The 49,777-nt window shown below is 64.1% G+C and carries 39 protein-coding genes, 2 pseudogenes and 1 riboswitch; of the genes and pseudogenes, 22 read left to right on the top strand and 19 right to left on the bottom strand.

The genetic code is table 11. From position 1 onward, the window contains the following. Positions 1 to 357: pseudogene (locus tag ACL02S_RS23110) on the top strand (hypothetical protein); the annotation flags it as partial. Positions 358 to 439: 82 nt separating this feature from the next. Here the strand turns inward: ACL02S_RS23110 and ACL02S_RS23105 are convergent. From ACL02S_RS23105 to ACL02S_RS23085, 5 genes are read right to left on the bottom strand one after another with little or no spacing between them, the layout of a single operon-like run. Further along, positions 440 to 1,219: an HAD family hydrolase gene (locus ACL02S_RS23105; RefSeq protein WP_412804594.1), complete on the bottom strand. Its 780-nt coding sequence runs from the start codon at positions 1,217 to 1,219 to the stop codon at positions 440 to 442. Positions 1,220 to 1,278: 59 nt separating this feature from the next. Further along, positions 1,279 to 2,394, bottom strand: coding sequence for a cysteine protease StiP family protein (locus ACL02S_RS23100; RefSeq protein ID WP_412804593.1), 1,116 nt, complete (start codon positions 2,392 to 2,394; stop codon positions 1,279 to 1,281). Positions 2,395 to 2,414: 20 nt separating this feature from the next. Continuing rightward, positions 2,415 to 3,860, bottom strand: coding sequence for a phosphoribosyltransferase domain-containing protein (locus tag ACL02S_RS23095; RefSeq protein WP_412804591.1), 1,446 nt, complete (start codon positions 3,858 to 3,860; stop codon positions 2,415 to 2,417). After that, positions 3,857 to 5,071 (bottom strand): HpcH/HpaI aldolase/citrate lyase family protein, encoded by a 1,215-nt coding sequence (locus ACL02S_RS23090; RefSeq protein ID WP_412804590.1) that lies wholly within the window; start codon positions 5,069 to 5,071, stop codon positions 3,857 to 3,859. The genes ACL02S_RS23095 and ACL02S_RS23090 overlap by 4 nt, the downstream gene beginning before the upstream one ends. Positions 5,072 to 5,084: 13 nt before the next feature. Then, the gene (locus tag ACL02S_RS23085) at positions 5,085 to 6,302 is read right to left on the bottom strand and encodes a hypothetical protein (protein WP_412804589.1); all 1,218 of its coding nucleotides are present in this window, start codon (positions 6,300 to 6,302) and stop codon (positions 5,085 to 5,087) included. A 145-nt stretch (positions 6,303 to 6,447) separates the two neighbouring features. Between ACL02S_RS23085 and ACL02S_RS23080 the strand changes: the two genes are divergently transcribed. The 3 genes from ACL02S_RS23080 to ACL02S_RS23070 all read left to right on the top strand — a co-directional run bounded on the left by ACL02S_RS23080 (position 6,448) and on the right by ACL02S_RS23070 (position 9,030). Next, the gene (locus ACL02S_RS23080; protein WP_412804588.1) at positions 6,448 to 7,023 is read left to right on the top strand and encodes a TerD family protein; all 576 of its coding nucleotides are present in this window, start codon (positions 6,448 to 6,450) and stop codon (positions 7,021 to 7,023) included. A gap of 160 nt (positions 7,024 to 7,183) precedes the next feature. Next, the gene (locus tag ACL02S_RS23075) at positions 7,184 to 8,290 is read left to right on the top strand and encodes a DUF475 domain-containing protein (RefSeq protein WP_412804592.1); all 1,107 of its coding nucleotides are present in this window, start codon (positions 7,184 to 7,186) and stop codon (positions 8,288 to 8,290) included. Positions 8,291 to 8,391: 101 nt separating this feature from the next. After that, a complete protein-coding gene (locus ACL02S_RS23070) occupies positions 8,392 to 9,030 on the top strand; it encodes a TerD family protein (protein ID WP_412804587.1) in 639 nt (212 codons plus the stop codon). Positions 9,031 to 9,106: 76 nt separating this feature from the next. On the opposite strand, the gene ACL02S_RS23065 is transcribed toward ACL02S_RS23070, so the two are convergent. Then, positions 9,107 to 10,507: a glycosyltransferase family 87 protein gene (locus tag ACL02S_RS23065; protein WP_412804586.1), complete on the bottom strand. Its 1,401-nt coding sequence runs from the start codon at positions 10,505 to 10,507 to the stop codon at positions 9,107 to 9,109. Positions 10,508 to 10,667: 160 nt separating this feature from the next. Between ACL02S_RS23065 and rpsF the strand changes: the two genes are divergently transcribed. From rpsF to ACL02S_RS23040, 5 genes are all read left to right on the top strand, one after another. After that, positions 10,668 to 10,955, top strand: a complete 288-nt coding sequence (gene rpsF, locus ACL02S_RS23060; RefSeq protein ID WP_412804585.1) for a 30S ribosomal protein S6 — start codon at positions 10,668 to 10,670, stop codon at positions 10,953 to 10,955. An 87-nt stretch (positions 10,956 to 11,042) separates the two neighbouring features. After that, on the top strand, positions 11,043 to 11,573 hold the full coding sequence (locus ACL02S_RS23055; protein ID WP_412804584.1) for a single-stranded DNA-binding protein: 531 nt from the start codon (positions 11,043 to 11,045) through the stop codon (positions 11,571 to 11,573). Between the two features lie 57 nt (positions 11,574 to 11,630). Further along, positions 11,631 to 11,882 carry a 30S ribosomal protein S18 gene (gene rpsR, locus ACL02S_RS23050; protein ID WP_412804583.1) on the top strand — a complete coding sequence of 84 codons (252 nt, stop codon included), beginning with the start codon at positions 11,631 to 11,633 and terminating at the stop codon, positions 11,880 to 11,882. A 17-nt stretch (positions 11,883 to 11,899) separates the two neighbouring features. Then, positions 11,900 to 12,352: a 50S ribosomal protein L9 gene (rplI, locus tag ACL02S_RS23045; RefSeq protein ID WP_412804582.1), complete on the top strand. Its 453-nt coding sequence runs from the start codon at positions 11,900 to 11,902 to the stop codon at positions 12,350 to 12,352. Between the two features lie 645 nt (positions 12,353 to 12,997). Continuing rightward, positions 12,998 to 16,093, top strand: a complete 3,096-nt coding sequence (locus ACL02S_RS23040) for a replicative DNA helicase (protein ID WP_412804581.1) — start codon at positions 12,998 to 13,000, stop codon at positions 16,091 to 16,093. 67 nt (positions 16,094 to 16,160) lie between these two features. On the opposite strand, the gene ACL02S_RS23035 is transcribed toward ACL02S_RS23040, so the two are convergent. From ACL02S_RS23035 to ACL02S_RS23020, 4 genes and pseudogenes are all read right to left on the bottom strand, one after another. Next, positions 16,161 to 16,385, bottom strand: a complete 225-nt coding sequence (locus ACL02S_RS23035; RefSeq protein WP_412804580.1) for an IS3 family transposase — start codon at positions 16,383 to 16,385, stop codon at positions 16,161 to 16,163. A gap of 173 nt (positions 16,386 to 16,558) precedes the next feature. Beyond that, positions 16,559 to 16,981 (bottom strand): annotated as a pseudogene (locus tag ACL02S_RS23030) (transposase); the annotation flags it as partial. A 412-nt stretch (positions 16,982 to 17,393) separates the two neighbouring features. Then, positions 17,394 to 18,578 carry a fatty acid desaturase family protein gene (locus ACL02S_RS23025; protein ID WP_412804579.1) on the bottom strand — a complete coding sequence of 395 codons (1,185 nt, stop codon included), beginning with the start codon at positions 18,576 to 18,578 and terminating at the stop codon, positions 17,394 to 17,396. Between the two features lie 26 nt (positions 18,579 to 18,604). Next, positions 18,605 to 19,696, bottom strand: a complete 1,092-nt coding sequence (locus tag ACL02S_RS23020) for a ferredoxin reductase (RefSeq protein ID WP_412804578.1) — start codon at positions 19,694 to 19,696, stop codon at positions 18,605 to 18,607. A gap of 83 nt (positions 19,697 to 19,779) precedes the next feature. Between ACL02S_RS23020 and ACL02S_RS23015 the strand changes: the two genes are divergently transcribed. Next, positions 19,780 to 21,003 (top strand): PucR family transcriptional regulator, encoded by a 1,224-nt coding sequence (locus ACL02S_RS23015; protein WP_412804577.1) that lies wholly within the window; start codon positions 19,780 to 19,782, stop codon positions 21,001 to 21,003. 1,355 nt (positions 21,004 to 22,358) lie between these two features. After that, on the top strand, positions 22,359 to 24,176 hold the full coding sequence (locus tag ACL02S_RS23010; RefSeq protein ID WP_412804576.1) for a cutinase family protein: 1,818 nt from the start codon (positions 22,359 to 22,361) through the stop codon (positions 24,174 to 24,176). 68 nt (positions 24,177 to 24,244) lie between these two features. On the opposite strand, the gene ACL02S_RS23005 is transcribed toward ACL02S_RS23010, so the two are convergent. Beyond that, entirely contained in the window at positions 24,245 to 24,805 is a 561-nt protein-coding gene (locus tag ACL02S_RS23005; protein ID WP_412804575.1) for a sugar O-acetyltransferase, read from the bottom strand. A gap of 98 nt (positions 24,806 to 24,903) precedes the next feature. Next, positions 24,904 to 26,136, bottom strand: a complete 1,233-nt coding sequence (locus ACL02S_RS23000; protein WP_412804574.1) for a phthiocerol/phthiodiolone dimycocerosyl transferase family protein — start codon at positions 26,134 to 26,136, stop codon at positions 24,904 to 24,906. Positions 26,137 to 26,489: 353 nt separating this feature from the next. Between ACL02S_RS23000 and ACL02S_RS22995 the strand changes: the two genes are divergently transcribed. Next, complete coding sequence (locus ACL02S_RS22995; protein ID WP_412804573.1) at positions 26,490 to 27,614, top strand: NAD(P)H-dependent flavin oxidoreductase; 1,125 nt, start codon at positions 26,490 to 26,492, stop codon at positions 27,612 to 27,614. A gap of 84 nt (positions 27,615 to 27,698) precedes the next feature. On the opposite strand, the gene ACL02S_RS22990 is transcribed toward ACL02S_RS22995, so the two are convergent. The 3 genes from ACL02S_RS22990 to ACL02S_RS22980 all read right to left on the bottom strand — a co-directional run bounded on the left by ACL02S_RS22990 (position 27,699) and on the right by ACL02S_RS22980 (position 29,890). Next, complete coding sequence (locus tag ACL02S_RS22990; protein WP_412804572.1) at positions 27,699 to 28,478, bottom strand: GntR family transcriptional regulator; 780 nt, start codon at positions 28,476 to 28,478, stop codon at positions 27,699 to 27,701. 170 nt (positions 28,479 to 28,648) lie between these two features. Continuing rightward, positions 28,649 to 29,002, bottom strand: coding sequence for a GDSL-type esterase/lipase family protein (locus ACL02S_RS22985; RefSeq protein ID WP_412804571.1), 354 nt, complete (start codon positions 29,000 to 29,002; stop codon positions 28,649 to 28,651). A gap of 15 nt (positions 29,003 to 29,017) precedes the next feature. After that, on the bottom strand, positions 29,018 to 29,890 hold the full coding sequence (locus ACL02S_RS22980; RefSeq protein ID WP_412804570.1) for an SDR family NAD(P)-dependent oxidoreductase: 873 nt from the start codon (positions 29,888 to 29,890) through the stop codon (positions 29,018 to 29,020). Between the two features lie 243 nt (positions 29,891 to 30,133). Between ACL02S_RS22980 and ACL02S_RS22975 the strand changes: the two genes are divergently transcribed. After that, complete coding sequence (locus tag ACL02S_RS22975) at positions 30,134 to 32,506, top strand: flippase-like domain-containing protein (RefSeq protein ID WP_412804569.1); 2,373 nt, start codon at positions 30,134 to 30,136, stop codon at positions 32,504 to 32,506. Here ACL02S_RS22975 and ACL02S_RS22970 read toward each other — a convergent pair. After that, positions 32,503 to 33,486, bottom strand: coding sequence for an MBL fold metallo-hydrolase (locus tag ACL02S_RS22970; RefSeq protein ID WP_412804568.1), 984 nt, complete (start codon positions 33,484 to 33,486; stop codon positions 32,503 to 32,505). The two genes, ACL02S_RS22975 and ACL02S_RS22970, sit on opposite strands and share 4 nt — an antisense overlap. Positions 33,487 to 33,605: 119 nt before the next feature. Between ACL02S_RS22970 and ACL02S_RS22965 the strand changes: the two genes are divergently transcribed. Together ACL02S_RS22965 and ACL02S_RS22960 are read left to right on the top strand one after the other, a co-directional pair. Then, entirely contained in the window at positions 33,606 to 33,821 is a 216-nt protein-coding gene (locus ACL02S_RS22965) for a hypothetical protein (protein ID WP_412804567.1), read from the top strand. A 136-nt stretch (positions 33,822 to 33,957) separates the two neighbouring features. Further along, a complete protein-coding gene (locus tag ACL02S_RS22960; protein ID WP_412804566.1) occupies positions 33,958 to 38,703 on the top strand; it encodes an SDR family NAD(P)-dependent oxidoreductase in 4,746 nt (1,581 codons plus the stop codon). Here the strand turns inward: ACL02S_RS22960 and ACL02S_RS22955 are convergent. The 3 genes from ACL02S_RS22955 to ACL02S_RS22945 form a co-directional block, all read right to left on the bottom strand. Next, positions 38,681 to 39,085, bottom strand: a complete 405-nt coding sequence (locus tag ACL02S_RS22955) for an RNA-binding S4 domain-containing protein (RefSeq protein WP_412804565.1) — start codon at positions 39,083 to 39,085, stop codon at positions 38,681 to 38,683. The two genes, ACL02S_RS22960 and ACL02S_RS22955, sit on opposite strands and share 23 nt — an antisense overlap. Before the next feature lie 3 nt (positions 39,086 to 39,088). Continuing rightward, complete coding sequence (locus ACL02S_RS22950) at positions 39,089 to 39,688, bottom strand: C40 family peptidase (protein ID WP_412804564.1); 600 nt, start codon at positions 39,686 to 39,688, stop codon at positions 39,089 to 39,091. Positions 39,689 to 39,766: 78 nt separating this feature from the next. Continuing rightward, positions 39,767 to 39,918: riboswitch (cyclic di-AMP (ydaO/yuaA leader) on the bottom strand. Between the two features lie 263 nt (positions 39,919 to 40,181). After that, positions 40,182 to 40,436: a hypothetical protein gene (locus ACL02S_RS22945; protein WP_412804563.1), complete on the bottom strand. Its 255-nt coding sequence runs from the start codon at positions 40,434 to 40,436 to the stop codon at positions 40,182 to 40,184. Between the two features lie 148 nt (positions 40,437 to 40,584). Here ACL02S_RS22945 and ACL02S_RS22940 point away from each other — a divergent pair, with 148 nt between their 5' ends. The 7 genes from ACL02S_RS22940 to ACL02S_RS22910 all read left to right on the top strand — a co-directional run bounded on the left by ACL02S_RS22940 (position 40,585) and on the right by ACL02S_RS22910 (position 49,719). Then, complete coding sequence (locus ACL02S_RS22940; RefSeq protein WP_412804562.1) at positions 40,585 to 41,766, top strand: DUF8462 domain-containing protein; 1,182 nt, start codon at positions 40,585 to 40,587, stop codon at positions 41,764 to 41,766. A gap of 172 nt (positions 41,767 to 41,938) precedes the next feature. Beyond that, complete coding sequence (locus ACL02S_RS22935; RefSeq protein WP_412804561.1) at positions 41,939 to 43,894, top strand: acyl-CoA dehydrogenase family protein; 1,956 nt, start codon at positions 41,939 to 41,941, stop codon at positions 43,892 to 43,894. A gap of 368 nt (positions 43,895 to 44,262) precedes the next feature. After that, positions 44,263 to 45,225, top strand: coding sequence for an alpha/beta fold hydrolase (locus ACL02S_RS22930; RefSeq protein ID WP_412804560.1), 963 nt, complete (start codon positions 44,263 to 44,265; stop codon positions 45,223 to 45,225). 189 nt (positions 45,226 to 45,414) lie between these two features. After that, positions 45,415 to 45,702, top strand: coding sequence for an Rv0250c family protein (locus tag ACL02S_RS22925; RefSeq protein WP_412804559.1), 288 nt, complete (start codon positions 45,415 to 45,417; stop codon positions 45,700 to 45,702). 471 nt (positions 45,703 to 46,173) lie between these two features. Next, entirely contained in the window at positions 46,174 to 47,004 is an 831-nt protein-coding gene (gene sdhC, locus ACL02S_RS22920) for a succinate dehydrogenase subunit SdhC (protein WP_412804558.1), read from the top strand. Between the two features lie 25 nt (positions 47,005 to 47,029). After that, on the top strand, positions 47,030 to 48,970 hold the full coding sequence (locus ACL02S_RS22915; protein WP_412804557.1) for a fumarate reductase/succinate dehydrogenase flavoprotein subunit: 1,941 nt from the start codon (positions 47,030 to 47,032) through the stop codon (positions 48,968 to 48,970). A 2-nt stretch (positions 48,971 to 48,972) separates the two neighbouring features. Then, entirely contained in the window at positions 48,973 to 49,719 is a 747-nt protein-coding gene (locus ACL02S_RS22910; protein ID WP_412804556.1) for a succinate dehydrogenase/fumarate reductase iron-sulfur subunit, read from the top strand. The last annotated feature ends 58 nt before the right edge of the window (positions 49,720 to 49,777 follow it).

Genomic DNA, 49,777 nt, shown 5'->3' with positions numbered 1-49,777 from the left:
CCGGAGCAGACTGTGCTCGGCAAGACCACTACTCCCGGTTTCGCGCGCATCGATATCGATGCCGACGGCAACGGCTGCCATAAGGTGTGGTCCAACACCGTCGAAGCCGCACCGAGCGTGGTGCCGAAACTGTCTCTGGCCACCGGGCTGATCTACACCTACACCAAGGGCACCCAGCTCAGCGATCCCTGGTACTGGACCGCCCTCGACTACCGCACCGGCGAAATGGTGTGGAAACAGCTGGCAGGCACCGGTCCCGCTTTCGGCAATCATTACACCGGTATCGTGCTCGGACCCGACGCGACGGCTTACCTCAGCACGATCGGCGGACTACTGTCGCTGCGCGACGGCAACTGAACGAGAGTACCTACGAGACCGGACCGCCCGCGGTCGCCGATACCCGGCGGGCGTGGAACAGCTTGCCTGACAGCAACTCGACCTATTCCGGGGCAGTTCTGCTGAACCAGTCGATGATCTCTTCACCGGCGAGGATGCCGGTCGCACGGGTAACCGTGAGGTTGGGGTGCGTCCAGTTGAGCTGTTCCAGCTCGCCGTGGCGGGGACGGATGGCGGCATCGGCGGCACGCAGCATCTCGGCGTCGAGAGCACCGTCGCCCGCGGCGAGCGTCTGCGCCTCGTCGGTGAGCTCACCACCTTCTCTGAGGCGCTTGCGCACCTCGGCGACCGCACGGCTCTTACAGACGGTCAGCGGCATGGTGTAGATCTTGCGGCCCTGCTGGGATGCCGACCAGCCACGGGCGCGACACCACGCGTCCCATTCGGAGAGAAACCCTTCGGGAACGGCTTTGGGCTTGACCACCAGATAACAGAACAGATGGTCGGCCATCCGGAACTTCGTTACCCACGAATCATCAATGCGCGTGTGCAGTTGCCTGCTCACTTCCGGCAGGGTCGCGCCACTGGCACGCACCTTGGCATCGATATCGATACGCCAGCTCAGATCTGGGACGCCGTCGACGAGGATGTTCCCCCCATTGCTGGTGATGGCATAACGCCAAGGTGCTCCAGGCAACCGGATCCGGCCGAACTGCTTGATCGTGCGGGTGGTGGTGGGAACGAGGGCGGCGGGTCCGGCCAGAGACTGCATCCTCAGCGCCGCGGTGGTGGTCATATACGACAGCGGCTCCCCTTCTAGATGCTCGACACAGACTGTCTGCACATCGGTGGTGGTGCTGAAGGCGTTGCGCGAATAGATCATCGTCCGGTCCAGGTCGGTTGCGATCAGCACCCGTCTTCGGCGCGTTCTTCGAGATAGGTTCACCGCTGCACATCCTTGATCAGTCCCATACACGAATATGCCAGGTCCTCGACGACCTCCACCGGCACGCCCCGCGCGGCGGCGAGCATCCGGATATGCGCGTGCTCCGGCGCATCCGCCTCGCGCACCAGCACCCGCCACGGAACTCGCCGCAACAACACCCGGGTGGTCTCGCCGACACCGGGTTTCACATAGTTCACGCTGGCGATGCCGTACTGTGCGCGCACCTTCTCCACCGAAGCCCAGCCGGTCCAGGTCGGCGTGCGGTCACTCGCTCGTATCGCCGCGACCTCGGCGGCTACCCGGTCACGCACCGCGTCGAAGGCGCCGCTCACGGTGTCGAGCAGACGGCCGGACACATCGGCATCGGCCAGCTCGCGATAGAACTTGGCGCCGTGGAAATCACCGGGACCGATCAGGGTCTGGTTCAGCACTGTGCGCGATATCAGTCCGGAAACGGTCGAATTCAGGCAAGCCGAGGCGATCAGGAAATCGTCACGAGTGCCGTAGGTACGCACACAGTGCCCAGGATCGGCCAGCACCGCGAGATCATCGTCGAACCGCGGACCACCGGCTGCGTGATAGGCATCCAGCGCCGCGGTGAGTTCGCGGGCGATCGCCCCCTTGCCGGTCCAGCCGTCTACGAACACGATGGAAGCCGGATCGTGGTGTTCGGCCAGATAGTCCAGGGCCACCGTGTCGATACCACGATCGCGCACGATCGACACCGCGTAATGGGGCACCGTGTGGTCCGGCCGCCGCGCCAGCAACCAACGGCGCATCAAGATGCCGATCGGCGTGCCTGCTCGCGCCAGCGACACCAGCACAAGATCCGCACCGCGTTCGGCGAGCAGGAGTTCCGATACGGTCGCTACCGCGAGCGCGAGCCGCTCTGCACTGACCGCGAGCACCTCCTCGAACAGTGCCCGGTACGGCGCGTCCGGCTGGTATTCGATCGGCAGCGACTCCGCGTAATGCGCCTTCCCGGCCTGGATCTGTCGTTCCCGTTCCGCGAGGCCTGCTTCCAGATCCGCACCGGACAGGTCTTTGAGCAGCCAGGAAACCTCTTCGGCCGGATACGATCCGAATTCGGGACCGTGCAGTGGCACTGGCAACGCGGACAGCCTCGTACTTGTCACGGCCTGCTCCCCGCCACGAGCCGCGGCGATTCGGCGCGTTCCGCGTGCAGTTGCCGCGGATCTGCTTCCCGCAACACCGCGAGCAGCACATCCGCACCGGAGGTGGTCAGTACATCGATCAGCCCGCCTTCGGCGACCAGTTCTGCGGTGTCCGCGGGCGAATCGACCACGACGACGAGCACGGGATCGGCCGGGCCGGTGGTATCGCCCGCACCGCGTGCCGGAATCGCAGCGGCGACCAGCGCGCTCGATCCGGCCTCGGCTACTTCCGGCAAATCCGGCGAATCATCCGGCCAATGCGCGTTGTACAGGTAACGCGGCGCGATATCACCCGGTTCCGGTGCGACGAAACGGAAGCCACGCCGCAACGGATATCCCGGCTCGTCCAGCACATACGCGGGCGAACGCGTTGTGGTCTGGAAGCGTGTCGGCCTGCCTGCGTCGGCAAGTAACGCGGCCAGCCGCAAGGGCAGGTACATCAGTTCCTCATGCCCGAGCACGATGGCGGGTCGATCCGCGAAAGCGGTATCCAATCGTACGGTCAGCGCATCGGCCGCTTCGCACAACGCCGCTTCGAACGCATCGGTATCGGAGGCGAGTATCCCGTGCCTGCCCCCCTCCGGTACCGCGGCAGGCCATGGCAGCTCCACCCGGTGGAACGAGCCGGGATGGCCAGCGGTGGGATTGAGCTGGGGCGAGGGGAGTGCGCCGACCGCGTCGATCAGCCCATCGGGCAACGAAGCCCGGCCGGTGGCGAGGCAGACGGTATCGATACGTGCTCCCAACTCCGTCGCGGCGGAGTCGAATGCGATCCGATCCGCTGTGCTGCGCAGATCGACCAGCGAGGCGAGTACATAATGCGCCCGTGGCGAAAAGGCGTGCAGCGCACGCACCGCGTCGATCGCGGTCGCTCCGGTCGAGATCTCGTCGTCGACCAGCACCAGCGGTAAGTCGTTGACGAAGATATCGGCGGGCGTTGGCTGCAGCAGATGCGAGGTGGCGTGTGAATGCCCCTCTTCGAACCCCGCGAGCGTCTGCGCATGCGGTACCGCACGGCGAGTCGAGTGGAGATAGCAGCTCGCCCCGATCCGTGCGGCTACGCAGTGCCCGAGACCTGTCGCGGTCTCGGCGAATCCGAGTACAACCGCTTCCCGTATGCCGAGCACCTCGCGCACCAGATCGCCCAGACGGTTACCAGCGCCGAGCACGAGCCGCGGATCGGTCGGGAGATGCTTACCGAGCACCGTCGACACCAGCAGATGCGCCCGGCGCGGATTGTTGTGACGGACCCCGGGCTGCACCAACGCGGTGACCGGGAGATCGGCCGAACGCAGACTCCGCGAACTGTTGCCACTTACCGGATCATGCTGCAGATGTATACCTAGAGTCCTTGTCGCCCAAGGCATTTCCTTGAGCAAAGGCTCGGCCGCATGCTGCCTCATACGGTAACCAACGCGGTCAACAGATCCACGAAAGACACTCCCTTGTTCGCGACACCGAACACTCTTGCCCGCAGCAGGGTCTGGCGGGCCCAGCTGCGATGTGGCCGCATCTCGTTCATTTTGTTCCGATAACCGGAGGCCGCCACACCCCCGACATCGACGCGCAAGATATCCAGCGCATCCGAGTACTCCTCATGCGTCACCACCGACAGCGCGTGCACCGCGGCCACATGTGACGGATGAATCACCGTCTTGCCCTGGATTCCGTTGGCCCGGTCCAGGGTGATCTCCCGCAGCAGCCCATCCAGGTCCCGGCTGACCAGGTATTGCCGGAACGGCACGGCATCCGATTCCGCGAACGGCGCGGTACGCAACAAGGGGCGGAACATCCGTTCGTGATCGGCGAAGTACTCCCACACCGGTCCGGTGATGACGAAACCTGTTCCGTCCGCCCGCCCCAGATAGTTCACGATATCGGCGATGACGTCGGCGACCACGCGCACGTCGTAGATGGTCAGGTCACGATCGCGCCGGATACCGAAAGTCGAGCACATATCGGTCGCGCCGACCCGAACGGCGAGCACTCGATCCCGATGCGCGGTCAGCAGTGCCGCGATCTGGGCGAGCTCGTAATCCCTGGTCTGCCGGTGCACCAAACCCGCCGACTCCAAGACCGGCATCCCGTACAGTGGTCGGTCCACCCGCTGGGCGGCCGCATGCAGCGCGTGCAGATACTTCGGACCGGAAATACTGTCGAACTTCGGGAACACGAAACCGGTCAGGGCACGGATACCAGGGCCGAGCTGCTCGACGAGCTCGGCGATCGTATCCGCGTCACGCACCCGCACGAACAGCAGCGGATTGGCATCGTGATTCTCCGCGAGCAGATCCAGCGCGGCGACGGTCTGCTGTTTGGCGTACGCCACCTCGTGGTCGGCGATCGCATCCTCTAGGTCGATCACCATCGAGCACACCCCGTACTTGGCGCGTTTTCTTATCGTCAGCGCGAGGTCCGGCTTGGTCGCAGGCGCGTACAGCGTCGCACCGAGGCCGACCGCCAATAGTTCCCGATCTGCGCGGTCATCACCGAAGGGTTCGGGCTGCCGGTGGAAAAGACGCCTCGCCTCCGGACCGTGCAGCTGCCGGAAGTGACGCAGCGGCATTGGCTTCCGCAGGGATATCTCCTGCTGGAGAGCGATGCCTGCGGTCATCGTTGCCCCATCCTCATTCTCGTCGTGATCCTGCTTGCTTTCTCATTCGATCCACTACCCCGGCTATGAACTCGGTGATCGCGTTCAGTTCCATCACATAGGCCCAGTAGTCAGGGTGCTGCCCCGAGAGCGTCTCGCTGGTCCGGTCGATCCGTAACGCCTGTGCGTCGAGTACCGAACCCCAATCGTCGACAAGCCCACGGCTCACCGCGAGCATCTGCGCATCCCGTAGCCGAAATCGTACGGCCTCGAGTTGTTCTTGCGGATCAGCCCGCACCGCACGAAGCAGCGTAAGCCGTTTGGTTACGGCATCGATCTGCTGCTCGGCCTCGGCGAGAAATCCGCGCGCGGATGTGGTCAGATCAAGGGCAAACTCCGGGTTGTGCTCCACCGCTGCCGCGCGCGCCCGGTCCAGGCTGGCGGCCGCGGCCTCGATGGCTTGCTGGCTTTCCCGCTCATTGTCGGCCAGATCCGCTGAACTCGCAGCATTGAACTCACGCAACAGTGCCGAGAACGCGGGCGCGACCGCTTCGGCCTTGGTTCTGGCAGCGGCGAGCCTGGTGGTCACCGATGAGATCGCGGTATTCGCCGCGGCCACCCGAGAAGGGGCCTGCGCCAAGACATCCGCTAACTCCCTGGTAGCTGTTTCCACTTGGTGCACAGTCTCGTGCACCAAGTCCACCGGCGCGTCAGAGGCGATCGCTTCCAGTGTGACTATTGCCTCATCCACCGCGGCGGTGTATTTGCGCACCGAAGGATAGTCCGCGAACGCGGATTCCGCGGCCCGCCCGCGCGTATCCGCGGCGGAGATCTTCACCTCCCGCACGAGTCGCGGAATCGCCTGGCATACGGCAACCGCCTCTTCGAGCCGGTTCTGGTCACCTCGATAGAACTCGTCGACAGCACGGGCCGCATCGGTCAACTGCCGCATCGCGGCGTCGAAACGCTGCTGCCCGTGCGGCACCGACGTACCCGCATGCTGCGCGGTCGTCAGCTCCTCATCCAACCTCAGGTAGACATCCGCCGCGCTATAGCACCTGTCGCGCACCGGTTCCCAGCGCGCACTCGTATGCTGCTGCGGAAAAACCCGATCCGCGGCAGCCACCGCCGCGTCTGCCGCGCTCTGGCGCCGGTCCATATCGAGGAACGCTGTGGCCAATGCCGCGCGGGCGTGCTCGATCCACTCTTTGTTTCCAGACGACCGGAACCATCCACCTCTTCGGCCTGCCACGCCCCGATGGTAGGAGATCTCCTTGTTTTCCCTGGGTTACGCCGGTTGCTACGCAAGTCCGTGGAAACCTACTACTGTCGTATGACGTACCCGGCGATTCGGACATGCTGGGAACCAGTGACGGACTATCGAAAGGGAATCCCACATGGGTGTCAGTTTGTCCAAGGGCGGCAATGTCTCGCTGACCAAGGCTGCGCCTAACTTGACTGCTGTCGCGGTCGGTCTCGGATGGGATGTGCGGACCACCACCGGCACCGACTTCGACCTCGACGCGAGCGCCATCGCGACCGGCGCGGACAAGAAGGTCGTGTCCGACAAGCACTTCATCTTCTTCAACAACCTGCGTTCTCCCGAGGGATCGATCGAGCACGCGGGCGACAACCGGACCGGCGAGGGCGAGGGCGATGACGAAGTCATCAACGTCGACCTGGCGAACACCCCGCCGACCATCGAGAGCATCTTCTTCCCGGTCTCGATCTACGATGCCGACTCCCGCTCGCAGTCGTTCGGTCAGGTCCGCAATGCCTACATCCGGGTCGTCGACCGCAGCAACGGCGAGGAACTCGCCCGCTACGACCTCAGCGAGGACGCCTCGACCGAAACCGCCATGGTCTTCGGCGAGCTGTACCGTAACGGTGCGGAGTGGAAGTTCCGTGCGATCGGCCAGGGCTACGCCTCCGGTCTGGCAGGCATCGCCCGTGATTACGGTGTGAACGTCTGATAGACACTTCGGTGTGCACAAGGGGGCCCGGTGACGGGCCCCCTTGTTATGCGTCCTGGGGATGCCAGCAGTCCGGGCGCAGCGTTGGACAACCGACGGTTCAGCGGCCACGCTGGTAGCAACCGTCGCCGACTCGTTTCACCTCATGAAAGGTCCAAGCGTGGTCCTGCGCATATTCGGCATGTCCCTGCTCGTCACGGTCGTCTCGCTCGTGGTGGCATTCCTGTACGGCGGACCGACCGCCCTGGCGCTCGCCATCATCCTCGGCATCCTCGAGGTGTCACTGTCGTTCGACAATGCCGTGATCAACGCCACCATCCTCGAACGGATGAGTGAGTTCTGGCAGAAGATCTTCCTCACCATCGGCATCTTGATCGCCGTCTTCGGTATGCGCCTGGTCTTCCCGCTCGCCATCGTATGGATCACCGCGGGGCTTGACCCGGTCCGAGCCTTCGACCTGGCACTCAACCCGCCACCGGACGACGCGCTGACCTTCCCGGACGGCAGCCCGAGCTACGAGAAACTGCTGACCGACGCACACCCGCAGATCGCGGCATTCGGCGGGATGTTCCTGGCCCTGCTGTTCCTCAACTTCATCTTCGATGAGCGCGAGATCACCTGGCTCGGCTGGCTGGAACGACCGCTGGCCAGGGCGGGCAAACTGGATATGCTCTCAGTGGTTGTCGCAGGCACCGGCCTGATCCTCACCGCCGAATACCTCGCTGACGACGCCCACCGCTCGACCGTCCTGATCGCGGGCCTGCTCGGCATGATCACCTACATCGCGGTCGACGGACTCGGCTCGATGTTCCACACCGAAGAACAGGCCGCGCGCAGCGAAGGCCCCTCCGAACTGGTGAAGGCCACCGGTAAAGCGGGCTTCTTCCTGTTCCTCTACTTGGAGGTGCTCGACGCGTCGTTCTCCTTCGACGGTGTGATCGGCGCATTCGCCATCACCTCCGACCCGATCATCATCGCCATCGGCCTCGGCCTGATCGGCGCCATGTTCGTCCGGTCGATCACGGTGTTCCTGGTACGTAAAGGCACCCTGTCGGAGTATGTCTATCTGGAGCACGGCGCCCACTGGGCGATCGGCGCGCTGGCGGTGATCCTGCTCGTCTCGATCGGTGTGCACGTCAACGAGATCATCACCGGCCTGATCGGCGTCGCGTTCATCGGCGCCGCGTTCCTCACCAGCATCATCCGAAACCGCCGCGCGGGTGAGACGGAACTGGACAGTAAACGGGAAGTCACACCGGTAGGCTGATCGCCACATACAGCTTCCGGACAGATAACCGAAGACCCGCCGCGGCGGCAGCGTCGTTGTCCCCGATGCTGCCGCCGCATCAGCCCCAGGGGGAACTCGTCATGGCGAGCAATGACAACCTCGGCAGTGCCGACCTCGGCGAAGTGAACCTGTCCAAGGTGACCCTGTCGAAGGCGACGCCGAGCATCACTTTGACCAAGCCCGGTGAACCGCAGGGCATCATGCGGGTGAATCTGAATTGGTCCAGCGGGCCCAAAGGTTTCTTCCGCAGGGCCAAACCCGTGGATCTGGATCTCGGCTGCCTGTATGAACTGTCCGACGGCAGCAAAGGCGTCGTACAGGCGATCGGACATAATTTCGGCGCACTACAGGCCGAGCCCTACATCGCGCTGGACGGTGACGATCGCACAGGTTCGGCGGTAAGCGGCGAGACCATGCACATCAACCTCGCCCGGCCCGAACTGTTCCGCCGCATTCTGATCTTCGCCCTCATCTACGAAGGCGTGCCCAACTGGGCTGCTGCCGATGGGGTCGTGACACTGCACCCAACGGCGGGCCCGCAGATCGAGGTCCGGCTCGACTCACCGGTAGACGGCGCACGGTCCTGCGTCATCGCCCTGCTGCAGAATCAAGGCACCGGGATCACCGTGCATCGCGAAGTGCAGTACATCCACGGCGCCCAGCGTGAGATCGACCAGGCCTATCAGTGGGGTATGCGCTGGCACAACGCGCGCAAATAGCTCAGCGTTCCCGCAGCCACGCCCTGGATATCGCATCCGCTGGTGCGGTAGGGGAGAGAGACCGGCGGGATAGTCCTCAGGACACCGGAATCAGCGCACGGGAGCCTGTCCGCGGCACCGGCGGCAGCGTGGGCCGGTACTCGCGTGCCGAGGCCCGGAGGAAAACGAAGAACAGCACGACCAGCAGGCTCGCCCGACCCCATACACCGAATTGGACAATGCTCTCCATCACCTCCACCGAGGTACCAGCCCCTCCTGACCCCATCGAGTAGAAGTAGCGGAACACCCCGATTCCCACCGCCGCGTCGGCGACGAGATAGCTGCCGATCAGCCACCACGGCACCTCCAGCAGCACCAGGAACGGCACCAACCACAAGGTGTACTGCGGCGAATGCACTTTGTGGAACAGCAAAAATCCACACAGCATCGCACCGCTCACCCCGACCAAGGGGAATGCGCCGGTGGTCAGATAGCGCTTCCAGCCGAGCCACATCGCCAGCGCGAACGCGATGAGCACCAGTACCGGCGAAGCGACCGAGACCGCCTGCTGGAATGTCTCCTCGCTGCGCGCGTCCGGCCCGAACATCGGCCGAAGCCCCCAATACCAAATGGAATTCGTGGTGATATCGGCCTGACGCAACTGCTGGAAAGTAATCGACGCGCGCCATCCCGCGTAGCCTGCCAGTACGAACGGCAGGTTCACCGCGAGGACGGTACCGATCGCCGCGGCCGCGGTGTACAAAGCGCCGCGGACATCCAACCCGCGATCGGAATCATCCGGATCGCGTTCGAGACCGCCGGTGAGCACATATACCAGCAGGGGCAGCACGAAGATCCCTGGATATACCTTGAGACAGAAGCCGAGACCGAGCAGCACCGCGGCCACGATTCCTCTGGTGCGAAGCGAGTATCGGGTCAGCGCGCCGAGAACATAGAACGCCGCTGTTGCCAGGCACACCACCGGAAGCTCCCAGTTGTGGAAGGCATAGAGCACCAACGGTGGTCCGGCCGCCCACAGCAGAGCGGCCCGGCCTGCGCGCCGGACCAGCATCCATGCGGTCAGCAGCGCGAACGGCGCGAGCAACAGAGCGGAGTTGCGCAGGAACTCGGCGTCATCGGCCGCACCGCTCGCACCGAGCCACATCAGCACACCGCTGAGTACCGGATACTCCACAGCGCCACCGACCAGCACACCGCCATCGGTGATGCCGCCGTGCACATAGGGAAAGACATGCTCGTTGATATCCCGGCCGAGCCAGAGGAATTGGATATCCGAGTAGCAGACATCCGAATCCTTGACGACGTCGAAAACCAGGCTGCGTCCGTCTGCGTCGAACGGCGCCCCCGCGCATCGCGCCTTGTTCGCGTACGCCAATGCCAGGGTAAGGCCGCACAGCAGCAGCACAAGCACGGTCCATGCCATACGGCGTCGCGCACGCCCCGCGGAGAGGACGGATGCGGCGAGTCCGGTCGGCATGAAACCACCCTAAGCGGACCGACGGAGCGTCGGCGCTGTTCCCGGGTGAGTTTCGCCGCTGACCGAGAGGTCATGTACCCTTGCCGGGTTGCTGACGCAACGACCCTCCTGCCACGGACCGTCCGTGGCCGTTTCCCAGTCCACAGGAGGTGATTGGTCCGTGCGTCATTACGAAGTAATGGTCATCCTCGACCCCAGCCTGGACGAGCGCATCGTCGGTCCGTCGCTGGACAATCTGCTCAGCGTCGTTCGCACCGATGGTGGCAAGATCGACAAGGTCGATATCTGGGGCCGCCGCAGGCTCGCCTACGAGATCGCCAAGCATGCCGAGGGCATCTACGCTGTGGTCGACCTGACGGCCGAGCCCGCGACCGTGAGCGAGCTCGATCGCCAGCTCGGTCTCAACGAATCGGTGCTGCGCACCAAGGTTCTGCGCCACGACAAGTAGTCCGGCACCCGCGTTCGCGTCGGAGCCTGTGCCTAGGCTCTAGCGCGACAGCCGGACGCGGACTGCATACCGAGCAGGAGGAACCACATGGCAGGCGACACGGTCATCACCGTCATCGGAAATCTGACGGCCGACCCGGAGCTTCGATTCACGCCGGCGGGGCAGGCGGTGGCGAATTTCACCGTCGCGTCGACCCCTAGGGTGTTCGACCGTAATGCGAACGAGTGGCGAGACGGCGAAGCACTGTTCATGCGTTGCAATATCTGGCGCGACGCTGCGGAAAATGTTGCCGAAAGCCTGACAAGAGGTTCCCGCGTCATCGTGAGCGGACGACTCAAGCAGCGCTCCTACGAAACCCGCGAGGGAGAGAAGCGCACGGTCGTCGAGCTCGAGGTCGACGAAATCGGTCCCTCGCTGCGTTACGCCACCGCGAAGGTCAACAAGACCAGCCGCGGCGGTGGAGGCGGCGGCTTCGGGTCCGGTGGCGGGGGCGGTTACGCCTCCTCCGGCAGTGGTGGCGGACGTTCCGGCGGTGCAGAGGACGACCCATGGGGCAGCGCGCCCGCGGCAGGCTCCCTCGGGAGCGGCGGCCGCATGGATGACGAACCGCCGTTCTGAGAACGGCCTCAACGGCCCACTCGATCCGGGCCATCGGATGATTACGGAGTAAAGACCATGCCTAAAGCGCCCGCGCGCGAAAAGGTGCTCAAGAAGAAGGCCTGCTCGTTCTGCAAAGAGAGCAAGACCGGAACTGTCACAATCGACTACAAGGACACGGCGTTGCTGCGCAAGTACGTCAGCGACCGCGGCAAGATCCGTGCCCGCCGGGTCACCGGAAACTGCGTGCAGCACCAGCGCGATATCGCGATCGCGGTCAAGAACTCGCGTGAGGTCGCGCTGCTGCCCTACGTGTCGACGGCTCGCTGAGAAAGGGAGGCACGCACATGAAGCTGATTCTGACCGCTGATGTGGACAACCTCGGCGCCCCCGGCGACACCGTGGAGGTCAAGGACGGCTACGGCCGTAACTACCTGCTGCCGCGCGGCTTGGCGATCGTGGCCAGCCGGGGCGCCCAGAAGCAGGTCGAGGGCATCCGCAGGGCGCAGGACGCCCGTCGGGTTCGCGACCTGGACCACGCCAACGAACTCAAGCAGGCCATCGAGGGCCTCGAGTCGGTCTCACTGACCGTGAAGACCGCGGGCACCGGCAAACTGTTCGGCTCGGTGACCCAGTCGGACGTGGCCGCTGCCATCAAGACCGCGGGTGGCCCCGTGGTGGACAAGCGCAGCATCGAACTACCGAAGGCGCACATCAAGACGACCGGCAAGCATGTGGTCGTGGTGCATCTGCATCCGGATGTGGCGGCCAAGTTCGATCTGACCGTCACCGCCGCCTGATTCGGGAACTGCCTGATTCGGATATCGCGGCGGAGGCCACCTCTCCAGTACCACACACTGAGGTGGCCTCCGCCGCGTGATTCTGCCCTGACCGCTTAATAGCTAATTATTTGCCATACGCCCAGACGTATCATTCCGGGCAATCTCGACGTCGCAAACCAGCACATGGGAACTTCGATACCTCCCCTTGTGGATTACTACCGGAATCAACTGTCCGAAATGTGCTCGAAGTCATGTTCGTGACAAGTCCCGTTAACCCGACACTCCCGGTTGCGCAACTGAGGCAACACGCCGAAGCTTGATTAATCCACACGCGGAAAAACACATAAGCCCATATCTATCTGTGTGTTTGATCGCAGTGGCCCACTTTCTCCCCAAGTTATCCACAAGGGGTGCACACGACTGGGTGAACTCTCCCCCAAGTTATCCACAGTTGTGTACACAGTGCGGTTTGGTAGGGGGCTTTCGGGTCGCCTAGGTTCATCACATCGCCGTACACACACCGTTGCCCGCAACGATGGGAAGCGGTGCGGGAGCGATAGCTGAAACCCTGGTCAGCCTAGGTAACCAAGATGTCGGCGCCGGGGAGTAGAACGAGTCGACAGGGTGCAACCCAGCCGGGGGTAGAGAGGACGGTCGAGTCTGGTGACAACCACCGGTGACCGCGGGCATACGGAATTCCCGCCCGAACCCCCAGGCGAAGACTTCGGCCGTCAGCCACCACACGATATGGCTGCCGAGCAGTCTGTGCTCGGCGGCATGCTGCTGAGCAAAGACGCCATCGCCGATGTGGTCGAGGTGGTTCGCCCCGGCGATTTCTACCGGCCCGCCCATCAAGCCATCTACGACACCATTCTCGATCTCTACGGCCGTGGGGAGCCCGCCGATCCAGTGACCGTCGCCGCCGGGCTGGATCGTCGCGGCGAGCTCAAACGCATCGGTGGCGCACCGTATCTGGTCACCCTCACCCAGACCGTGCCGACAGCGGCCAACGCGGGCTACTACGCCGAGATCGTCGCGGAGAAGGCTATTCTGCGCCGCCTGGTCGAGGCGGGTACCCGCATCGTCCAGTACGGCTACGCCGGTGCCGACGGTCAGGACGTCGCCGAGGTCGTCGACCGCGCCCAAGCCGAGGTCTACGAGGTCACCGAACGCCGGACCAGCGAGGATTTCCTCCCGCTAGAGGAACTGCTCCAGCCGACGATGGACGAGATCGACTCCATCGCCAGCCGCGGCGGTATCTCACTCGGCGTCCCCACCGGGTTCAGCGAACTCGACGAAGTCACCAATGGCCTCCATCCGGGCCAGATGATCATCGTCGCCGCGCGACCCGGTGTCGGCAAAGCCCTGGCCCTCGATACTCCGTTGCCTACCCCGACCGGCTGGACGACCATGGGCGAGGTCGCCGTCGGCGATGAGCTACTCGGCCGCGACGGCCGCCCCACTCTGGTTCTCGCGGCTACCGATGTGCTGACCGGCCGACCCTGCTACGAGGTGGAGTTCTCCGACGGCACAGTCATCGTGGCGGACGAACAGCACCAGTGGCTCACCACCGCGGGTACCGAGGGGCCACATACTTCGGTGCGGACCACCGGCGATATCGCGCACAGCGTCCGGACGGTGGACGGCGCACCGAATCACACAGTCCCCCAGACCGCGTATGCCGAGCCGCGCCGCATTGTCGATGTTCGCAAGATCGACACCCGCCCGGTCCGCTGTGTCGAGGTCGCGGGCGAAGACCACCTCTATCTCGCCGGTCGCTCCAAAATACCGACGCACAACTCCACGCTCGGCATGGACTTCATGCGCAGCTGCTCGGTCAAACACGGTCTCGCCAGCGTCATCTTCTCCTTGGAGATGAGCCGCACCGAGATCGTCATGCGACTGCTGTCGGCGGAGGCGAAGATCAAGCTCGGCGATATGCGGTCCGGGCGGATGAGCGACGACGACTGGACCAAACTGGCGCGGCGAATGAGCGAGATCAGCGAAGCGCCGCTATTCGTGGACGATTCACCGAACCTGACCATGATGGAGATCCGGGCCAAGGCCCGGCGGCTCAAGCAGCGGCACGATCTGCGGCTCGTCGTTGTCGACTACCTTCAGCTGATGACCTCGGGCAAGAAGGTCGAATCCCGCCAACAGGAAGTCTCGGACTTCTCCAGGAACCTGAAGCTGCTGGCCAAAGAACTCGAAGTTCCCGTGGTCGCGATCAGCCAGCTCAACCGTGGTCCGGAACAACGGACCGATAAACGCCCCATGGTCTCTGACCTGCGCGAATCAGGTTGCCTCCCCGCATCGACTCGCATTCTGCGCGCCGACACCGGCGCCGAGACCACTCTCGGTGAACTACTCACCAGTGGCGAGCAGCCGCTGGTGTGGTCGCTGGACGAGCGGATGCGGATGGTCGCCCGGCCCATGGTGAAGGTCTTCTCCAGCGGACGCAAGGAGGTCTTCCGGCTCCGGCTCGCCTCCGGGCGCGAGGTCGAAGCAACAGGCAACCACCCATTCCTGACCGTCGACGGCTGGATTCCCTTGGCGAAGCTGGCAGCCGGCGACCGGCTCGCCATCCCGCGCCACGTCCCCGAGCCCGTGCACACCACTCGGATACCGGACGCCGAGGTGATTCTCCTGGCGCACATGATCGGCGACGGCTCTTGTGTCAAACGTCAGCCGATCCGCTATGCGAGCGTCGACGAGGAAAACCTCACGGTAGTCACACAGGCCGCTACCCACTTCGGTGTGACGGCGGTACGTGATGACTACGCCGCCGCGCGTGCGACTACATTGCGCTTGCGCGCACCGGGGCACCTTACCCACGGTAAGCGCAACCCCATTGCCGCATGGCTCGACGAACTGGGCCTGTTCGGCTTGCGCAGCCACGAGAAGTTCGTTCCCCCGAGTATCTTCACACTCCCCAACGATCAGATCGCCCTGTTCCTGCGGCATCTCTGGGCCACGGACGGCTCGGTGCGCTGGGATGCGAAAGGACGCCAGGCAAAGATCTACTACGCGTCGACCAGCCGCCGTCTGGTCGACGATGTAGTCCAACTGCTGCTTCGCGTAGGCGTGCACGGCCGAATCGAGAAGGTACCCAAGACCGGCTACCGCGACTGCTGGCATCTCACTGTCGACGGCTCGGAGAACCAGATCATCTTCCTGCGCGATATCGGCGTCCACGGCGCGCGTGGACGGTCGGCGCAGGAGGCTCTCGCCGAGTTGGAACCGATGACACGCAATACGAACGTCGATACGGTTCCGCGCGAAATCTGGTCGAAGGTTCGTACCCTCCTCGCCACGAAGAACATGACGCACCGCGAATTCTCGGCGGCGATGGGCTCCCGTTTCTGCGGATCCACAATGTGGAAGCACTCGCCGAGCCGGTCCCGCCTCGCCCGCGTAGCAGCAGTGCTGGACGACGCGGAGATCCAGATGTTCGCGACCAACGACGTGTTCTGGGACAAGATCATCGACATCACTCCGCTCGGTGAGCAAGATGTATTCGATGGCACCGTGCCAGGAACACATAATTTCGTGGCCCAAGGCATTTCGGTACACAATTCGCTGGAACAGGATGCGGATATGGTCATCCTGTTACACCGGCCCGACGCGTTCGAACGTGACGACCCTCGCGGTGGCGAGGCCGACCTGATTCTCGGCAAGCACCGCAACGGCCCCACCGCCACGATCACCGTCGCCCACCAGTTGCATCTGTCGCGCTTCGTGGACATGGCGCGCGGCTGAGTGGTTGCCGCTCGCGGTGTAGGTTCCCAGATCCGATTGAGGTTCCCCCGCTAATCAGGAGAGCGGATTATTTGTTTCCCGCGGGAACCTGGTGATGGTAGCTGGCTTCGTATTCGTCGGGTGATCGCCAGCCGAGCTTCTTCTGGATCCGCTGGGTGTTGTACCAGCCGTCGATGTAAGCGAACAGGGCGTTCTCGGCCTGATCCCGGGTCCGCCACGTGTGTCGGTAAACCAGCTCGGTCTTCAGTGTAGAGAAGAAGTTCTCCATCAGCGCGTTATCGTAGCTGATCACCGCCGGGCCTGGCCGAGCTCCGAGGCGAAATACGCACTCGCAGAGCGCAATATGTCGTTGACACGCTCCAACTCCGCAGCCCCCTTCAGTGCCCGGTTCTCGGCCAGCATATCGGTCGTCGGCCGATCATCGCGTTCGCCGGCATCGGCCTCGGCTCGACGCATCCACAGCCGTGGATGCCCGGCATCGATCCCGTGATCGGGGGCGTGCCCACCCGCCCGCGCTCGTGCATCAGCACGCGCGGCAGCAATGGCCGCCAACGCTTTCGGCGTATCAGCAGCCAGAACGGTCACCAGCCGCGACACCATCGGATCCGACGCCACCAGACCGAACACACCCGGTTCTGCCCGCAGCAACGCCAGGTCCGAAACACAGTCACCGCCGACCGCGAGCGACACAGCCAGATCACACACGATCTTTCCCGAATCGTGTGTGGCCATCGGTTTGCGCCACGGCGCCAGCACCCTCGACAAACCCTCCACCAAACCGACCCGCTGCGCGGTGCGCAGCAACAACACCGCCCCAGCCTGCGACACGACCCCGGACCCGTCACCGCCGGCGACCAACACCGGATACGGCGAGATAGACTTCCGCACCAGAAGGGTGCTCCTCACTTGCGATGATTTTTCCCTCAGCAAGAAGAATTATCGCAAGTCGGAGCACCCTTCGTCGTCCTCAACACACGCTGTCACCAATTTCGGTGCATCCCCGAGGCTAACCAGAGAACGCACCTCCGAACGTGGACATCGCTGCAAAGGCAGTCTTCGGCGCGTCTCGTACACCGTCTTCATGGACGTACCCCGCGCGCGAGACCTGCTGGGTTACCGCCCCCGGTGAGCGTTGGCCGCCGTCGAACTCGCCCACCACATCGGATCGCCGGGCCCATTGTCAGGTAGCCGCTAGCGCACCTGCGATGGGCCCGGTGTGAGGCGCGGGTCGTCTCGACTTATGTTGAGCTCTGCGCCCATCGGGTAGTCGGGATCGGTGCCGCGAGCAATCGCGGCGACCTCAGATCCGGCGGGCTCCGCGAGAAGCAGCGGTGGTCGGGCCTGGCGAGGCGGGATTCACCGGTGCCTTGAGGAACTGGTTGGGCAGTGACAGTCGGATGATTTTGATCCACGCCGAGGCGACCTGCTTGGGCAGCGGTCCGGTCGTGTAGGTCAGGCCGTAGCGTTCGAACACGTCCTGCACCTTTGGCGCGATCTCGTGATAGCGGTTGCTGGGCAGATCCGGGAACAGGTGGTGTTCGATCTGATGGGACAGGTTCCCCGTCATGAAGTGCATGAAGGGGCTTCCCGAGATGTTGGCGGAGCCCAGCATCTGGCGCAGGTACCACTGGCCACGGGTTTCACCGTCGATTGAATCAGTGGCGAAGGTCTGCACACCCTCGGGAAAATGGCCGCACATGATGACCGAATGGGTCCACAGATTGCGGACCAGGTTGGCGGTCAGGTTGGCGGTGAACGTGGTCGGCGCTGAGGGACCCGACAGCATCGGGTGCAGCACGTAGTCGCGGGTGGCGTGGCGGAAGATCTTGCCGAGCACCTTCTTGCTGCGGCGCAGGAAGTCCTTCCTGTCCACGCGACCTTTCAGATACTTGCCGATTTCGAGGTCGTAGAACGCGATTCCGTATTGGAAAAAGCAGGCGTCGAGGGTGTTCGACAGAGGCTGTACGAGATACAGGGGTTTCCAGGGCTGCTGTTCGTCGACCCGCATGATCCCGTAGCCCAGGTCGTTGTCTTTGCCGCGGACGTTGGTGTAGGTGTGGTGCAACTCGTTGTGGGAGTGCTTCCACATGTCCGCCGGTGAAACGTTGTCCCACTCCCACGTGGTGGAGTGGATGGCGGGGTCGCGCATCCAGTCCCATTGACCGTGCATCACGTTGTGCCCGATCTCCATGTTCTCGATGATCTTCGAGATCGACAGGCCGATCGTTCCGGCGACCCATGCCGGCGGGAACAGCGAGCACAACAGGATTGCGCGGCTGGCGAGCTCGAGTTTGCGCTGGGCGTCGATGACGCTACGGATGTAGGCGGCGTCCGCCTCACCTCGGCTGGCGATGACCTCATCACGGATGGCGTTGAGTTCGGCGCCGAGGTTGTCGATGTCGGCCGCGCTGAGGTGAGCTGTTGGGTCGGCGGGCGCGTCGTGTGTTGCGGTGGTGCCGACGGGTTCGTCGTGCAGAGCGGTCATGGTCGGTAGTCCTTTCGGGAAGTGCTTTACAGGTCGATGTCGCAGGGCCCCGCGGCGGCGGAGATGCAGGTTTGGACGACCACACCGTCTCCTTCGGAGGCGGTGGTGACTTCTCCGGTTCGCAGGTCACGCACTGCTCCTCGTCGCAGCGGGGCAACGCAGCCGAAGCAGATGCCCATGCGACATCCGGAGGGCATCAGGACCCCGGCGGATTCGCCGGCATCGAGGAGGCTTTGAGCGCCGTCGTTGTCGACCGTGGTTCCGGTCGTGGTGAAGGTGACTGCGCCGCCCTCACCGATGCCGGTCAGCGCCGCCCGAAACCGTTCGGTGTGCAGGCGATCAGCGATACCCTCTGCTGTCCAATGTGTTTCCACGGCATCCAGCAGCCCGGCGGGACCGCACGCCCAGGTGTGGCGTTCGGCAATATCGCCGACCAGGTTTCCGAGGGTGCCGATTTCGAGCAGACCGTCGACGTCGGTGAGGATCTCGACGAGCCGGATTCGATTCTGGTTGGCGAGCATACGTAGTTCGGCGCCGAAGATCACGTCGCTGGCGGTGAGGGCGCAGTGGACGACGACGACGTCGGACCACGCGCCCGTCGGCATGTTGCGCAGCATCCCCATCACGGGGGTAATGCCGCTGCCGGCGGTGAGGAACAGGACCTTGCCCGGTGCGGGGTCGCCCAGGACGAAATCGCCGGCCGCTTGGTCCAATTGCAACAGGGTCCCCGGGCTGGCCCGCCGCACCAGGAAGTTGCTCACGATCCCGTCGGGAATCGCTTTAACGGTGATGGTGATGCAGCCGTCTGCCCGGTCGGTGGTCGAGGTCAACGAGTACGCACGCCACCGGCGCACGCCGTCGACGTCGACGCCGATGCGGACATACTGACCTGGGATGTGCGTGCGCCATCCTCGGCCGGGTTTGATGACGACGGTGACGGCATCAGGGGTTTCCGGCTCGATGCCGACGATTCGCCCGCGCAGGCGGGCGCCGGAGCGCAGCGGGTCGATCACGTCGAGATAGTCGGCGGGCGCCAGTGGCGTCGTGAGCCGTTCGGCGAACCTCAGCACCCACCCCCGCAGGGTCACGGTTTCAACAATGGGAGCAGTTGTGGTCATACCTCCAGTCTGGACAGTCATCTGAGATAAACTCTTGGCCGTCCAGGGTGGATTTTGAACCTGCGTTTGTTCGAAGGGAACAAATGTCGAAACCGGCGGGTCAATTGTCCGCATTGGCGCTCGCCCCGGGAGTGGTCGCGGCACTGGAAGCCGTGTTGCCCCGGATGGCGGAGCGCACCGTGGCTGCGGTCATCGCTGAGGTGCCTTCCTACACAACCACTTTCAGTGGCCAGACGGGTCGCAACGTGGAGAGGGCGGTCCAGTCCGCACTGCAGGCGTTCCTGCGCCTGGCAACCCGCGCCGAAGATTCCGACCCCGCACCGCCGCTGTCGGCTGCCATCGACGGTGCTTACGATCTCGGTCGTGGCGAGGCCCGCAACGGGCACACGATCGATGCGCTCTTGTCGGCATATCGGGTTGGTGCCCGGGTGGCCTGGCGCGAACTGTCAGAGACCGCAGTGAATGCCGGGCTGAGCGGAGCGACGATTGCCCGATTCGCTGAGCTGGTGTTCGCCTTCATCGACGAATTGTCGGCGTCCAGCGTCTCCGGACACGCCGACGAGTTGGCCACCGTAGGGCGGGCCAGACAGCGATATCTGGACCTACTGACCGCGCAACTCCTTGCCGGCGAGCCCGCCGAAGTGCTACTCGCCAGCGCCGAGGCAGCGAACTGGGCTGTCCCAGCCACTCTTACCGCGGTGCTGCTGCCCGCCGTCCAATCCCGTGGTATTGCAACGCAGCTGAGCGCCGAAGTACTGCAGGCCACCGACGCGCTGCCGGGCTTGGACCCCTCGGAGTCGTGGGCGGTGATGTTGGTCCCCGACATGGACGGCGCGCGTCGCCCCCTGCTGCTCTCCACATTCGCCGGCCGTGCGGCCGTGCTTGGACCCGCACGGCCGTGGCTATCGGCGCGGTCGTCCTACCGACGAGCTGTGCGAGGCCGTCACCTCGGCACCGGCGCCGAGGTCCTCGACACCGACGACCATCTCGTCGAGATCGTGCTCGGGGCTGACCCCGAAGCAGCCGAGGACCTGCGTCGCCGTGCCCTCGCGCCACTGTCGGAGTTACGGCCAGCCACGGCGGATCGGCTCGCCGAGACATTGCGTTCCTGGTTGCTGAATCGGGGTCATCGAGCCGCCGTCGCCGCCGACCTCTTCGTGCACACCCAAACAGTGCGCTACCGGATGACACAGTTGCGCGAACTGTACGGCGACCGGCTCGACGATCCGCAGACGATCTTGGAACTGACTGTGGCGCTGGGCCTCACGCCCTCGCGGAGCCTCCCCATCACTTCAGGTCAAGACTGACCGTGTGGGGCGCCCGAGCCGTCAGATGTTGGCGCCCAGACCGGTGAATCCAGTACTCACCGGGCACGACGATCACGAGGTGTTTCTTGCTGCCGCCCGGTCGGCGAGTGACGAGTTCGAGTGTGGTGGAAGGGGCCGCGGACTGCCGGGGCCCAACGCGTCGAGCATAAGGCTCAGGTAGCGCCGTCGGCGTCGCTGCTGGAGCTTCACGAGGATCCGATAGAGTGCTCGTCCCCAGGGAGGGTGACCGGTTGGCCTCGTTGCCGATGGCCCCATAGGCGTCGTGAACTACGGTGAGCATGGGCATACCTTCTCAACCAGCGCGCCAACGCCGCTGCGGGGACTTCCGTGCCCACGTCGGCAGGACAGCCAAGAAGAACCGCTGCCAGACAACAGAATTGACGAGGATGGCCAACGGCTGGAGTCCGCAACGGCTATCACCAGCCGCGTGAGGCGCTGACTGCGCCTGGGGCCGTCGAGGTCTAGGCACCGCGGGTTAACGACCGCCGTGCGGACCCTGGGCGTAGCAACAAATTACTCGACGGCGCACGATCCGAAGAGGGTTACCACGGAAGCCGTCACGTGACGATACGGCGGCACTGGTTCTCTTTCGAAGGTCCGGACTACCCGGGGACCACTGCATCGGCGCCCGGCGGATACTCACGGGTCGGCTGAAGAAATGCCGCGATGGTCATCGCTACACCGTTAACTTGACAGTCCCGGATTCGGGACCACCGAGAGTCACGGTCGCGCAGCGGCCTCAGCACCGTTGAGTTAGTCACCGTCATCGGACGGTGGCATGGAGCGATCGGCGTTTCCGCACCAGCAGACGCCCCGCGAATCACCGATGATCAGGTCTCCACTCTGATGAATGTTCTTATCGAGACAACAGGATCGATTCAGGAGTAGATCCTACTCAAGCTCCAGGGATCTGTGACAACAGTGGCCAGTCCCCGATAGCGCGATCACCTGGTGGCAGAGTCCAGGTTGTTTCGCCCGTTTTCAGTTGATCCGACCGGGGTGGTGTGGGTACAGGCCGTAGCGTACTCGGTCGGTGTCCGGTATCCGAACCGTCATCGGTGCATCCGCGTCGATCACCGACACCGATGAGGACCCGAGGCGTTTGCGTCGGTGATGCGCGCGAACCTGCAGGCCCTCCTGACGTATCCGTGATGTGGTCCACCCGGACCGAACCATAGAAGTCAGCACCTGCCTCAACCTCCGCTGTGAGCGGCAAGGTAGTAACGCCTGCCGCCTCGACGACGACGTTCCTGGTGACATACGGCCCGTCGGGGCCGGTCCGGGCACTTCGTCGGTGCTGGAATCTTCGTTGGTGACGGAATGGGGACAAGGGCATGACGCTTCGCGAGTTCTTTGCGCGGCATCGCATGGCGGCGGCTGTTGTGGCACCGGCAACGCTGGGCGTAGCAGCGCTGGTCGCAGGCTCTTTAGCGCTGTCATCGGCACCACGCACCGACGATACGCAGCTCACCTCGTCGGTTACCGAGTGCCGCGATATGGTGACCATCTCGGTGGCAGGCCGCGGCGATACACCTGTCGAGGGGACCACGAAGCTACTCGTCGGGGCCGATGGGGCGGCATTACCCGCCGCGCTGGCCGGCGACCACAACAGCGAATGGGTCGATCCGGTGGTCAACGCACCGGCCGCTGCCGTCGATCCCGGCTCCTACGCCGCGATCTATATCGCTTATCCGGCGAACCTGGCCACCTACGAAGACGCGGTCAACACCGGTGTGGCGAATACCGAGCAGGTGATGCGCGAAATCTCGGCGGCATGTCCCGATACCAAGTTCTCGATTGTCGGATACAGCGAAGGCGCTGATGTCGTGCGCCGCGTCGCGACGAATATCGGGCACCAGGACTCCGGCCCTGATGGTGGATACGGGATCGTCGACCCCGCCGATGTCGTCGGTGTCGTCATCCTCGCCGATACGGGGCGTTCGGCGGGGGAGGGGCCGTTCCCCGGTGCGCAGAATCCGTTCGGCAATCCGGACGGCTTCGACCAGAAATATCAGAACGGCACCAACCCGGTGTCCGGCCAGGGTGCCCTGCCCGACACCAGCGGTGACTTCGGCGCGCTGAACGGCAAGATCGCATCTTTCTGCTCCGATGGTGATCTCACCTGCGCGGCGCCGGAGAACATCTCCCTATTGCAGTTGACGGTCAATGTGGGCAGGCAATTGAACGCCGACGCACTCGAACGCGACGGGTTGACCCCGGCGACCGGGCAGGATGTCGCCGTCGTTCTCGGCAGGATCGCCATGGCGGCATTCGCGGATATCCGGTCGCAGCCGAACTGGATGCAGAGCGATGAGACCTTTCTCGAAGTGCTGTTACGCGTATCGGATCCGGCCTACCAGCCGGGAGAAGCGCCGAAACAGCCGGTAGCGGCGGAATCGATCTCGACCGATGAGATGTCGCCGCTGGCCTATCTGCCGAAGAAGGTGTTCAACGAGGTCATCGGTCTCATCGTGACGAACCAGAACACGATCCCCGTGATCATGAGCGATCCCTACCAGCTCACACTCGGGCCGAACGCGACCGGCCATCACTTCGACTATTGGCGGGACGCCGATCCGGAGAACGACAAACCGCTGTCCTCCGCCGAGTACGCCGCCGCCTGGCTCACCCACTTGGCGCAGCAAGCCCAAGCAGGCGAGCCGGTCGACACCACCGCCAAACCGGAAGCGGCGGACCTGGCTGCCGTGTACCAAGCGGTGGCGTCCTCCTCCGCGGCACGGACCAGCACACCGACCGAGACCTCTAGCACGACACCCGAGAGCACCAGCACTACGTCTACCAAGACCACCGGCACTACACCCACCAAGTCCACAAGCAGTACACCTACCGAGACCACCGGTGCCGAGCCGACGAAAACCTCCGGTACTACGCCGACGAAAACCGAGGCAGGCGCCAGCAGGACCACCCCGGCGCCGACGACTTCGGTACCGCCGTCTGCATCCGGGAGCACAACAGTCCCATCGAAGGTGACCACCTCACCGGCTTCATCCTCGGTTACCTCCACCACTGAGCCCAGTGCATCCGGCACCACCGGCGCAGCCGCTGCTGCCACCGCATCCGCTCCACCGGCTACCACCACAGCATCCGCGACGCCTACCACGGGCACGAGCACACAGACAGTCCCCGACTGATCCGTTGGCTCCGGCCTCGGCAGCGCTATGGCGTCTTATCGGGCCGAGGCCACAACGCTAGTGCCACGTCAGGGCAGACTCCGAATGACCCGGCACGGGTTACCCGCGGCGAAGACTCCAGGTGGCAGTTCCCTCGTAACCACGCTTCCCGCCCCGACCACAGTGTTCGCGCCGATCGTCACCCCAGGGCAGACAATCACACCGCCGCCGAGCCACACGTTGTCGCCGATGGTGATCGGCGCGGCGGTCTCCCAGCGCTGCCGCCGCAGTTCGTGGTCGTCCATCGGATGCAACGCGGTCAGCAATTGGGCGCGCGGCCCGATGGACACGTCATCGCCGATGACAACCGGGGCACAGTCGAGCACGATGGCGTCGTAATTCAGGAAACTATTGCGGCCCACACTGATCAGATAACCGTAGTCGCACTGGAAACGCGGCATGATCCAGGAACCCTCGCCGAGGGTGCCGAGCAACCGTTCGAGGATCTCGCGGCGTTGTGCGTCCTGGCCCGCACGCGTCTCGTTGAAGCGATCCAGTAACTCCTGACAGGAACGGCGTTCGGCGACCAGTTCCGGATCACTGTCCCGATAGGGTTCCCCGCGCAACATCCGTTCCTTATGCGTACTCATGCCGACGATAGTGCCCGAACCACGACAATCCGCTGTTGCCCTGGACCGGAGAATCCGCTCGAATCGGCAGGGGGATGGACGATCTCAGCAGTTCCGGATCAGGCGAGCGCTGCGCGCAGCGTGGCCGCCAGCACATCGACGCGGTGGCGCTGAAGGTCGGTGAATTCTTCCGGGTGGTGGATTTCCACGCTCAACCTGTCGGCGAAGGTGCTGATGATGCAGGTACCGTCGCCTGGTTGCTTGGGTCTGCGGCCGGTCGGATCCGGTTTCGCGAGCATGGTGGAGTGAAAGTCCTCGATGCGCAGTCCATCCTGCGCGGAGAGCGCCGGGATGGTGCCCCAGTTGGTCGCCACGACCACTCCGGGCAGCGCGGGCGGCGGTGCGGCCGCTACCTCGGGGATGTGCAGCGGGGTGCGCTGCACGATGCCAGCGGTCACACCGGCGTGCAGGGCCGCGCTGATGCCGCGGGCCAGTTCCACCAACGGCATAGCCGCCTCTGGCGATAGGTAGTTGGCGAAGCCGAGGACGTTCGTGCCCTCGGTGGCGGCGATCTCGGGGCTCACTCTGGTCCGCAGGTCGACGGAGTACAGGTAGAGCAGTTCGGTCAGTGGAAGTTCACGAATCTCGGCCTCGGTGTGCAATAGCGCCGCCGACACCAGACCGTGCATCGTGACGGCTTCCCGATGCCCGAGTTCGACCAGTGCCGCGGTCTCGTCCTCGGTGAGCCTGCATCGAGTCGTACGCAACTCCGGATACTCGCCACGCGACTGCTGGACCGGCGGCGGAGCCGGAGACTCGGCGGTGGGCGGGGAGCCGGGCAGACTCATCTTCTCGATACCCCTGGCCAGAAGCAGCTGCTCTACCGGCATGGGGAAGGTGTGCACCGGAAGCTCCGGGGTACGGCCGTCGACTACGTCCCGATACGCGGTCCAGAGCGCGGTGACGACAGCGAAGGCGTGCGCGGCATCCGCAACGCTGTGATGGATCAGCAATGTGACGCAGGCGGTCGCACCGTCGCGTATCACGCATAGTGCGCACACACCCGCGCGTTGATCCGATTTCGCACCGGTGAGCGGGAATTCGGGATCCGCGTCGGTAATGAAGATCTCCGGGGTGGTATCCGAGACGGTGAACATGTACTCGCCCGCTTCGGACACGTCGATACGGGCTCGCAGAACTGGATGCGCGCGGGCGACTGCCGCGAAAGCGGTCGTCAAAGCCACCGGATCGAGATAACCCGATACCCGCACCGAATAACCGATGAAGACCTCACCTACGGCGAACATGACTTCGCTCGGAGCAAGTCGCCGGACCATGTCGACCACGATCATGCCTTCCCTTCGCTCGGGACGAGACTAGCTCGAACGTTGTTGTGCCCACAGCACATTCCCGGAAATAGAACGAATAGCACGCAGGCATACGCGGTGGCAGTCGCCTGCACCGGATCGGAGTTCACCCCGAGCAGGGTCCGTCATCCACTCCCCGGAAAAACTAGAACGTGTTACTGTCAAATGATGATGCGGAGCACGTGCGCGGCATCCACGGGCAGTTACTGGGCATACCAGTGCTTGCGCCGGTATCGACCTGCGGCATGTCTCCACAACCAGGCGACAATAATGTAACTAGTTCTAGAACATCTGCGCCGCGCTGTTCGCGGTGGAGCAGTGAGGGAGACCAGCACGCCATGCGTACCGAAATCTGCGAACGACTCGGGATCGAATTCCCCATCTTCGCTTTCACCCACTGCCGTGATGTGGCGGCCGCGGTCAGCAACGCCGGCGGGCTCGGCGTCCTCGGCGCGGTCGGCTTCACCGCCGAGCAGCTCGAGGTGGAACTGGCCTGGCTCGATGAGCATGTGCACGGCGGCTACGGTGTCGACCTGGTTATTCCCTCCAAGTACGAGGGCAAGGGAATCGAAGGCCTGACTCCGGAACAGCTGGAAGCCGAACTGGCCGAATTGGTTCCACAAGGGCATCGCGACTTCGCCGAGAAGATCCTCGCCGACCACGGTGTGCCGAAGCTGCCCGAAGAAGAGCATCACAACCAATTGCTCGGCTGGACCGCCACCACCGCGGGCCCCCAGGTGGAGGTGATTCTGCGGCATCCGAAGGCAAAGCTGGTCGCCAATGCGCTCGGCACCCCGCCCGCGGATGTGATCAAGCAGGTCCAGGACTCCGGCAGACTGATCGGCGCACTGTGCGGTTCGGTCAAGCACGCGCTCAACCACAAGCAGGCCGGCCTGGATTTCGTGGTCTGCCAGGGCACCGAGGGTGGCGGACACTGCGGTGAGGTCTCCTCGCTGGTGCTGTGGCCGCAGGTGATCGACGCGGTTGGCGAGCTACCGGTACTGGCCGCGGGCGGTATCGGCAATGGTCGCCAGGTAGCCGCCGCCATGGCGATGGGCGCCGCGGGCGCATGGACCGGCTCGGTGTGGCTGACCGTGGAGGAGGCCAACGTTCCGCCCGAGCAGATGGAGACCTACATTCAGGCCACCAGCCACGACACCGTACGTTCGCGTGCATGGACCGGCAAACCCGCCCGGATGCTGCGCAATGATTGGACCGACGCGTGGGAGCAGGCCGATGCCCCGGATCCGCTGCCGATGCCGCTGCAGATGATGGTCGCCTTGGACGGCGTGAAACGCGGCCACCGTTACCCGGAGGCCGCCAAGGAGGTCAACTTCAACCCGGTCGGCCAGATCGTCGGCATGATGAACCGGGTGGAGCGCTCTGCCGAAGTGGTGAACCGACTGATCGAGGAATATGTCGAGGCGTGCGAACGGCTCAACAAGATCAACGGCGGGCTCTGAGCCGCGGGCGCGAGTACACGTCGAGATCTGGGTGAGTGGCCACGCGATACCGTCACGGCCACTCACCCCGCCGGGACAACGCGCCTATGCTGTCGCGGCGCAGGGTTCGCCGACACGCTCTCCTACCCCGCCGACCAGCTCCGTGAACCGGGTGATGACCCGCTGGTGGTAGGCGTCGAACAGATTCTCGAATAGATCCAGCTGCGCCTCGGTCGGCCCGGCCCCTGAGTCCCATACCGCGGCGAGTGCTCGCCAGAGCAACGCGTGCAGGCCGGGTGCGCTGGGGAAGAACGCAGCGACCGCCTCTGGTACCTCTAGTACCATCTCGCCGATCGAGTTCAGCATCGCGCGTTGCATCGGGAGACCGAGCGCGGTCAGCATCCTGCGCACCAGCATGATCTCGATGTGCAGGATCTGCCGCAGATCAGGAACAGCTTGCCCGGCTGCCAGCTCCAGTTCGCCGATACCGGCCTTCAGCTCGGCCGGAGGAGCGATCGGTGGCGCGCTACTGGTGTACCTGAGCAGCGCGTGGAGCACGAGGGTGCGTTCGACCTCGACAATGTCGCGGAACATCTCGATCGCGGTGTCCGGCATCGGAATCGAGAACCGGAACAACCGACGGTATACATCGACACCACCGGTCTCCCACACATCCCGGATCGCGAATCCTTTGCCTCGCTCGGCTTCGACGAAGCCATACGATTCCAGTCTGCCGAGCACCAACTGCGCGGTAGCGCGATTCATCTCGAACTCTTCCGCGACCTGACGTACCGACGGCACGAGCTTCCCCGGCTGATAGTCCCCGGCGGTAATCCGGCGCGCCAGTTCGTCGGCGACATCGGCAACCACTGTCCGGGGTTCCATCGAAATAACCTTTCGACCGCTTTCACATACGTCCGAGACAGACTAAGCCTTACTATGCGGTAGTGCATTCGGTAAAATCGCAGGTCATAGCACTGAGAATGCCCCGATTACAAGGTACTTCACCACATGCTCGGCGCTGGATGCCGGCAGACCACCTTCGTAGGAAACGATCAGTACGACAGCCACTCCCGCCGATACGGCGCGATCAGTGCGGTGATCTCGTCATAACCGGCCGCGCCGGGATGGGCACCGTCACCCTCGCACACCTCGGCGGTCCACAGCACGTTGTCGCACAAAGGTTGGTGCACACGCAGGTACGGTACGTCCGAAGCCGCACAGATTCGCGTGAACCGCTCGTCGAGCGCGGCGGTACGCGCATTGTGCTCGGCATCCGCGATCGGCGGGGCGAGCATCAGTACCGACCAGTCACGCTCAGCGGCCTGCGCAAGCATACTGTCCAGATTCGCCGACGACTCAGCGAGTCGCACACGGGGGCCGCCGTTATCGTGCATGGTGTCGATCACCCCGGAAGTATTCTGCTATCGGCCCGATCCGATACCGGTGAGCCGTTCGGACATCGCCCACAGGCGCTGCGCCAGTTCGGTATCAACCGCTTGTTTGTTCTTCGGCTGCTCCGGTTTCACCAAGTGGAAGTACTGGCCGTTGCTCGCCGCTCCGTCGGTAAGGGTGACCAAGTGCACCAGCGACTCGGCGCCCTTATCGGGTCCGATGAAAAACGGGCGCGCCAGCGGAGAACGGATGAGCCAGCGCAGGGCAGGCGGAAAGTTCTCGTAGATATTGGTGGCGACCGAGCCGGGATGGAAGGCCACGGCGGTCAGACCCGTGCCCTCGGTGCGGCGAGCGAGTTCCCTGGTGAACAGAACGGTCGCCAGCTTCGACACGCTGTAGGCACTGAACTGACTGTACGTTCCTGTTGCCGCGTTGACCTCGTCCAAGTCCAGCTTGCCCCTCCGATACATCATGCTCCCGGTGTTGACCACCCTGGCCTGCGACTGTGTCAGACGCTCGAGCAGCAGGTTGGTGAGCAAGAACGGTGCCAGATGGTTGACCTGGAAAGTCAGCTCATTGCCGTCCTCGGTGACAGTGCGGTCGGACCAGGTACCGCCCGCGTTATTGGCCAGGATATCGATCCGCTGATAGCGGTCGAGCAACTGACCGGCCAGCTTGCGCACATCATCGAGCCGGGCGAAATCCGCGACGAACGACTCGGCACCCACCTCCGAGGCGACCTTCGCCGTGCGCTCGGGCGATCGGCCGACCACCGCGACCGTGGCCCCACGGGTGGCGAACCGCTGTGCAGCCGCAGCGCCGATTCCCGAACTGGAACCGGTCACCACCACTGTTTTCCCGGACAGATCCCTACCATCGGACATCTGATCTCGCGCTGCCATCTTCCGCCTCCAGAACCTCGGCCAACTTGCCCGATTGTTATCGGATCCAACACGTTCGGCAAGCAGAGAAATATTCACGACGGGTTCGGCGGCCTCGGCGACCGATGGTCACACCGCATGATCTGGCACACAACGCGTGCCGGAACAGCGTAGCGGCCGACGCCGCAGCAGCGTGTCGGTGTGTATCGTCCACGCTGGGTACCAGCATAGAAGCTCCCATCGATCCGAAAGTATCTGAAATCCATGCGAGTCGACGGGCGGGAAATCCCAGTCACGGGCAGCCTGCTACAACCGCTTATCCGGCGGACAAGTGATATCGTCCGAGTCGTTTTCGCGTCACTGTGGGTAGCCGTTGTCATCGCGGCGTCGCTGATCACCCGCCCGGAATGGCTGGCCCTGGAACGCTCGGTCTCCAATATCGTCGGTTTCCTCAATCCCGAGCAATCGAACCTGGTGTATCTGGTTTACGGCATGGCGATCCTGGTGCTGCCGTTCGCGATCTTGATCGAGCTGATCATCGGCAGGCAATGGAAGTTGCTCGCCGGCTACGCCGCCGCGGGTGTGCTCGCCGGCCTGCTGCTTTCCATCACCGGCACCGGCCTGTCCGCGCCGAAATGGCATCTGCAAGTGCCGGACCGATTGGACACCTTCCTGTCCCAGTTCCTGGATGACCCGCGCTGGATCGCGATGATCGCCGCCATGCTCACTGTCTCCAGCCCATGGTTGCCCACCCGGCCCCGCCGCTGGCTGTGGGTGTTACTGCTCGCGTTCGCGCCGATGCACCTGGTGGTCAGCACGGTGGTGCCCGCGCGAGCGATGTTCGGCCTCGCAGTCGGCTGGCTGGTCGGCGCGGTGATCGTACTTGTGGTGGGAACGCCAGCACTCGAGGTTCCGCTGGATGCCGCCGTCCGTCTGCTCGCCAGACGCGGCCATACCGTCACCGGGTTCACCGTGATGCATCCAGCCGGTCGCGGGCCGCTGGTGCTCGCCGCCGCTACCGAAGGGCCGGAACGCGAGCTCGTCGTCGAGATGTTCGGCAAGAACCAGCGCTCCTTCGGCGCGCTGCGTCAGCTGTGGCGCTGGCTCACCTTCCGCAGCAGCGAAACCGCGGCCATCCACGGTTCCATGCACCGTATGGTCGAGCATCGGGCGCTGATGGCGATCGCAGTCGGCGACCTCGGGCTCGCCAGCTGCAGCCCGGTCGCGGTGGCCGGGCTCTCCCGCGGCTGGGTGCTGCTCACCAACACCCGACAGCGGGGCGCACCGATCACCGAACAATCCGTCGAGGCACTGCCCGGCGTGTGGCAGGCACTCAGCACCTTGCACCAGCAACAGATCTCGCACGGCGACCTGCGACCGGCCGATATTCGCATCGATGACGGCACAACCAGGTTCGGCGGCTTCGGCAGCGCCGAATTCGGGGCCTCGGACACACAGCTACAGTCCGATATCGCCCAGCTGCTCGTGACAACCACCGCGGCGTTCGGTAAGGAGCAGGCCGTCCGCGCGGCTATCGATGCGCTGGGGGAAACACGGGTGCTCGCGGCAGCGGGACGATTGACCAAGTCCGCTATACCCGCTGGGATCCGCAAGTCGGTTCCTGAGTGGAAGACCGCATTGTCCGAGGCACGCGAGGAGCTGCGGGAACAGACCGGGAAGGATCGGATCGAGGCCGAACAGATCACCCGATTCTCCCGCAACCAGATCATTCAACTGGCACTGCTGATCGGACTCGTGTACGTCGCCTATCCATTCATCAGCGCGGTTCCGACCTTCTTCACTCAGTTGAAAACGGCGAACTGGTGGTGGGCGCTGCTCGGGCTCGCGATCTCGGCGCTGACCTATATCGGCGCGGCGGCGTCGCTGTGGGCATGCGCGTTCGGTGCGGTGCGCCTCGGGAATCTACTGATCATGCAGGTCGCCAACACCTTCGCCGCGACCACCACCCCCGCAGGTGTCGGCGGGCTCGCGCTGAGCGTGCGTTTTCTGCAGAAAGCGGGTATCGGCGCGGTGCGCGCAACCGCGGCCGTGGCACTGCAACAGTCGGTGCAGGTGATCACGCATATCGGCCTGCTGCTCATATTCAGTATCGTGGCGGGCACTTCTATGGATCTCTCGCATTTCGTCCCCGACGTCACGGTGCTGTATCTGCTCGCCGGTGTCGGGGTCGGTATCGTCGGTGCCTTCATGTTCGTGCCGAAACTGCGGCGCTGGCTGAACAATGCCGTCCGGCCGCAACTGCAGGAAGTCCTCGGTGAACTCGCCAGACTCGCCCGCGATCCACGGCGGTTCTCGGTGATCATCCTCGGCTGTGCCGCGATCACCCTCGGCCTCGCAGGCGCACTGTGGGCCAGTGTCGCGGCGTTCGGCGGCAGCACCACCTTTGTCACCGTCACCATTGTGACCATGATCGGCGGCACTTTGGCCGCGGCCGCTCCGACCCCAGGTGGCGTCGGAGCGGTCGAGGCCGCGCTGATCGGCGGTCTGGCCGCCTTCGGCCTGCCCGCGACCATCGCGGTGCCTTCTGTGCTGTTGTACCGCGTACTCACCTGCTGGCTTCCGGTGTTCTGCGGCTGGGCCGCCATGCGCTGGCTGACCGCGAAGAATCTGATCTAGAGTCCGGCCGACCCGGCCGCGCGGGCGGTAACGGCCTCGTAATCGTGTGCGGCGATGACTTCGATACCGTCGGGCAGCGCGTGTAAGCGATGAATGGTGGTGAATGCGGCGTCCCGGTCGGCATCGAACAGTTGGCCCGGCATCTGCGCCTTCTCCCGCAGCAGATCGATCTGCAATTTGCTCCAGACGGCATCACCGGCGAGCAGCACCCGGCTGCCGTCGTCCACCGCGAGCAATACGCCCACGCTGCCCGGTGTATGGCCGGCGAGATCGACCAACACCACCGACCCGTCACCGAACAGATCTTTGCTACGGGGGAAGGTGAGTACCGGCGGCCCATCGAGCTCGAAACGGTCGAAGGTACGACCTCGAAGCGGCCCACGCACCACACTGACCGGGGCATGTGATCCGCTCATCGCCCAGTCGTATTCGACCGCGGGCAAGCGGACCTCGACCGAGGAAGGCAATTCCAGCAGGCCCGAGACATGATCCCAGTGCAGATGCGTTGGCACCACGAAATCGATATCGCCGACCGCGATATCGTGCGCGGCCAGCGCATCGGACAGCCCGAGCACCGGCTTGTCCGGCGCGACCAGCGTGGGGATCGGGAACGGCAGTTCGGGCAGCACACGCTCGTGCACGCCCGCGCACAGGGCTGGATCGATCAGGAACCGCGCCTTGGGATGTTCCACCAGGAACGCCCCCATCGACATCGGTATCTTCCGCAGGCTACGCACACCCTCGGCCACGATGGGGGCCGCGGCCGACATGGTGCTCTGCGTCAGTACCGTGAGCCGGACCTCGGTACTCGCCGTCGGCAGCGGACGCACCTCGAGGCGCTCCAGCAGAGCGTGGTCGGGGCGACGCGGCCAGAGGAACCGGCCAGGCACCGCCGCCAGCGCGACGCAACAGCGCAGCACAGTGGGCAGAGTCGGAGTGCGCTCGGAACGGGTGTCGGCACCGCTGTCCGGTTCGTTCACGGATACCACAGTAAGCGATCACCACCTCCGGCACCGGCAGACATCCTGATCCCCTTGCCTCGAAATACCCCTTGCCTCTGGCTGTTCCTCCGGCATAATCGCCTGGGTACCGTTCTTCTGTGGGTAATACCGGCCGGGAGTACGGGGAGAGCGTGATGTGCCCCGGACTTCCGGAGGAAAGCGACACACGAGAGAGCGCACAGAAAGCCTGCGGTTCGATCGGCGCTCGCCGAAGGCCCGCATCCGCCTATGCCGCTGTCCTCACGGTCGCTGATCCGCTAGACGTCGACGCCGCGGCGGTGTCGACGAGTTCTATCTCGACCGATCTCGCTTGACCCATCTCGGCCTCGGTTCCACCCAGCGGACGAGGTCGACCGCACATCAAGAGGACGCCATGGCAGTCGAGGTTGCACCGATCACACTCCACCATCATCCGGATATCGAACAGCTTGCCGAGTATCTCGCGATGCGATGAACAGCCTGGCTATCGACCCCGTCGGCGTACACCCACCCGTCGCCATCATCGGTATCGGTTGCCTGCTGTCAGGAGCGGCGAACGTGGCGGAGTTCCGGCAGCTGCTGTTCGACGGCCGCGGCGGCCATCTCGATACGGGCGAAGCATTCGACAACGACTGGTTCACCCACTCCGAGCGAGAAGCCCTCGACACGGACCCACGACAGCCGCTCCACCTCATGGTCGCGGTAGCCGCACTCGATGACGCCGGAATCGGTTATTGCGCAGGTGGTTCCGATGCAGCGGTAGTGTTCGGAGTGTCCGGCTACGACCACGGCAACGCGGTGCGTGGGTCTGCGCTCGGCGCCATCGCCAACCAGGTTTCCGCCGCACTCGAGCTGCGCGGGCCGAGCCTGGTACTCGACAGTTCCTGCTCCTCCTCGCTCACCGCGATAGATCTCGCGGTCCGGCTGCTCGCGGACCACACCGTACCGTTCGCCATTGTCGGCGGTATCGATCTCGTATTCCCGACGCACACCTCGGAGCACTCGGCCGAGAACGGTTTCCTGTCCACCGCCGGACGAACCTACGCGGGCGGAGACAGACCATTCGATATCGCCACGGACGGCGCTGCCCGTGATACGGCCTGCGCGGTAGTAGTCCTGCAGCGGACCGCGGACGCGCAGCGGGCGGGCAACCGGATATATGCCGAGATCATCGTGACGACGCCAGGAGTGGAGAAACACTCGAACGGCTCGGATACACCGAACACCCCCGCACAACAGGAGACCATGCGCACCACCCCGGCACATGCCGGACTCCCGCCGCACCGTGTCGGCTACATCGAAGGACACGGTACCGGTACCACACCTGGCGATGTGATGGCGGTCAGCGGGACGGCTACTGCCCCCGATACCGTTATGGCGCATCCGATCCGGTCCGGTGCGGGCAACGCCGACAGCGGATATCCTTCAGCCGCAGGGGGAATCGCCGGGTTGATCGAGACCGCGCTGTCCATCCAGCACGGCATACTCGCGGCGACCAACGGTATTCGCGGCGAGCGCCCCGCGCCCAGCCCGGCCGAGCACGGACTGCGCGAGCCGGACCTGCCGGTGGATCGGCACCGAATACCCACACCTGAGCACACAGCGCGCGTCCATTCGTTCGGATCCGGTGGCACGAACGTACGCACCGTGCTGCGTGGAGTCACTCCGGCGCGATATACCCGGGGCGAACAGTTCCCGGTACTGCTCGCGTTGTCCGCCCCCGACGCGGAAGAGCTACGCGAGCGCGCGCTGCGGTGGGCCGATGAACTGGCCGCAACGCGCCCGCCGCTGCGCGAGTTCGCCGCCGCCATGGCCCGATCGTTTCCCGAACCGACCAGGGCCGCGGTTGTGGCGCGTGATCACGACGACGCGGTACGCAGGCTGCGCGCACTCGGCCACGGCGCAGCCGACGCCGCACTCGGTCCGGCGTCCATCCGCCACCGTGGTGGCCTGCTGCTGCTGTTCTCCGGAGCCGGTGGCCACCATTCCACGATGGGGCGCGCGTTGGCGGCCCGCTATCCAGTATTCGCCGCCGCGCTCGCCGAGGTAACCGACGCGATCACAGCAGCGGGCGGACCACGGATCTGGACGCCACGGCATGGTTTCGCCTCCGCCCGCGAAACGTCCACCACCGAGTCGGTGCAGCCCGCCCTGTTCGCGTTTCATGTGGCGCTGGCGCAACTGCTGGCAGAGTGGGGTATCCGGCCCGACGCGGTGGCCGGACACGGTCCGGGAGAGATCGCGGCAGCGGTTGTGAGTGGCGCGTTGTCCCTGCGCGACGCGGCCCGTGTCATAGTGCTGCGCAGCGCCGTCCAGGCCCGCTCTGACAATCCTGACGCGCTGGCCGCGCTGGCCGCGGACCACGCCGATGTCGCGACCTTGGTAGAGCCGATGCGCAAGGAAGTACGCATCATCGCGGTCAACGGCCCCCGCTCGGTGGTCGTATCCGGCACACCGCGCTACATCGAAATCTTGCTGCGCCGTGCTGCCCGGCGCAATATATCGGCACATAGGCTAGCGGTCGATTTCGCCGCGCACAGTCCGCTGACCGCTACCGCGCTTCCTCAGTTCGTCGCGGCTCTGGACGAGCTCACCCCACTGCCTCCGCATGTGCCGGTGTATTCGACCACCCGGCGCAGCGCGAGAATCACCACTGCGACGATGGACCGCACCTACTGGGCCGAAAATGCCACGGCCACAGTCGAATTGGCTGCAGCGCTGGACCATGCCGCCGAAGACGGAATCTCGACCGTACTCGAGCTCGCCCCGCGACCGATGTCGCTCTCCGCGATACAGGAACACCAGGAATTCCGGGAAAGCACCTATCCGGTCACCCTTCCCGAAGACGAAGTGCGCGGGTTCCTTACCTGCCTGGCACGGCTGCACCTGGAAGGGCGAGCTGTCGACTGGTCGGCGCTCGGGCCCTGCACCGCGGCATTGCCCCGGCAGCAGCGCCCCCGAAAATTTCCGCTTCCCGTACTCGTTCCGGCGGAACGTTTTCCGTTTACCAGTAGGAATGACACTGAATTCACTTGTGCTACAGCGGAATCAACTGACCACATGACGAGGAGTGACAGCACGGTACCCACCGTGTTCTGGCTGCGCAGACTGCTGCGCTTGGCCCGCGACACCACCGGGGCAACCGCTCTCGCCGATTTCGCGGTACACGAGAAAATCGAGCAGGACTCGCTGCCGGAGGTCCGCTATCACGGACCAGGAGCAGAGAGAAGTATGCGGGCGGAGGTCACCGGTACCGGAACGCTGGCATCGGCCCGGCCCACCGGTGACCCCACGCCCGCGGATATCGTCGCATGGATACGGATGGTCGACGCGAACCGGGCGGCTCGTCCGCATATGCACATCATTCCCACCGGAACTTTCTATGCGGAACTACGCCGTAGACGACTGGAGTACGGTCCACGCTCTCGTGCGTTGCGTAGTATCGCCGCGGGGGCGGGCCGAGCGCTCGGCCTGCTCGACACCGCCGAGTTACACTACGACACAACACTGGACAGTTGTCTGCAGTTGCTGTTCGCGGCGGTATTCGACGAATTGCCAGGTATCCCGATTCCGCAGCCGATCGGCATGGATTCCGCCTGGCTGTCGCATGAACCGAAACACACCGTACTAGAGGTCCACGCACTGGTCCGGGAACGGATCGATACCGGACTGATCGGCGATGTCGTAGCGACCGACCAGCACGGTGTGCCCTGCCTCGCTTTATCCGGTGTGCGCATGCACTACGTCGATGCCGCTCTCGCGAGCGGAACCGGCACGCTTCGAACACCGTACGAAGCACGAGATACGTACCCCATGGTGTTCCGCCGAGAAATTTGGGAGCCGAGCGATCCGGAGTCCTCGGGGATCTACGATGCGCCCGAACCTCATGTGCGGCACGCAGTCGTGATCGGTGCCTCGGAGCTGGCCGCCCAGCTCGGAAGAGCGCTCGGCGCCACTATCGCCACCGAACTGATACCAAGGGAACCCGACAACGCGAGCTCACTCGTCACTACGGCGCTGACCGAACGCAGTGGCACAGATACCGCGGTAGTGGTGGTCTGGCCCGCAGCGGCTCTCGAAGGACAGGAACTCATCACAGCGCTCGGCCGAGTCCTCGACTTATTACAGCGGATCAGCACCACCACTGCTCTGGCATCTGTGATATTCGTGCTGCCGCAGCACGATACCGTTGCCTCTGTCGCGCGAGCCGCATTAGGTCCTGCGGCTATCGCCGGTCTGGTGCGCTCGCTACAGCTGGAGACAGAACGGGTAGTACGCCTGGTCTGGACCGACACCGACCCCCGAAATCTGCCGCTGCTCTGTCGTCTGGTGACCGCTGCCGGTACCACTACCCCCGACGAACTGCGCCTGTGCGCCGGCGAGGTCGCCACCCGGCACTTCACCCCCGCGGCAGCGCGAGTGCTGCCCGGCGCGAACATCGATACGGATGGAACCTACGTGGTCATCGGTGGGCTCGGGACACCGGGCTCGGTCGCCGTGCGCTGGTTACTCGATGCGGGCGCCCGAGATGTTGTGGTGCTGACACGGGCGCCACGTCCGGTGCCCGCGCTACTCGACGGCATGGAGAATCGCCTCATCGTGATGCGCTGCGATGCCACCGACCGGGACGATCTGGCCAACGCGCTCAACGATATCCGAGCCTGTGGCTCCACTATCCGCGGCGTCGTACACGCTGCGGCGGTACTGGAGGACACCGCGTTCGACGCGGTCACAGCAGCGCATTTGAGCAGAATGTTCGCCGCGAAACTCACCGCGGCGAGCAATATGATCGAGTTGACCGCGACCGACCCGACCGATTTCGTCTTACTGTTCTCCTCGGCAACCGGAGCACTCGGAGGCCAGAGGCAGGCCGCCTACGCCGCGGCCAACGCGGCCATGGACGCCTTGGCACAACGCGAACCCGGCAGGAGAATTCTCAGTATCGGTTGGGGACCATGGGATTTCGGCCCATCCACTATGGCGGATGGGCCGAAGCAGCTGCTGGGCACCACTATGCTGCACCAAGCTCTGCGTTATGCGGGCCCTTATCTGCTCGCCGTCGACTACAGCCCGACCACCGATACCTCACCATCGGCGACACGCTTGGCACAGCTACTGGCGCCGCCGCACGCTCCGGGACAGGCTCCGGGCCGCGGACAGAATCATCATCCGGCCGGTACCGCTCGATGCTCGATCAGTGCTCGGTCCGCCCCATAAGACGATCGGTCTCACGACGCTCACGTTTGGTGGGTCGCCCGGCACCGCGATCACGCCGGGGCATAGCGGCCGATATTTCCCGGGGTGGAGGTGCTGGGCTGCGATCTATCAGACATTGCGCGGCGAGGGGAGCACTGACCCGCTTGGTGATGATGCGCTCGACGACGACGATGCGCTCGACCCCGCTCACTCGAATACGCACCTCGTCACCAGGGCGCACAGGTTGCGCGGGTTTGGCCGTAGCGCCGTTCACCCGGACATGTCCGCCACGACATGCCTCGGCGGCGGCGGATCGGGTTTTGAATAGACGTACCGCCCAAGTCCAGGAATCGACACGAGCCTGGGTAGCAGAGCTCTGAATACCGGACTCGACGCGGGCCACTCTTTAAACGATACGGCGTGCGGTAACCACCATATCGGGGCGCAGCGGCGTGTAGGACACCGGCTGACCCGCCTGTACCGCATTCAACAGCATGTTGTCACCCGCGTAGATGCCGACATGACCACCGCCGTTGGTGATGACGATGTCACCCGGCCGCAGGTTCTGGTAGGAGACCGGAGCGCCGACATGGGACTGTTCGAAGCTGGTGCGGGGAAGGTCGACGCCTGCCTGCCGGAAAGCCCACTGAACCAAGCCGGAGCAATCGAAGGAGACCGGACCGGCCGCGCCCCAAGAATACTGGGCGCCGACCTTGGTCTTGGCGGCATCTAGAGCGACGTCACCGGCGGTGGCCGGCTGCGCGAACAGCTCCGGCATCGCCGCCTGGGGGAGACCAAGGGCCTGCGGAGCCACCTGCGGGAGGCCGGGGCCCTGGGGAGCCGGGGCGGCCGCGAACGCCTCCTGGATCTGCTGATTGAGCTGTTCGACCGACTGCTCGAATTCCGGCGGGACGGGAACGTCGAAGTCGCCGATACCGGGGACATTGATGGTCGCGGCCATGGCGGGGATCGCGGGCAGCGCACCGGTGGCGGCCACCGCACCCATGACAATCGCACCCTTGACGGAATTCGGAACTCGAGAATCCCGCTGCAAGCTGTGTTTACCCACCGAGCTACGTCTCCGATCTCGCTACTCTCCCGCCGACCGGATCAGCTGACGGGTTCGGACCGGGAGAGCGGCCCTACCTCGCGACCGAAAAACGGCCGCAAGGATGCACCCGGATGAACCTGCGGATCCCCGGCACGACAACCGAGACCGATCGGCCCCGCATGTCGTCAAGGCGGTAACCAGTGGCGCCGTTTCTCTTACAAAACGACTTGTTCCACGAAGTCACGAAGAGATTACGATGCCGGAGCGTGCTTGTCCAGCGCACAGAGCTGCCAGTTTTCCTACCGCCATGGCCGCGACGCGATCGACGAGCAGCAACCACGCATCGCCGGATCACGATCAGGTCTCGCCTGCCCCGCCGCACCCCGTGCCATATCGACCGCCGTACCTCGGTAGACAGCCCGCTCCGTACACCGCACCACGGGCGGTACTACACCGCGTCGCGCACCATACGTTCGAGTTCGTCGATTCTGCCCCGCGCGTCGGCCAGTTCGACCTCCAACCTGCCCAGCGCCATCACCAGCGGACCCACTGCGAGGTCGGCGACCAACTGCGGGTCGTCATACCCCTGCTCGATCGCGATGAGGATATTGGTTTTGATGCGTTGGGCCACCGCGGCACCCGCTGGGACGTTCCACGATCCGACGACCTCGGCGGTAGTGGCCGGGGCTACTTCTTCGGACATACCCCTCCGTTTTCACAGACCGTTCCGGCGAACCGCCGGCTTCGAGCCGGCGACAGGACCAATAGTGCAATACGGATCGCTAAGGCTATCTAGGACACGCCGTAGATGTGCCCAGATCATCGAATGTGACGCGCTACGGTGTCAGAGCATGGACCCCGTGCGGAATCCCTATGCCCCTGGCGCGGGACAGCGCCCGCCCGAATTGGCCGGGCGCGATAAGCAACTCACAGCTTTCGATATCGTGCTTGAACGCATCGCACGTGGTCGGCCCGAACGTAGTGTCATGCTCACCGGACTGCGTGGAGTCGGAAAGACCGTACTGCTCAACCAGCTTCGTTCAGCCGCGATCTCGCGTGGCTGGGGCACCGGCAAGATCGAGGCACGGCCGGACCAAGAACTGCGCCGCCCGCTGTCCTCAGCGCTGCATATGGCGGTGCGCGCGATCGCGATGGCGCATCGGAATCCGGAGCGGGTAGACGATTTTCTCGGCATCCTCAAAGCTTTCGCGCTGCGGGCCACAGCGGACAAGGGAATGCGGGAGCGCTGGCAGCCAGGTATCGATGTCCCCGCGGTGCGCGGCAGGGCCGATTCCGGCGATATCGAGATCGATGTGGTGGAGTTGTTGATGGAAGCGGCCGCGCTGGCCGGTGATATCGGCGTCGGCATCGCGATCTTCATCGACGAGATACAGGATCTCGGACCCGCCGATATCTCCGCGATCTGTGGCGCATGCCATGAGCTGAGCCAGGACGCCGCTCCGCTGATCGTGGTCGGCGCGGGCCTCCCACATGTTCCCGCGGTACTGTCCGCCTCGAAAAGCTACTCGGAGCGACTGTTCAGCTACCACCGCATCGACCGCTTGGACCGAGAGTCGGCGGATCAAGCGTTGATCGCACCGGCCCAGCGCGAGGACGTGAAATTCACCAGTACGGCACTGGATGCCCTGTACCACAAGGCCGACGGCTACCCCTATTTCGTCCAAGCGTATGGCAAGGCGACCTGGGACCAGGCACCGGAGAGCCCGATCACGGCCGAAGATGTCGAGGTCGCCGCCCCCGCGGCCGAGGAAGAACTGGCGGTGGGGTTCTTCGGTTCCCGTTATGAGCGAGCAACGCCGGCTGAACGCGAATACATGCGCGCCATGGCCGATCTTTCCGGCGACGACGGCCCGGTAGCCACGGCGGCGGTGGCCAATGAACTGGGGCGCAAACCGGCCTCGCTGTCGCCCGCCCGCGACGGCCTGATCAAGAAGGGGCTGATCTACTCCGCCGAACGCGGCACTATCGGTTTCACCGTGCCGCACTTCGGTCGTTATCTCCGCTCGGTCTGATCCGCCCTGACCTTGCTCGGCCGACCTCGACCGAGAATGCATCACCGATTCTGAACCTTTCTTCTAAAAATAGTAGATTTTCGTATATTTCTCTCGACCGTTTCTGCTACCGGCAAGTAACCAAGCCTCCTACACTCGAATGTGATTCTCATCACCTCCGAGGGAGGACACCATGGCGACACCAGCGAAAGTCGACGCCACCGAAGAACAAGCCCGCGCACTGGTCGAGGAATCCCGCGAAAAAGGTTGGGCCAAGCCGTCATTCGCGAAGGAGATGTTTCTGGGGCGATTCCGGCTCGATCTGATCCATCCCTACCCGAAGCCCAGTCCCGAAGACGCCGCGCGCACTGAGGCATTTCTGAGTCGGCTACGCGCGTTGTGCGAGTCCCTCGACGGATCGGTGATCGAGGCCGAGGGCCGAATCCCGGACGAATACGTCAGGGCCCTGGCCGAACTCGGTTGCTTCGGCCTGAAGATCCCACAATCGTACGGTGGCCAGGGGCTGTCTCAGTACGGCTACAACCGGGCGATGATGCTGGTCGGCTCGGTGCACACCAGCTTGAATGTACTGCTGTCTGCGCATCAGTCCATCGGCGTGCCCGAACCGCTGAAACTGGCGGGTACCCCGGAACAGAAGGCGGAATTCCTTCCCCGCTGCGCAGCCGGCGCGATCAGCGCGTTCCTGCTCACCGAACCCGATGTCGGCTCCGATCCGGCCAGGATCGCCAGCACCGCGACCCCCACCGAAGACGGCGAGGCCTACGAACTCAACGGCGTCAAGCTGTGGACCACCAATGGCACCGTCGCCGAACTGCTGGTCGTGATGGCGCGGGTGCCGAAGAGCGAAGGACATCGCGGTGGCGTCTCGGCATTCGTGGTCGAAGCCGATTCACCGGGGATCACCGTGGAGCGGCGCAACGCGTTCATGGGTCTGCGCGGCATCGAGAACGGGCTGACCAGGATGCACAACGTCCTTGTGCCGAAGCGCAATCTGATCGGTCGCGAGGGTGATGGCCTCAAGATCGCGCTCACCACACTGAACGCGGGCAGGCTGGCGATCATCGCGACGTGCACCGCGTCCGCGAAGTGGTCGTTGAAGATCGCGCGGGAGTGGAGCGCGCAGCGGGTGCAGTGGGGCAGGCCGGTCGGCGAGCACGCGGCTGTCGGCCAGAAGATCGCATTCATCGCGGCCACCACGTTCGCACTGGAGGCGACGCTCGATCTATCGGCCGTCATGTGCGATGAAGACCGCAACGACATCCGGATCGAGGCGGCACTCGGCAAGCTGTGGGCCAGCGAGATGGGCTGCCGGATCGCCGACGAACTCGTGCAGATCCGCGGCGGCCGCGGCTACGAGACGGCGGCCTCGCTCGCCGCTCGGGGTGAGCGCGCCGTCCCCGCCGAGCAATGGGCACGCGATCTGCGGATCAATCGCATCTTCGAGGGCTCCAGCGAGATCATGCGACTGCTGATCGCCAGGGAGATGGCCGATGCGCATATGGCGGCGGCGGGTGCACTGGTCGACCGCAATGCCGATCTCAAAGACAAGGCGAAGGCAGCGGTCGGAGCGACCGGCTTCTATGCCAAGTGGTTCCCGCAGCTGGCCGTCGGCTCGGGAACAGTACCCGCGGCCTATACCGAATTCGGTGTGCTGGCCCGGCACATGCGATTCGTCGAGCGCAATGCGCGTAAACAGGCCAGATCGCTGATGTACGCGATGGGGCGCTGGCAGACCGGTCTGGAATACCGGCAGAATTTCCTCGGCCGGATCGTCGATATCGGCGCAGAGCTGTTCGCCATGTCGGCTGCCTGTGTGCGTGCCAAGGAAATGCGCGCATCGGGTGCACCGGAGGGTAAGGCCGCCGAAGAACTGGCCGATACCTTCTGCAGGCAATCGAGGGTGCGGGTGCGTACCCTGTTCGACGCGCTGTGGGACAACACCGACGACGACGATCGCACGCTCACCCGCGGTGTGCTCGACGGCCGCTATCAATGGCTGGAAGACGGGCCGCTGGATCCGAGCGAGGGCACCGGTCCATGGATCGCGGAGTGGCAGATGGGCCCGTCGACCGAGGCGAACCTCCTACACCCGTTCCTCCCTTCCACTCGCAACCGGACGAAGGCCTGAACCGACTCACGGGCGAACCCGTCGTCACAGCCGGAAGCCGCGTGACCACTGTTGACGGCGGGCGCTCGTGCATTATTCGGAAGTATCGAATTATCAGTAGAGAGCAGCAGATTTCTCTGATTCAGCCGACTGCCCTTCGGCCCGCACCGTGAGCAACCGGGTCGGTGAAGAGGTGACGAGGGTTGCCCTGGCATGTATAGTAAATTCCCTATTCTCTCGTAGATTCACCTGACAAGTATTCGAGCAGTCTGCGGCATCAGTTGTACAACTTGTGCATAACAGCAGGTATTCTGCTGTAACGAGGGGGCATTCCGAGTCGACAACTGGACAAGAAGCGCCGATAAGACGCCTCGCCTCAGGAGTGCGCCATGTCCACGACTATCGCCCCTCGCGCAGCGGACTACGACGGCCACCACGTCACAGTGTCAGCCGATGACGGTGTACCGCTCGCGGTGCACATCCTCGGCGCCGAGAACGCTCCCGCAACCGTCGTATTCGTCCACGGGCACTGCCTGCGGGCCGAGTCCTGGTCCGCCCTGCGCGAGCGCCTGCTCCAGCAGTGGGGAATCGGCACCAGAATGGTGTTCTACGACCACCGCGGCCACGGCGCGTCCGGAGCGGGGCATCCGTCGACCTACACCATCGAGCAACTCGGCCATGATCTGGATACCGTACTGCGATCGGTCGTCCCGGTCGGTCCGGTGATCTTGATCGGCCATTCGATGGGCGCCATGGTCGTACTCGCCTACGCCCGGCTACACCCGGAGGCCATCGGCAGGCGGATCGTCGGCGTCGGCCTGCTCGCGGGTGTGGCCAATGGACTCACCGAAGTAGGACCTGCCCGCCTCCTGACTCGGCGCGCGGTGAATTCACTGCAGGTCGCCATCCTCCGCGCACCCCACCTCATGCGGGCATCCCAGTGGCTGACCCGGCATCTGCTCCGATCGATCGTGCGTGGGGCAGAGTTCGGCGCGGGCAGGATGAACGCACGCATAGCCGCACTGGCCACCGCGATACTGAACGACACCCCATTGCTGACCATGTCGGGCTTCCTGCACTCGCTGATCACCTTCGACGAGACAGCCACCCTGCACCGCCTCGACACCATCCCGGTCCTGGTGCTTTCCGGCTCCTCCGACATCATCGTCCCGTTCGCGCACTCGGTGGTGCTGGCCTCCCAATTGGCAGGCGCGGAACTGGTACGCCTGGAAGGAGCAGGGCACGGCGTGATACTCGAGCGGGCCGAAGAAGTCGCGCTGTCTATCGTCGGACTTGTCGAACGAGCTTTCTCCGCACTGCGCATCGGCCCCGAATACCCCGCCGCTTGCTGACCTGTGACAGCTCCTCAGCGCCGACGATTTCGGCCGCATACGAGCCAAAATCGCATTCTTTCTGTACTGTGTTGTAGATCACGTTGTGTGGTGAGTCACACAACTCGGTGACATGTGATCCGAGGCAGACAGGCGCCCGCGTCCCTCCCGCCGAGTTCGCTTGTCCGCCACGGAGTACAGGAGGTATCGATGACACACAGTGATTTCGCGGAATTGCGCTATGCGGTAGGCCAGCTCCGGCAGTCCATCGGCGTCCTGCGCACCCACTACGGTGACGTCGGCAGTGTCCGCCGATTGGAGAACGACCTCGAGCGCTTGGTCATCGATGCCGACGAACTCGAACAGTCACCTCCTACCGAAGTGCACCGCCGCCCACAGGAGATCATCTACGTGCCGGACAGCAAATCCGACGAGGCCGCCTGGATGGGTGCGCAAGACGAGGGGCTGGGCTTTCATTCCCGCCCGCGGACCACATAGCACCACCACGGAGCGGCAGGCCCGCCTCGGCAACCGAGGCGGACTCACCTGCCGTTACCCATAACCACTCGCCATAGGCGAGCCATACCGGCGGCACCCATCAGGTCATCCGAGCCGGGTGCGGGAGATACCGCATCCGGTCATCGCTACGTGAGGCACACCACCAGAAGCGACAGCGTGGCTCCGGCGATCATGTCGTACGAGATGACGTGCTGCCGAGCACCGCGCGAGATCACCGCGGTAGCGGCTTCATCACACTGAGCCCCGCACACCGGATTCACGGCACGATCGCCGGGCACGATCGCCACCCGAATCAGCAGTAGATTGTGTCGCAAATCACTGATACCGCGGCCGGATCGGGCTATCAGCCCGTTCATCCGATAGCAGTGTTGTCGTAAGGTGCACAGCATCACATTCGATCGCGGAGGTAATGATGACCACCCGCATACAAGATCAGCGAGGCATCCTCCTGTGAATGCCGCACCGACCGCCGCCCCGGAATCGGGCACCGGCGTATTCAGTACAACGAGAGCCCGAATCTCACAACGCACGTTGCGCACCGACCGATGGTGGGTCCCCCCACTATTCACAGCGCTCGGACTAGCCGCGTTCGTGATCTACGCGACGGTCAGATCGTATGTGCGCACGGCATATTGGGTCCCGGACTACCACTACCTGACACCGTTCTACTCACCGTGCCTGAGCACCTCGTGTGTCGAGGGGGCGAGTCACTTCGGCACCCCGATCGGCGAGGTACCCGCGATTCTGCCGCTCGGTTTCGTGGCATTGCCGTTCCTGCTCGGCTTCCGGCTGACGTGCTACTACTACCGCAAGGCCTATTACCGGTCGGTATGGTTCTCCCCGCCCGCCTGCGCCGTGGCCGAACCACACGCGAAGTACACCGGTGAGACCAAGCTGCCGCTGATCATCCAGAACGCGCACCGCTACTTCTTCTACGTGGCGGTGGTGATCTCGGTGATCAACACCTACGACGCCATCATCGCCTTCCATGGCAAGAGCGGGGGCTTCGGCTTCGGCCTCGGCAATATCGTGCTACTCGGCAATGTGCTCTTGCTGTGGGCCTACACCTTGTCGTGCCATTCCTGCAGGCACATCGCGGGCGGGCGGCTCAAGCACTTCTCCGAGCATCCGGTGCGCTATTGGTTCTGGACTCAGGTCTCCAAGCTGAACACCCGGCATATGACGCTGGCCTGGACCACGCTCGGAACGCTCGTGCTGACCGACTTCTACGTCATGTTGGTCGCCAGTAACACGATTTCGGACTTGCGGTTCATCGACTGACCGCCGCACTGAGGAGTTTCTCCGCATGGTAGAAGTGGAACGGCACAATTACGACGTCGTTGTGATCGGCGCGGGTGGCGCCGGATTACGGGCGGTGATCGAGGCCAGAGAACACGGGCTGTCCGTCGCGGTGGTCTGCAAGTCGCTGTTCGGCAAAGCGCACACGGTAATGGCCGAAGGCGGCTGCGCCGCATCGATGGGTAACGCCAATGAAAAAGACAGCTGGCAGGTCCATTTCCGGGACACGATGCGCGGTGGAAAGTTTCTGAACAACTGGCGCATGGCCGAATTGCATGCCCAAGAGGCACCCGACCGGGTGTGGGAACTGGAAACCTATGGCGCCCTGTTCGATCGGACTACCGACGGCCGGATCAGCCAGCGTAACTTCGGCGGCCACACCTATCCACGGCTCGCGCATGTCGGCGACCGGACCGGCCTGGAGATCATCCGCACCATGCAGCAGAAAATCGTCTCGCTGCAACAGGAGGATTTCGCGGAGACCGGCGACTACGAATCCCGCATCAAAGTGTTCGCCGAGTGCACCATCACCGAATTGCTCAAGGATGGCGACCGGATTTCCGGCGCATTCGGTTATTGGCGCGAATCCGGCCGCTTCATCCTGTTCGAGACCCCCGCCGTGGTATTGGCGACCGGCGGTATCGGCAAATCGTACAAGGTGACCTCGAACTCCTGGGAGTACACCGGCGACGGACACGCACTGGCCCTGCGCGCGGGCGCGACGCTGATCAATATGGAGTTCCTGCAATTCCACCCGACCGGTATGGTCTGGCCACCGAGTGTGAAGGGCATCCTGGTCACCGAGGGGGTACGCGGCGACGGCGGAGTGCTGAAGAACACCGAGGACAAACGGTTCATGTTCGACTACATTCCGCCGGTCTTCAAAGGGCAATACGCCGAGACCGAAGCGGAAGCCGACCAGTGGTTGCGCGATAACGATTCCGCGCGCCGCACGCCCGACCTGCTGCCACGTGACGAAGTCGCGCGCGCGATCAACGAAGAGGTCAAAGCGGGCCGTGGCACCGAACACGGCGGCGTCTACCTGGATATCGCTTCCCGGATGCCCGCCGAAGAGATCGTGCGACGGCTGCCGTCGATGCATCACCAGTTCAAAGAGCTCGCGGACGTGGACATCACGAAAGAGCCGATGGAAGTCGGGCCGACCTGCCACTACGTAATGGGTGGAGTCGAGGTCGACCCGGATACCGGAGCGGCGACGGTACCCGGTCTGTTCGCCGCGGGAGAATGCTCCGGCGGAATGCACGGGTCCAATCGGCTCGGCGGGAACTCGCTGTCGGATCTGCTGGTGTTCGGCAGGCGCGCGGGCCTCGGTGCCTCCGCCTATGTGGAACAGCTGGACACGCGGCCGTCGATTGCCGAGACCGACGTCGCCGAAGCAGCGAAAAACGCACTGGCACCGTTCGATCCCGCCTCGGACGGCACCGGGGAGAACCCTTACACCTTGCACACCGATCTGCAGCAGTCGATGAACGATTTGGTCGGCATCATCCGCAAAGAGCACGAAATACATTCGGCGATCGAGAAGCTCGCCGAGCTGCGCTCTCGCTTCCAGCAGGTCACCGTGGAGGGGCATCGCCAGTTCAATCCCGGCTGGCATCTCGCGCTCGATATGCAGAACATGCTGCTGGTCAGCGAATGCGTAGCGCAGGCTGCACTGCTGCGCACCGAGAGCCGTGGCGGACACACCAGAGACGATCACCCGGCGATGGACCCGGACTGGCGAAACACCTTGCTTGTCTGTGCGGTGAACCCGCGCACGGCAGGCGACCCGATCCCCACTGTTGTGGTGGAACGCAAGGAGCAGGTCCCCATGCGACCGGATCTGCTCGCCCTTTTCGATCTCGGCGAGCTCGAAAAGTACTACACCCCGGTAGAACTCGCCGGGCATCCGGCTACGGCCGGTAATTCGACGGAGCGAGAGGCGTAAAGATGGGTTACGACGCCAAATTCCGCGTCTGGCGCGGCGATCTCGACGGCGGCGAGCTGCGCGACTTCACCGTACTGGTGAACGAAGGCGAAGTCGTGCTCGACATCATCCACCGGCTACAGGCCACCCAGGCACCCGACTTGGCTGTCCGCTGGAACTGCAAGGCAGGCAAGTGTGGTTCCTGTTCGGCCGAGGTCAACGGTCGGCCACGGCTACTGTGCATGACACGGATGTCGAGCTTCACCGAGGACGAAGTGATCACCGTGACGCCGATGCGCACTTTTCCGGTAATCAAGGATCTGGTCACCGATGTCTCGTTCAACTACGAAAAAGCCAGGGAAATACCCTCCTTCACACCACGGGATGATCTCAAGCCAGGCGATTACCGGATGCGGCAGATAGATGTGGAGCGCTCACAGGAGTTCCGCAAATGCATCGAATGCTTCCTGTGCCAGAACACCTGTCACGTAGTACGTGACCACGAGGAGAACAAGAAATCGTTTGCCGGGCCACGGTTCTTGATGCGAATCGCCGAGTTGGAGATGCATCCACTGGATGTCGGCGACCGCAGGGATCTGGCACAGGACGAGCAGGGACTCGGCTTATGCAATATCACCAAGTGCTGTACCGAGGTCTGCCCAGAGCACATCAAGATTACCGATAACGCCTTGATCCCGATGAAGGAGCGGGTCGCCGATCGAAAATACGACCCACTGGTCTGGTTGGGCAACAAGCTCTTCCGTCGCTAGTACGTAGTACACCGAACGGCCGACCGGGTTCGACTATCTGCCGATCGGCGTCGCATTG

Source organism: Nocardia spongicola (assembly GCF_047200775.1).
GTDB lineage: Bacteria > Actinomycetota > Actinomycetes > Mycobacteriales > Mycobacteriaceae > Nocardia.
This window is presented reverse-complemented; position numbering and strand designations above follow the sequence as displayed.

Coding starts and splice junctions, on each gene's coding strand:
- ACL02S_RS23105 (WP_412804594.1), bottom strand. CDS start 1,219: ATGATCTATTCGCGCAACGCCTTCAGCACCACCACCGATGTGCAGACA.
- ACL02S_RS23095 (WP_412804591.1), bottom strand. CDS start 3,860: ATGAGGCAGCATGCGGCCGAGCCTTTGCTCAAGGAAATGCCTTGGGCG.
- ACL02S_RS23090 (WP_412804590.1), bottom strand. CDS start 5,071: ATGACCGCAGGCATCGCTCTCCAGCAGGAGATATCCCTGCGGAAGCCA.
- ACL02S_RS23080 (WP_412804588.1), top strand. CDS start 6,448: ATGGGTGTCAGTTTGTCCAAGGGCGGCAATGTCTCGCTGACCAAGGCT.
- ACL02S_RS23070 (WP_412804587.1), top strand. CDS start 8,392: ATGGCGAGCAATGACAACCTCGGCAGTGCCGACCTCGGCGAAGTGAAC.
- ACL02S_RS23065 (WP_412804586.1), bottom strand. CDS start 10,507: ATGCCGACCGGACTCGCCGCATCCGTCCTCTCCGCGGGGCGTGCGCGA.
- ACL02S_RS23055 (WP_412804584.1), top strand. CDS start 11,043: ATGGCAGGCGACACGGTCATCACCGTCATCGGAAATCTGACGGCCGAC.
- rpsR (WP_412804583.1), top strand. CDS start 11,631: ATGCCTAAAGCGCCCGCGCGCGAAAAGGTGCTCAAGAAGAAGGCCTGC.
- rplI (WP_412804582.1), top strand. CDS start 11,900: ATGAAGCTGATTCTGACCGCTGATGTGGACAACCTCGGCGCCCCCGGC.
- ACL02S_RS23025 (WP_412804579.1), bottom strand. CDS start 18,578: ATGACCGCTCTGCACGACGAACCCGTCGGCACCACCGCAACACACGAC.
- ACL02S_RS23020 (WP_412804578.1), bottom strand. CDS start 19,696: ATGACCACAACTGCTCCCATTGTTGAAACCGTGACCCTGCGGGGGTGG.
- ACL02S_RS23015 (WP_412804577.1), top strand. CDS start 19,780: ATGTCGAAACCGGCGGGTCAATTGTCCGCATTGGCGCTCGCCCCGGGA.
- ACL02S_RS23010 (WP_412804576.1), top strand. CDS start 22,359: ATGACGCTTCGCGAGTTCTTTGCGCGGCATCGCATGGCGGCGGCTGTT.
- ACL02S_RS23005 (WP_412804575.1), bottom strand. CDS start 24,805: ATGAGTACGCATAAGGAACGGATGTTGCGCGGGGAACCCTATCGGGAC.
- ACL02S_RS23000 (WP_412804574.1), bottom strand. CDS start 26,136: ATGATCGTGGTCGACATGGTCCGGCGACTTGCTCCGAGCGAAGTCATG.
- ACL02S_RS22995 (WP_412804573.1), top strand. CDS start 26,490: ATGCGTACCGAAATCTGCGAACGACTCGGGATCGAATTCCCCATCTTC.
- ACL02S_RS22990 (WP_412804572.1), bottom strand. CDS start 28,478: ATGGAACCCCGGACAGTGGTTGCCGATGTCGCCGACGAACTGGCGCGC.
- ACL02S_RS22980 (WP_412804570.1), bottom strand. CDS start 29,890: ATGGCAGCGCGAGATCAGATGTCCGATGGTAGGGATCTGTCCGGGAAA.
- ACL02S_RS22975 (WP_412804569.1), top strand. CDS start 30,134: ATGCGAGTCGACGGGCGGGAAATCCCAGTCACGGGCAGCCTGCTACAA.
- ACL02S_RS22960 (WP_412804566.1), top strand. CDS start 33,958: ATGAACAGCCTGGCTATCGACCCCGTCGGCGTACACCCACCCGTCGCC.
- ACL02S_RS22950 (WP_412804564.1), bottom strand. CDS start 39,688: ATGGGTGCGGTGGCCGCCACCGGTGCGCTGCCCGCGATCCCCGCCATG.
- ACL02S_RS22945 (WP_412804563.1), bottom strand. CDS start 40,436: ATGTCCGAAGAAGTAGCCCCGGCCACTACCGCCGAGGTCGTCGGATCG.
- ACL02S_RS22940 (WP_412804562.1), top strand. CDS start 40,585: ATGGACCCCGTGCGGAATCCCTATGCCCCTGGCGCGGGACAGCGCCCG.
- ACL02S_RS22935 (WP_412804561.1), top strand. CDS start 41,939: ATGGCGACACCAGCGAAAGTCGACGCCACCGAAGAACAAGCCCGCGCA.
- ACL02S_RS22930 (WP_412804560.1), top strand. CDS start 44,263: ATGTCCACGACTATCGCCCCTCGCGCAGCGGACTACGACGGCCACCAC.
- ACL02S_RS22925 (WP_412804559.1), top strand. CDS start 45,415: ATGACACACAGTGATTTCGCGGAATTGCGCTATGCGGTAGGCCAGCTC.
- ACL02S_RS22915 (WP_412804557.1), top strand. CDS start 47,030: ATGGTAGAAGTGGAACGGCACAATTACGACGTCGTTGTGATCGGCGCG.
- ACL02S_RS22910 (WP_412804556.1), top strand. CDS start 48,973: ATGGGTTACGACGCCAAATTCCGCGTCTGGCGCGGCGATCTCGACGGC.